Annotated in this window: 60 protein-coding genes (2 of these 60 only partly in view); 35 read left to right on the forward strand and 25 right to left on the reverse strand. The window is 70.8% G+C overall.

Features of this window, described 5'->3' with window-relative positions:
• On the reverse strand, positions 1–965 hold the 5' portion of the coding sequence (locus tag ABZ893_RS23195) for a cytosine permease (protein WP_361406877.1). It extends 400 nt beyond the left edge of the window; 965 of the gene's 1,365 nt are visible here — the first part of the coding sequence; it begins with the start codon at positions 963–965; its stop codon lies off the left edge, out of view.
• A gap of 405 nt (positions 966–1,370) precedes the next feature.
• Between ABZ893_RS23195 and ABZ893_RS23200 the strand changes: the two genes are divergently transcribed.
• Positions 1,371–1,748, forward strand: a complete 378-nt coding sequence (locus tag ABZ893_RS23200; RefSeq protein WP_361406878.1) for a DUF6479 family protein — start codon at positions 1,371–1,373, stop codon at positions 1,746–1,748.
• A 188-nt stretch (positions 1,749–1,936) separates the two neighbouring features.
• A complete protein-coding gene (locus tag ABZ893_RS23205; RefSeq protein WP_361406880.1) occupies positions 1,937–2,242 on the forward strand; it encodes a 4a-hydroxytetrahydrobiopterin dehydratase in 306 nt (101 codons plus the stop codon).
• 172 nt (positions 2,243–2,414) lie between these two features.
• Here ABZ893_RS23205 and purU read toward each other — a convergent pair whose 3' ends face one another.
• Genes purU through ABZ893_RS23235 form a run of 6 tightly spaced genes read right to left on the reverse strand, consistent with a single transcriptional unit; the run spans position 2,415 to position 9,691 of the window.
• A complete protein-coding gene (gene purU, locus ABZ893_RS23210) occupies positions 2,415–3,263 on the reverse strand; it encodes a formyltetrahydrofolate deformylase (protein ID WP_361406882.1) in 849 nt (282 codons plus the stop codon).
• Between the two features lie 10 nt (positions 3,264–3,273).
• Complete coding sequence (locus ABZ893_RS23215) at positions 3,274–4,653, reverse strand: L-serine ammonia-lyase (RefSeq protein ID WP_361406884.1); 1,380 nt, start codon at positions 4,651–4,653, stop codon at positions 3,274–3,276.
• Entirely contained in the window at positions 4,650–5,243 is a 594-nt protein-coding gene (locus ABZ893_RS23220; RefSeq protein ID WP_361406886.1) for a sarcosine oxidase subunit gamma family protein, read from the reverse strand. The genes ABZ893_RS23215 and ABZ893_RS23220 overlap by 4 nt, the downstream gene beginning before the upstream one ends.
• Positions 5,233–8,094 (reverse strand): 2Fe-2S iron-sulfur cluster-binding protein, encoded by a 2,862-nt coding sequence (locus ABZ893_RS23225; RefSeq protein ID WP_361406888.1) that lies wholly within the window; start codon positions 8,092–8,094, stop codon positions 5,233–5,235. Before ABZ893_RS23225 ends, ABZ893_RS23220 begins: the two co-directional genes overlap by 11 nt.
• Positions 8,091–8,417 carry a sarcosine oxidase subunit delta gene (locus tag ABZ893_RS23230; RefSeq protein ID WP_361406890.1) on the reverse strand — a complete coding sequence of 109 codons (327 nt, stop codon included), beginning with the start codon at positions 8,415–8,417 and terminating at the stop codon, positions 8,091–8,093. Before ABZ893_RS23230 ends, ABZ893_RS23225 begins: the two co-directional genes overlap by 4 nt.
• Before the next feature lie 26 nt (positions 8,418–8,443).
• Positions 8,444–9,691, reverse strand: coding sequence for a sarcosine oxidase subunit beta family protein (locus ABZ893_RS23235; RefSeq protein ID WP_361406892.1), 1,248 nt, complete (start codon positions 9,689–9,691; stop codon positions 8,444–8,446).
• Between the two features lie 224 nt (positions 9,692–9,915).
• Between ABZ893_RS23235 and ABZ893_RS23240 the strand changes: the two genes are divergently transcribed.
• The gene (locus tag ABZ893_RS23240; RefSeq protein ID WP_361406894.1) at positions 9,916–10,566 is read left to right on the forward strand and encodes a GntR family transcriptional regulator; all 651 of its coding nucleotides are present in this window, start codon (positions 9,916–9,918) and stop codon (positions 10,564–10,566) included.
• Between the two features lie 40 nt (positions 10,567–10,606).
• Entirely contained in the window at positions 10,607–11,527 is a 921-nt protein-coding gene (locus ABZ893_RS23245; protein ID WP_361406896.1) for a hypothetical protein, read from the forward strand.
• 27 nt (positions 11,528–11,554) lie between these two features.
• On the opposite strand, the gene ABZ893_RS23250 is transcribed toward ABZ893_RS23245, so the two are convergent.
• Entirely contained in the window at positions 11,555–12,073 is a 519-nt protein-coding gene (locus tag ABZ893_RS23250) for a DUF4232 domain-containing protein (RefSeq protein ID WP_361406897.1), read from the reverse strand.
• Positions 12,074–12,238: 165 nt separating this feature from the next.
• Positions 12,239–12,874 (reverse strand): GTP cyclohydrolase I FolE, encoded by a 636-nt coding sequence (folE, locus tag ABZ893_RS23255; protein ID WP_361406899.1) that lies wholly within the window; start codon positions 12,872–12,874, stop codon positions 12,239–12,241.
• A 129-nt stretch (positions 12,875–13,003) separates the two neighbouring features.
• On the opposite strand from folE, the gene ABZ893_RS23260 reads away from it, so the two are divergent.
• Positions 13,004–13,780: a helix-turn-helix domain-containing protein gene (locus tag ABZ893_RS23260; protein WP_361406901.1), complete on the forward strand. Its 777-nt coding sequence runs from the start codon at positions 13,004–13,006 to the stop codon at positions 13,778–13,780.
• A gap of 46 nt (positions 13,781–13,826) precedes the next feature.
• Here ABZ893_RS23260 and ABZ893_RS23265 read toward each other — a convergent pair whose 3' ends face one another.
• Together ABZ893_RS23265 and ABZ893_RS23270 are read right to left on the reverse strand one after the other, a co-directional pair.
• Positions 13,827–15,380 carry an acetolactate synthase large subunit gene (locus tag ABZ893_RS23265; protein WP_361406903.1) on the reverse strand — a complete coding sequence of 518 codons (1,554 nt, stop codon included), beginning with the start codon at positions 15,378–15,380 and terminating at the stop codon, positions 13,827–13,829.
• Between the two features lie 93 nt (positions 15,381–15,473).
• Entirely contained in the window at positions 15,474–16,277 is an 804-nt protein-coding gene (locus ABZ893_RS23270) for an EamA family transporter (protein WP_361407265.1), read from the reverse strand.
• Between the two features lie 140 nt (positions 16,278–16,417).
• Here ABZ893_RS23270 and ABZ893_RS23275 point away from each other — a divergent pair, with 140 nt between their 5' ends.
• Positions 16,418–17,287 carry a LysR family transcriptional regulator gene (locus ABZ893_RS23275; protein WP_361406905.1) on the forward strand — a complete coding sequence of 290 codons (870 nt, stop codon included), beginning with the start codon at positions 16,418–16,420 and terminating at the stop codon, positions 17,285–17,287.
• Positions 17,288–17,335: 48 nt separating this feature from the next.
• Here ABZ893_RS23275 and ABZ893_RS23280 read toward each other — a convergent pair whose 3' ends face one another.
• The 5 genes from ABZ893_RS23280 to ABZ893_RS23300 all read right to left on the reverse strand — a co-directional run bounded on the left by ABZ893_RS23280 (position 17,336) and on the right by ABZ893_RS23300 (position 20,767).
• Complete coding sequence (locus ABZ893_RS23280) at positions 17,336–18,277, reverse strand: RNA polymerase sigma-70 factor (RefSeq protein WP_361406907.1); 942 nt, start codon at positions 18,275–18,277, stop codon at positions 17,336–17,338.
• 62 nt (positions 18,278–18,339) lie between these two features.
• The gene (locus tag ABZ893_RS23285; RefSeq protein ID WP_361406908.1) at positions 18,340–18,813 is read right to left on the reverse strand and encodes a carboxymuconolactone decarboxylase family protein; all 474 of its coding nucleotides are present in this window, start codon (positions 18,811–18,813) and stop codon (positions 18,340–18,342) included.
• 99 nt (positions 18,814–18,912) lie between these two features.
• The gene (locus ABZ893_RS23290; protein ID WP_361406910.1) at positions 18,913–19,494 is read right to left on the reverse strand and encodes a hypothetical protein; all 582 of its coding nucleotides are present in this window, start codon (positions 19,492–19,494) and stop codon (positions 18,913–18,915) included.
• A gap of 6 nt (positions 19,495–19,500) precedes the next feature.
• Positions 19,501–20,301, reverse strand: a complete 801-nt coding sequence (locus ABZ893_RS23295; protein ID WP_361406912.1) for a rod shape-determining protein — start codon at positions 20,299–20,301, stop codon at positions 19,501–19,503.
• Positions 20,302–20,428: 127 nt separating this feature from the next.
• On the reverse strand, positions 20,429–20,767 hold the full coding sequence (locus tag ABZ893_RS23300; protein ID WP_361406913.1) for a TraR/DksA C4-type zinc finger protein: 339 nt from the start codon (positions 20,765–20,767) through the stop codon (positions 20,429–20,431).
• Between the two features lie 358 nt (positions 20,768–21,125).
• Between ABZ893_RS23300 and ABZ893_RS23305 the strand changes: the two genes are divergently transcribed.
• The 6 genes from ABZ893_RS23305 to ABZ893_RS23330 all read left to right on the forward strand — a co-directional run bounded on the left by ABZ893_RS23305 (position 21,126) and on the right by ABZ893_RS23330 (position 25,642).
• Positions 21,126–22,079, forward strand: a complete 954-nt coding sequence (locus ABZ893_RS23305) for a HAMP domain-containing sensor histidine kinase (RefSeq protein ID WP_361406915.1) — start codon at positions 21,126–21,128, stop codon at positions 22,077–22,079.
• On the forward strand, positions 22,076–22,741 hold the full coding sequence (locus tag ABZ893_RS23310) for a response regulator transcription factor (protein ID WP_361406917.1): 666 nt from the start codon (positions 22,076–22,078) through the stop codon (positions 22,739–22,741). The genes ABZ893_RS23305 and ABZ893_RS23310 overlap by 4 nt, the downstream gene beginning before the upstream one ends.
• Positions 22,742–22,836: 95 nt before the next feature.
• Positions 22,837–23,562, forward strand: a complete 726-nt coding sequence (locus ABZ893_RS23315) for a DinB family protein (protein ID WP_361406919.1) — start codon at positions 22,837–22,839, stop codon at positions 23,560–23,562.
• Positions 23,563–23,648: 86 nt separating this feature from the next.
• Complete coding sequence (locus ABZ893_RS23320; RefSeq protein ID WP_361406921.1) at positions 23,649–24,122, forward strand: carboxymuconolactone decarboxylase family protein; 474 nt, start codon at positions 23,649–23,651, stop codon at positions 24,120–24,122.
• 95 nt (positions 24,123–24,217) lie between these two features.
• Positions 24,218–25,105 carry an MBL fold metallo-hydrolase gene (locus ABZ893_RS23325; RefSeq protein ID WP_361406923.1) on the forward strand — a complete coding sequence of 296 codons (888 nt, stop codon included), beginning with the start codon at positions 24,218–24,220 and terminating at the stop codon, positions 25,103–25,105.
• Positions 25,106–25,174: 69 nt separating this feature from the next.
• Positions 25,175–25,642, forward strand: a complete 468-nt coding sequence (locus tag ABZ893_RS23330) for a DUF3592 domain-containing protein (RefSeq protein WP_361406925.1) — start codon at positions 25,175–25,177, stop codon at positions 25,640–25,642.
• Positions 25,643–25,697: 55 nt separating this feature from the next.
• On the opposite strand, the gene ABZ893_RS23335 is transcribed toward ABZ893_RS23330, so the two are convergent.
• Positions 25,698–26,048 carry a zinc ribbon domain-containing protein YjdM gene (locus ABZ893_RS23335; protein WP_361406927.1) on the reverse strand — a complete coding sequence of 117 codons (351 nt, stop codon included), beginning with the start codon at positions 26,046–26,048 and terminating at the stop codon, positions 25,698–25,700.
• 111 nt (positions 26,049–26,159) lie between these two features.
• Between ABZ893_RS23335 and ABZ893_RS23340 the strand changes: the two genes are divergently transcribed.
• From ABZ893_RS23340 to ABZ893_RS23360, 5 genes are all read left to right on the forward strand, one after another.
• Complete coding sequence (locus ABZ893_RS23340) at positions 26,160–26,516, forward strand: metalloregulator ArsR/SmtB family transcription factor (RefSeq protein ID WP_361406929.1); 357 nt, start codon at positions 26,160–26,162, stop codon at positions 26,514–26,516.
• 48 nt (positions 26,517–26,564) lie between these two features.
• A complete protein-coding gene (locus ABZ893_RS23345) occupies positions 26,565–27,083 on the forward strand; it encodes a pyridoxamine 5'-phosphate oxidase family protein (RefSeq protein ID WP_361406930.1) in 519 nt (172 codons plus the stop codon).
• Complete coding sequence (locus ABZ893_RS23350) at positions 27,080–27,505, forward strand: ATP-binding protein (RefSeq protein ID WP_361406932.1); 426 nt, start codon at positions 27,080–27,082, stop codon at positions 27,503–27,505. The genes ABZ893_RS23345 and ABZ893_RS23350 overlap by 4 nt, the downstream gene beginning before the upstream one ends.
• Positions 27,506–27,539: 34 nt before the next feature.
• Entirely contained in the window at positions 27,540–27,941 is a 402-nt protein-coding gene (locus tag ABZ893_RS23355) for an anti-sigma factor antagonist (RefSeq protein WP_361406934.1), read from the forward strand.
• A 212-nt stretch (positions 27,942–28,153) separates the two neighbouring features.
• Positions 28,154–28,504, forward strand: coding sequence for a metalloregulator ArsR/SmtB family transcription factor (locus ABZ893_RS23360; protein WP_361406936.1), 351 nt, complete (start codon positions 28,154–28,156; stop codon positions 28,502–28,504).
• Positions 28,505–28,583: 79 nt separating this feature from the next.
• On the opposite strand, the gene ABZ893_RS23365 is transcribed toward ABZ893_RS23360, so the two are convergent.
• On the reverse strand, positions 28,584–29,069 hold the full coding sequence (locus tag ABZ893_RS23365; protein WP_361406938.1) for a nucleoside deaminase: 486 nt from the start codon (positions 29,067–29,069) through the stop codon (positions 28,584–28,586).
• Positions 29,070–29,301: 232 nt separating this feature from the next.
• On the opposite strand from ABZ893_RS23365, the gene ABZ893_RS23370 reads away from it, so the two are divergent.
• Both ABZ893_RS23370 and ABZ893_RS23375 read left to right on the forward strand, forming a co-directional pair.
• Entirely contained in the window at positions 29,302–29,820 is a 519-nt protein-coding gene (locus tag ABZ893_RS23370; RefSeq protein ID WP_361406940.1) for a hypothetical protein, read from the forward strand.
• A gap of 135 nt (positions 29,821–29,955) precedes the next feature.
• A complete protein-coding gene (locus tag ABZ893_RS23375) occupies positions 29,956–30,399 on the forward strand; it encodes a DUF6299 family protein (RefSeq protein ID WP_361406942.1) in 444 nt (147 codons plus the stop codon).
• Positions 30,400–30,482: 83 nt separating this feature from the next.
• On the opposite strand, the gene ABZ893_RS23380 is transcribed toward ABZ893_RS23375, so the two are convergent.
• The 3 genes from ABZ893_RS23380 to ABZ893_RS23390 form a co-directional block, all read right to left on the reverse strand.
• Positions 30,483–32,150 (reverse strand): multicopper oxidase family protein, encoded by a 1,668-nt coding sequence (locus ABZ893_RS23380; RefSeq protein ID WP_361406944.1) that lies wholly within the window; start codon positions 32,148–32,150, stop codon positions 30,483–30,485.
• Positions 32,143–32,529 carry a hypothetical protein gene (locus tag ABZ893_RS23385; RefSeq protein WP_361406945.1) on the reverse strand — a complete coding sequence of 129 codons (387 nt, stop codon included), beginning with the start codon at positions 32,527–32,529 and terminating at the stop codon, positions 32,143–32,145. Before ABZ893_RS23385 ends, ABZ893_RS23380 begins: the two co-directional genes overlap by 8 nt.
• A 219-nt stretch (positions 32,530–32,748) precedes the next feature.
• Positions 32,749–33,156 (reverse strand): hypothetical protein, encoded by a 408-nt coding sequence (locus tag ABZ893_RS23390; RefSeq protein ID WP_361406947.1) that lies wholly within the window; start codon positions 33,154–33,156, stop codon positions 32,749–32,751.
• Between the two features lie 145 nt (positions 33,157–33,301).
• Here ABZ893_RS23390 and ABZ893_RS23395 point away from each other — a divergent pair, with 145 nt between their 5' ends.
• Together ABZ893_RS23395 and ABZ893_RS23400 are read left to right on the forward strand one after the other, a co-directional pair.
• Positions 33,302–33,910: a TetR family transcriptional regulator gene (locus tag ABZ893_RS23395; RefSeq protein WP_361406949.1), complete on the forward strand. Its 609-nt coding sequence runs from the start codon at positions 33,302–33,304 to the stop codon at positions 33,908–33,910.
• Between the two features lie 27 nt (positions 33,911–33,937).
• The gene (locus ABZ893_RS23400; RefSeq protein WP_361406951.1) at positions 33,938–35,578 is read left to right on the forward strand and encodes an acyl-CoA dehydrogenase family protein; all 1,641 of its coding nucleotides are present in this window, start codon (positions 33,938–33,940) and stop codon (positions 35,576–35,578) included.
• A gap of 10 nt (positions 35,579–35,588) precedes the next feature.
• On the opposite strand, the gene ABZ893_RS23405 is transcribed toward ABZ893_RS23400, so the two are convergent.
• Positions 35,589–36,839, reverse strand: coding sequence for a hypothetical protein (locus ABZ893_RS23405; RefSeq protein ID WP_361407267.1), 1,251 nt, complete (start codon positions 36,837–36,839; stop codon positions 35,589–35,591).
• Positions 36,840–37,251: 412 nt separating this feature from the next.
• Between ABZ893_RS23405 and ABZ893_RS23410 the strand changes: the two genes are divergently transcribed.
• The 4 genes from ABZ893_RS23410 (at position 37,252) to ABZ893_RS23425 (ending at position 42,528) form a co-directional block, all read left to right on the forward strand.
• The gene (locus ABZ893_RS23410; protein WP_361406953.1) at positions 37,252–38,661 is read left to right on the forward strand and encodes a chloride channel protein; all 1,410 of its coding nucleotides are present in this window, start codon (positions 37,252–37,254) and stop codon (positions 38,659–38,661) included.
• 64 nt (positions 38,662–38,725) lie between these two features.
• Positions 38,726–41,395, forward strand: a complete 2,670-nt coding sequence (locus ABZ893_RS23415) for a hypothetical protein (RefSeq protein ID WP_361406955.1) — start codon at positions 38,726–38,728, stop codon at positions 41,393–41,395.
• Between the two features lie 126 nt (positions 41,396–41,521).
• Positions 41,522–41,887 (forward strand): hypothetical protein, encoded by a 366-nt coding sequence (locus ABZ893_RS23420; RefSeq protein WP_361406956.1) that lies wholly within the window; start codon positions 41,522–41,524, stop codon positions 41,885–41,887.
• A gap of 116 nt (positions 41,888–42,003) precedes the next feature.
• Complete coding sequence (locus tag ABZ893_RS23425) at positions 42,004–42,528, forward strand: hypothetical protein (RefSeq protein WP_361406958.1); 525 nt, start codon at positions 42,004–42,006, stop codon at positions 42,526–42,528.
• Here the strand turns inward: ABZ893_RS23425 and ABZ893_RS23430 are convergent.
• The 3 genes from ABZ893_RS23430 to ABZ893_RS23440 all read right to left on the reverse strand — a co-directional run bounded on the left by ABZ893_RS23430 (position 42,521) and on the right by ABZ893_RS23440 (position 46,013).
• The gene (locus ABZ893_RS23430; protein WP_361406960.1) at positions 42,521–44,740 is read right to left on the reverse strand and encodes an N-acetylmuramoyl-L-alanine amidase; all 2,220 of its coding nucleotides are present in this window, start codon (positions 44,738–44,740) and stop codon (positions 42,521–42,523) included. The genes ABZ893_RS23425 and ABZ893_RS23430 overlap by 8 nt on opposite strands.
• Positions 44,741–44,965: 225 nt before the next feature.
• Complete coding sequence (locus tag ABZ893_RS23435) at positions 44,966–45,256, reverse strand: hypothetical protein (RefSeq protein WP_361406962.1); 291 nt, start codon at positions 45,254–45,256, stop codon at positions 44,966–44,968.
• Between the two features lie 196 nt (positions 45,257–45,452).
• Positions 45,453–46,013, reverse strand: coding sequence for a heme-binding protein (locus ABZ893_RS23440; protein ID WP_361406964.1), 561 nt, complete (start codon positions 46,011–46,013; stop codon positions 45,453–45,455).
• A 552-nt stretch (positions 46,014–46,565) separates the two neighbouring features.
• On the opposite strand from ABZ893_RS23440, the gene ABZ893_RS23445 reads away from it, so the two are divergent.
• From ABZ893_RS23445 to ABZ893_RS23490, 10 genes are all read left to right on the forward strand, one after another.
• A complete protein-coding gene (locus ABZ893_RS23445; RefSeq protein ID WP_361406965.1) occupies positions 46,566–47,117 on the forward strand; it encodes a heme-binding protein in 552 nt (183 codons plus the stop codon).
• Positions 47,118–47,506: 389 nt separating this feature from the next.
• Positions 47,507–48,139 (forward strand): ankyrin repeat domain-containing protein, encoded by a 633-nt coding sequence (locus tag ABZ893_RS23450; protein ID WP_361407269.1) that lies wholly within the window; start codon positions 47,507–47,509, stop codon positions 48,137–48,139.
• A gap of 123 nt (positions 48,140–48,262) precedes the next feature.
• Positions 48,263–48,844, forward strand: coding sequence for an amino acid synthesis family protein (locus tag ABZ893_RS23455; protein ID WP_361406967.1), 582 nt, complete (start codon positions 48,263–48,265; stop codon positions 48,842–48,844).
• Complete coding sequence (locus ABZ893_RS23460; protein ID WP_361406969.1) at positions 48,841–50,040, forward strand: amidohydrolase family protein; 1,200 nt, start codon at positions 48,841–48,843, stop codon at positions 50,038–50,040. Before ABZ893_RS23455 ends, ABZ893_RS23460 begins: the two co-directional genes overlap by 4 nt.
• A gap of 86 nt (positions 50,041–50,126) precedes the next feature.
• Positions 50,127–50,333, forward strand: coding sequence for a ferredoxin (locus ABZ893_RS23465; protein ID WP_361406971.1), 207 nt, complete (start codon positions 50,127–50,129; stop codon positions 50,331–50,333).
• Positions 50,330–51,526, forward strand: coding sequence for an FAD-dependent oxidoreductase (locus ABZ893_RS23470; RefSeq protein WP_361406973.1), 1,197 nt, complete (start codon positions 50,330–50,332; stop codon positions 51,524–51,526). Before ABZ893_RS23465 ends, ABZ893_RS23470 begins: the two co-directional genes overlap by 4 nt.
• A gap of 54 nt (positions 51,527–51,580) precedes the next feature.
• The gene (locus tag ABZ893_RS23475) at positions 51,581–52,747 is read left to right on the forward strand and encodes an alpha/beta fold hydrolase (protein WP_361406975.1); all 1,167 of its coding nucleotides are present in this window, start codon (positions 51,581–51,583) and stop codon (positions 52,745–52,747) included.
• 55 nt (positions 52,748–52,802) lie between these two features.
• Positions 52,803–53,057 carry a hypothetical protein gene (locus ABZ893_RS23480; protein ID WP_361406977.1) on the forward strand — a complete coding sequence of 85 codons (255 nt, stop codon included), beginning with the start codon at positions 52,803–52,805 and terminating at the stop codon, positions 53,055–53,057.
• On the forward strand, positions 53,054–53,896 hold the full coding sequence (locus tag ABZ893_RS23485; protein ID WP_361406979.1) for a hypothetical protein: 843 nt from the start codon (positions 53,054–53,056) through the stop codon (positions 53,894–53,896). Before ABZ893_RS23480 ends, ABZ893_RS23485 begins: the two co-directional genes overlap by 4 nt.
• A 38-nt stretch (positions 53,897–53,934) precedes the next feature.
• On the forward strand, positions 53,935–54,325 hold the 5' end (the start) of the coding sequence (locus ABZ893_RS23490) for a dihydrodipicolinate synthase family protein (protein ID WP_361406981.1). Its footprint extends 647 nt past the window's final position; the window shows 391 of its 1,038 coding nt (coding positions 1–391); it begins with the start codon at positions 53,935–53,937; the stop codon falls past the right edge of the window.

Genomic DNA, 54,325 nt, shown 5'->3' on the forward strand with positions numbered 1-54,325 from the left:
GACCAGCCGACGGCGCCGTTGTAGAGACAGTGGGAGGCCACGGAGCCCAGGTTGGCGAAGACGAAGATGATCGCGATGCCGGTGAGTACGGCGCTGTGGCCGGTGAGCAGGTTGAGGAAGCCGCCGCCGTCCTTGGCCGGGTTGGCCGTCGCGCCGACGGCCACGATCAGGCCGCCGGCCCCGTTGGCGAGGAAGTTGGCGAAGGGGAAGGCGGTGAGCGTGGCGAGGACGGCGGACTTGCCGTCCTTGGACCAGCGGGTGAAGTCGGCCGTCATGGTGCCCGAGTCGGCGAACCCGGCGATGATGATGGCGACCGCGCCGCCGAAGCCGAGGGTGGCGCCCGCGCCCTGGTAACCGAGGGTGTCGCCCAGAGTGGTGTGCGCGTTGAGGCCGTACGCCAGGGCCACCACGGTCAGTACGAGGAACAGGGGCGTGGCGATCATCCCGATGAGGGAGAGCGCGCGGATTCCGCACATGGTCAGAAGCGTGTAAAGGACACCGCCGATGGCCGCGCCGCCCAGGGCCGACCAGCCGAGGGAGCCGCTGAGCGTGGTGCCGGTGAGGCCGACCTGGAAGGAGAACCAGCCGATGACGACGGTGGCGAGCAGCCCGGCGGGCAGGTTGCGGCCACGGCTGCCGAAGGTCTCGGTGGCCTGGAGCGCGAAGTTCTTGCCGGTGCTGCCCGCGTGGTGGCTGAGCGCGCCGACGTAGGCGAAGAGGACCAGGTTGCCGACCAGGATGGCGAGCAGGCCCTTGGCGAGGCCCAGGTTGTAGACAATGACGCCGCCGAAGACGGCGCTGCCCAGGTTCATGGGGAAGCCGAACCAGGTGGCGGCGATGGACAAAAGGCTTTTGCGGGCCGATGCGGGGACGGGTTCGTGCTCGTACTCCTCCGCGTGCGAGGAGCTGTGGGGGGTCTTGCCTTCGGGCTTTGCGGGTGCTGCGGGGCGGTGCGCTGTCGTCATGACGCCTCCGTGCTGGCAAAAGGAACCTGAGGACGTGGGGAGCGTGTGAGTGTGCGGGACCGCTCCGTCTGCGCGGGCCGACGGCGTCGCTGAGGGGGCGGGCGGCGCACCTCTCGTGCGGTCCTGGAGGGACTCACAGCCCTCCGTTCGAGCACGGCGAGGTGCAGTGCACCGGCCGGATGCACTGTGCCCTTGACGTCGTCGTTCTGCGCTATGGCATCCCAAATACTGGGGGCCAGTCAGGGTGCCGTCAAGGGTTTGGTATACCGTAATGAATTCTTTGCGAGACGGATTCCCGGCGGCCTCGAAGCCCTGATCCCGGCCCGCACCGCCGTGACCTGCGGGCTCGCCTCTTCCCCTGACGCGGGGCGGAATAGTGTCGTGTGCGCCGGGTACTCGGCGCACATGATCACAGCGCAGACTGGAATGGATGTGCTGGCCGCGGGTCACACGGCCCTGGCGGCCTACGGTGCCTTCTTCGGCGGTCTGGTGATCGCCGGAGCGCTGGTGTGGGCGGTACGGGTGGGCATCAGGGTGCGCAACAGGGAGCCGGGTCCGCCCGACCCCGATGAGCAGCCCAAGCTCCCGGAGACCGGCCCCGTCCGCGAGGAACGGGAGATACGGGAACCGGACGAGGTCCCCCACGCGGCGAACGAGAGCGAGCGCATGTACCCGTACGAGCTCCATCACTCCAACAGCAGACGCAGCGACAACCAGGAGCCACGCCACTGGCGCCCCGGCTCCAGCGGCGGCTTCGGCAGCGGCGGACCGGGCGGGACCTGAGCGGACGACCCGCGCGGGGTGTTGAAGTGGCCATGCGGGGAACCCGGAGACAGCACGGACCGCTGCAAAGTTAAGGAGGCGGGAAGCCGCCCGAGCAGGAAAGCCGGCCTCGGGGACCAAGGCGAGTGGCTCGGCAGACACGGGGAGGGGACCAGTCACGCGGTGACCACACCCGGAGGAGAGGCATCGTGGCAACCCGACTCGACGACACCCAGATAGAACAGCGCATGTCAGGGCCCGACATGGCGGCCTGGCATCGGACGGGCGACGTCCTGCGGCGCACCTTCCAGGTGTACGACTTCTCGACCGCCGCCAACGTCGTCGAAGACATCGTCTACGACGTCAAGACCCTCGACCGCCACCCCGACGTCCACATCCGGGGCAACGAGGTGAGCTTCGTGATCCGCTCCGACGAAGGCCTCACGGACGCGGACGTGGAACTGGCCCACCGCATCGAGAAGGCGGCGGGCTCACACACCCGGGGGTACGCGTAGTCACGCCGGGCGGCGGTCTGTGAGATTCGGGTAAGAACGGTTCGCGCCCCTCGAGTTCCTTCGAGGCGCCTCCGTATATTCCGCAAGTGCGCGTAAGGACCTCGACGGTCGGCGATCGAGGACCTTACGCGCCGCACTGCCCCGCGACGTCAGATCGCGGGAGGTGCCGTGCTCAGCTGAACACCACCGTCCTGTTCCCCTGGAGCAGGATGCGGCCCTGGCAGTGCCAGTTGACCGCGCGGGCAAGCGCCAGGCGTTCCGCGTCGCGGCCCACCGTGACAAGGCGCTCCGGGCCGGCGCGGTGGTCGACGCGGATGATCTCCTGCTCGATGATCGGGCCCTCGTCCAGATCCGCGGTCACATAGTGGGCGGTGGCCCCGACCAGCTTCACACCCCGGCGGTGGGCCTGGTGGTACGGCTTGGCGCCGGCGAAGCTCGGCAGGAACGAGTGGTGGATGTTGATGGCCCGGCCTTCGAGCTGCTTGCACAGGTCGTCCGAGAGCACCTGCATGTAGCGAGCGAGGACGACGAGGTCGATGTCGTGCTCCTCGACCAGTTCGAGAAGGCGGGCCTCCGCCTCCGGCTTGGTCGCGGCCGTCACCGGCACGTGCTGGAACGGCACGCCCTCGGCCGCCGCCAGATGCTCCAGGTCCGGATGGTTGGAGACCACCAGGACAATCTCGGCGTCCAGCGCGTTGCTGCGCCACCGGTACAGCAGGTCCGCGAGGCAGTGGTCGAACTTCGACACCATCACCAGGACACGCGGCTTCACCGCCGCGTCCCTGAGCTGCCACTCCATCCCGAAGTCGGCGGCCACGGGGACGAAGGTGTCCCGCAGCTCGTCCAGGGTGACCCCGTCCGCGGGGCCGCTGAAGCTCGTACGCAGGAAGACGCTCTCGGCGTCGTCGAACTGCTGGTGCTCGGTGATGTCACAGCCGTGCCCGAGGAGGAACGACGTCACGGCATGGAGGATGCCGGGGCGCTCGGGGCAGCTCAGGGTGAGGACGAACTCGCTGGTCATGAGGGGCCCTTCAGCACTCGACGACGTTGAGAGCGAGACCGCCGCGGGCGGTCTCCTTGTACTTGTCCTTCATGTCGGCCCCTGTCTCCCGCATGGTCTTGATCGCCTTGTCGAGGGAGACGTGGTGGGTGCCGTCACCGTGCAGCGCCATGCGCGCCGCCGTGATGGCCTTGAGCGAGGCGACCGCGTTGCGTTCGATGCAGGGGATCTGGACCAGACCGCCGACCGGGTCGCAGGTGAGGCCGAGGTTGTGCTCGATGCCGATCTCGGCGGCGTTCTCCACCTGTTCGGGGGTGCCGCCCAGGATCTCGGCCAGGCCCGCCGCCGCCATCGAGCACGCGGAGCCGACCTCGCCCTGGCAGCCGACCTCGGCACCCGAGATCGACGCGTTCTCCTTGAACAGGACGCCGACGGCGGCCGCGGTCAGCAGGAACCGGACGATGCCGTCCGGCCCGGCGCCCCGCACGAAACGGTCGTAGTAGTGCAGCACCGCCGGGACGATGCCGGCCGCCCCGTTCGTCGGCGCGGTCACCACACGACCGCCGGCCGCGTTCTCCTCGTTGACCGCGAGCGCGTACAGCGTCACCCACTCCATCGCGTGCAGGGAGTCGGTCTCGGCCTCGGCGTCCGCGGCGAGCAGCTTGCGGTGCAGGGCAGCGGCCCGGCGGCGCACCTTCAGGCCGCCAGGTAGCACCCCGTCGATGCCGCACCCATTGCGCACGCACTCCTGCATCACCGACCAGATGTGCAGAAGGCCGGCGCGGACGTCGTCCTCGCTGCGCCAGGTCAGCTCGTTCGCCATCATGATCGAGCTGATCGGCAGCCCGGTGGCCCGGGTGTGGGCCAGCAGTTCGGCGCCGGTGGTGAACGGATAGCGCACCGGTGTGGTGTCGGGGACGATCTGCGGGCCGTTCGCCGCGGTGTCGTCGAGTACGAAGCCGCCGCCCACGGAGTAGTACGTACGCGACGCCAATTGCCGTCCGTCGTCCGCCGTGGCCTCGAACGTCATCGCGTTCGAGTGGAAGTCGAGCCGCTTGTTGCGGTGCATGACCACGTCGTCGTCGACGTGGAAGGCGATCGCGTGCTTGCCGAGCAGCCTCAGGGACTCGGTCGCCTCGACGCGGTCCATCGTCGGCTCCGCGACGGCGGGGTCGACGAGCTCGGGAACCTCGCCCTCAAGGCCCAGGACGACGGCCTTCACGCTGCCGTGCCCGTGCCCGGTGGCGCCAAGGGAGCCGAACAGCTCGACATGCACGCGGCTCGTCTCCGCCAGCAGACCGTCCTGCTCCAGGGCGTAGACGAAGGAATGCGCCGCCCGCATCGGGCCCACCGTGTGGGAGCTGGAGGGCCCGATGCCGACCTTGAACATGTCGAAGACGCTGATGCTCATCCGGTGCTGCCCCGGTACTCGGTGCACGCGTCGACGAGCCACGTCGCCAGGTAGGAAGCGAACGAGGAACGGACCAGCAGCCAGAGGCTCGACGCCGACTCCTCGCGGACCACGAGCGTGACGGGCGCCTGCGCCAGAAGCGTCGTCAGACACGAGCCGACCGGCGTCACCCGCCCGTCGAGATCGATGGCACAGCCTTGCGCCAGTACCTCACGGGCGAGAGGTCCCGACAGGGCGAGTGTGGTGCGCTGCGCCGACACGTCGGTGACGGTCGCGAACTCCTCACCGATCGCCTCCCTCAACTGCTCGACGAGAACGTCCTGTTGGCCCTCCGGAGCGACCAGAAGCCACTCGTCCGGACCCAGCCACAGGGCCTTGACGTCCCCCGCCATCTCGCTGCGCGAGGGGCCCGGCAGGGTGATGCCGAGGGACGCCTCGACGGCGGCGGCCGCAGGGGTGCCGGGCCGCACCCGCAGGGAGAGCTGGGTCAGGAAGGGCAGTTCACGCGCCCGCAGACCGTCGGGCAGCTGCGCGAGCTGATCCCGCCAGGCGGAGAGCGGGCTGAAGCGGGTGGGCGTCTCAACCGTCACGGCGAGCTCCCTCCTTGTCGAAGAGCACGGGTTCGGTCACGGTCACAGCGACGGTCCGGCCGTCCAGTGGCACGTAGAGGGTTTCGCCGATGCGCCGGGATCCCGAGCGCACCAGGGCAAGGGCGAACGTCCGCTGCAGGGCGTCGCTGCGGTAGCTGGAGGTGACATGACCCAGCATCGGCACGGGCGGCGCCGGGATGTCGCTGGTGGCGATGATCTGGGCGCCTTCCGGCAGGAGCGTCCGCTCGTCGGTGGGCAGCAGACCCACCAGCTGCTTGCGGTCGCCGCTCTGGTTCTCCTCACGGGAGAAGGACCGCTTGCCGACGAAGTCCGCCTTCTTCTTCGACACGACCCACGACATGCCCAGGTCCTGCGGCGTCACGGTCCCGTCGGTGTCCTGCCCGATGATCGGGTACGCCTTCTCGGCGCGCAGGACGTGCATGGTCTCGGTGCCGTACGGGGTGATGTCGAAGGCGCTGCCCGCCGCGATCAGGGCCTTCCATACGGTGATGGCGTCCCACGCGGGCACGTTGACCTCGTAGGCGAGCTCACCGGAGAAGCTGATGCGGCACACGCGGGCGGGGATGCCGGCGACCGGGGTGTCCCGCCAGGACATGAAGGGGAAGGCCTCGTTGTCGACGTCCAGTTCGGGCGCCACCAGGGCGAGGACGTCCCGGGAACGCGGACCGACGAGCGGGATGGTCGCCCAGTGCTCGGTGACCGAGGTGAGGTGGACACGCAGCTCCGGCCACTCCGTCTGGAGCCACTCCTCCATCCATTCGAGGATCCTGGCCGCGTTGCCGGTGGTCGTCGTGAGCAGGAACTCCTGCTCGGCCACCCGGATCACGGTGCCGTCGTCGATGGCCATGCCGTCGATGCCGCACATCACGCCGTAGCGGACCCGGCCCACCTTGAGGCTGCTCATCAGGTTCGTGTAGAGCCGGTCGAGGAGTACGCCGGCGTCGGGGCCCTGCACATTGATCTTGCCGAGCGTGGAACCGTCCATCATGCCGACGCCGTTGCGGGTCGCCCGGCACTCGCGAAGTACGGCCTCTTCCATGGTCTCGCCGGCCTGTGGGTAGTACCACGGACGCTTCCACTGGCCGACGTCCTCGAAGAGCGCGCCGTGCTCTACGTGCCAGGGGTGGATCCCGGTCACCCGCGCCGGGTCGAACAGCTCGCCGCGGTTGCGGCCCGCGAAGGCGGCGAAGGCCACGGGGACGGCGGGCGGGCGCAGGCGCATCGTGCCGAGATCGGCGACGTCGACGCCGAGCGCTTCGGCGACGATGCCCGACGTCATCACACCCGACGTGCGGCCCTGGTCGTGCGCGGTGCCGATCGTGGTGTACCGCTTCACGTGCTCCACCGACCGAAGGCCCGCCCCGGTCGCCCGCAGAATGTCGGCGACGTGGGCATCGCGCTGCAGGTCGACGAACTGGCTGGAACCGTCCGCGCCCTCCTTCGGGCTCGGCACCCGCCACAGCACCCGGCCGGGCGCAGCCTCGGGAAGGGGAGCCGTGGCCGGAAGCTCGACGGTCTCGCCGGTCCTGCCGATCGCGGACAGCGCCTGCGCGGCGGCGTCCACGCCGTCGGCCAGACAGCCGGTCAGCGTGAACTTCCCGCGGGCCGACCCTGCCGTGCGGACACCTTGGAGAGGTCGCTCCGGTACGAACGCCCCGATCCCGGCGTCGTACCGCAGGGCGCCACGCGCCTGGCTGAACAGGGCGACGGCCGGGTTCCAGCCGCCCGAGACGAGCAGCAGATCGCAGTCGATGCCCTGCCGCTCGCCCAGGCGCCCCCCGGTGAAGGCAGCTACGTGGGCGCGCGAGACACGCCCGATGCCGCTGGTCCCGGTGACGACATGGCCCGCGCGCACCTCGATGCCCCGCTCGTCGCACGCGGTGCGCAGGTGCGCCGGCACCTCGTCGCGGGCGTCGAGCACGGCGGCGATCCGTACGCCCGCGTCGGCCAGTTCGAGCGCGGCCGGGTAGGCGCTGTCGTTCGTGGTGAACACGACGGCCCGCTGTCCGGGCAGGACGCCGAAGCGGTTCAGGTAGGTGCGCGCCGCACCGGCCAGCATGATGCCGGGCCGGTCGTTGTCGTCGAACGCGACGGGCCGCTCGTAGGCGCCGGTAGCGAAGACGACCTGCTGGGCGCGGATACGCCAGATGCGCTGCCGCGAGACGTGCTCGGGCGCGGCGAAGCCGAGGTGGTCCGTGCGCTTCTCCAGCGCGAGGACGAGCCCGTCGTCGTACTGGCCGAAGGCGGTCGTGCGCTGCATGACCCGCACGTCGGGGGATGCTTCGAGTTCGGCCATGACCTCGTCGACCCACGCGGTCGCGGGCGCGCCGTCGAGGACTTCCTGACTGCCGAGCAACGACCCGCCGGGGGCGGGGAGTTCGTCGACAAGGATCACACGGGAACCGGACCGGGCGGCCGCGAGAGTCGCCGCGAGCCCGGCCGGTCCCGCACCGACGACGAGGACGTCGCAGTGGGCGTGCATCGTGTCGTAGCGGGCGGGGTCCGGCTCGCTGCTGAGGCGGCCCTGGCCCGAGAGACCCCGCGCCACCAGACCCTCGTACAGCTCGACCGTCGTGGCCGTGAGCATGGGCTCGGGGAACGGCGCTTCGATCTGCACGAGCGCGTTGGGCTCCTCGACGCCGGCGGCCAGGATGCCGCGCGGCCTGCGGAACTTGATGCTGTCGGCCACGTGGTGCACACCGTTCGCGAGCAGCGCCGAGGCGAGGGTGTCGCCGGGGTGCCCGGCGTACGTGCTGCCGTCGAACGTGAACGAGAGCGTGGTGCCGCGGTCGACGTGGCCGTGGCCCTCGGCACGGAAGGGGGTGTTCATCGGCTGGCCTCCTGACCCTTCCGCTGCTGCGCGGCGGGTGCGGTGCTCGTGATGGAAGGGGGCGTGGCGCCGGCCTCGTAGACCGCGAGGAACTCGTGGGTGACGGTGTCGCGCACGGCGTTGAACCAGCGGCGGCACCCGGCCGAGTGCACCCAGCGCTCGGCGAAGGGGCCCTTGGGGTTGTCGCGGAAGAACACGTACTGCGCCCACTGCTCGTCGTCGAGCGCGTACGGGTCTTCGGGGTAGGCGACGTGCGCCTGGCCGCCGTAATGGAACTCCGCTTCCTCGCGCTGACCGCACCAGGGGCAGGCTATGAGCTGCATGTCGATCTCCTTGCCGGGGACGGCGGTCAGTGGGCGACGCCGGCGGCGCCGTGCTCGTCGACGAGGGCGCCGGTGGTGAAGCGGTCGAGGGTGAAGGGCGCGTTGTACGGGTGTGCCTCGCCGGTCGCGATCGTGTGCGCGTAGCACCAGCCGACGCCGGGTGTGGCCTTGAAACCGCCGGTGCCCCAGCCGCAGTTGAGGTAGAGGCCCTCGACGGGGGTCGTTCCGACGATGGGTGAGGCATCGGGCGTGACGTCGACGATGCCGGCCCACGTGCGCAGCATGTGGGCGCGGGCGAAGACGGGGAAGAGTTCCAGAGCGGCGGCCATCTGCCGCTCCAGGATGTGGAAGGCGCCGCGCTGCCCGTAGCCGTTGTAGCTGTCGATGCCGGCGCCCATCACGAGCTCGCCCTTGTGCGCCTGGGACACGTACACGTGCACGGCGTTGGACATGACGACGGTCGGGTGCACGGGTTCGAGGAGTTCCGAGACCAGTGCCTGGAGCGGGTGGCTCTGGAGCGGCAGGCGCAGACCGGCCATCTTGGCCAGTACGGACGAGTGCCCCGCCGCGGCGAGTGCGACCTTTCCGGCGGCGATGTTGCCGCGCGTGGTCCGCACCCCGTGCACACGCCCGTCGCGGATGTCGAGGCCGGTGACCTCGCAGTCCTGGATCAGGTCGATGCCGTACTCGTCGGCCCTGCGCGCGAAGCCCCAGGCGACGTAGTCGTGCTTGGCGATACCCGCGCGCGGCTGGTACGTGGCGCCGTGCACCGGATAGCGCACGTCCTGCGACACGTTGACGATCGGACAGACCTTGGCGACCTCTTCCGGCTCCAGCCACTCGGCGTCGATGCCGTTGAGCTGGTTCGCGTAGACGCGGCGCTTGCTGTCGCGGACGTCCTGGAGGCTGTGCGCGAGGTTCAGCACACCGCGCTGGCTGAACAGGATCGGGTAGTCCAGGTCCTCTTCGAGGGTCTCCCACAGCTTGAGGGAGTGCTCGTAGATGCCGGAGCTCTCGTCCCACAGGTAGTTGGACCGGATGATCGTGGTGTTACGGGCCATGTTGCCGCCCGCGAGCCACCCCTTCTCCAGGACCGCGATGTTGGTGATCCCGTGGTTCTTCGCGAGGTAGTAGGCGGTGGCCAGGCCGTGCCCGCCACCGCCGACGATGACGACGTCGTACGACGGTTTGGGATCGGGGTTGCGCCACAGGAAGTCGGGGTGCTCGGGGAGGACGTCCTCGTGCGCGTCGGGGGCGTTGTCGATCGGGCGCATTACTGACCAGCCTCCTGGGCGGCGGGCTGCGGATGGACGGGTGCGGCGTTCGTGGTGCTGCGTGCGGTGGTGCTGTGTGCCGGTACTGCCGGTGTTTCGTGCGGGTCCCGCGTGCGGTGCTTGCGGGTCCCGCGTGCCGTGATTTTGAAAGACGACTGATATATCAATCTGCTGTTGCGATACGCTAGGAGGGCGGAGCTAGCCGCGTCAAGGGAGGGTGTGCAGTGACTTCTTCGACCGCCGGTCAGGGCCAGGGGACACTGGCCGAGCAGGCCTACCGCTCCATCTCGGAGCGACTCGTGACCCTCCGGATCCGCCCCGGAGAACCCCTCAACGACGAGAAGATCGCCGCCGAACTCGGCTTCGGGCGCACCCCCGTCCGGGAAGCGCTGAAGCGCCTGGAGCACGAGCGGCTGATCGTCTCCTACCCCCGGCGTGGCACCTTCGCCACCGAGGTGCAGATCGCCGACCTCGGCCACATCTCCGAGGTCCGCCAGGAGCTGGAGCCCCTTGCCGCTGCCCTCGCCGCCGAGCGCGCCGACGACAGCCAGCGCGAGGAACTCAGCCGGCTGCTCACACAACTGGCGCAGACGCCCGACGCAGGCGAGGACCTGATCCGCCTCGACATGACACTGCACCGTGCCATCTACGCGGCGACCCGCAACCCGTACCTGGAGGACACACTCGTCAGGTACGACAACCTGGCCACCCGCATATGGTGCCTCTTCATCGACCGCCTCCCGGGTCTCGCGGGCCACGTCCATGAACACGGCCCGCTGCTGCGCGCCGTCATCGACCGCGACGCGGACAAGGCGTCGGCGCTGGCGGCGGGCCACGTGGAGGGGTTCGAGGCGGCGATCCGGGCTGTCATCTGACGACGGTCGCGGATCGCTTTCCATGAAGTCTTCAAGGTCCATGAAGTCTTCAAGCACGGTGCAGAGGGTGTGGCGGCTTCCTCGCGGCGAGCGGCGCGAGCACCAGGCCATGTGCTGGAGCGTCGGACCACAAGGCGAACTCGCTGTGCTGCTCGTGCGTCGCAGCCAACTGAACCGCAGCCGCTACGTCAAAGGGTGGCCGGCGTGGAGTCCTGAAGTCCCGTTCTCCGGCGAGCTGGTGGTCGTCCGGGGGCGCGAGGAGCGGCGGACGCCCCTCGAAGACATCCGGATCCGGCCGAGGCATCTGGCCCTGCTGTCGGACTCGCGGTTCCTGCTCGCGGGCGGCCGTGCGATGCGGGACGGAGCCGACGGCGCATGGGGGCCGAACGCCGTCGTGTTCTCCGCGTCGGGCGTGCCGGAAGCCGAATTCTGCGTCGGCGACGACATCCCCGTCCTCGTCACCGATCAGCGCGACCGGATCTGGATCGTGTACGGGGACGAGGGCATCTACGGCGGACACCCTGAGTCGGCGGGTGGTCTGGCGGGCTGGAACACGAAGGGCGATGCCGTCTGGCTCCCGAAGCGCCGGCTGCCCGACTTTCCCTTGCAGGGCTGCACCGGCGCGACGGAGGGGGACCGGGTGTGGCTGGCCTGGTATCCGGCGGGCCGCACGTACCTGACGAGGATCACCCCGTCCGGGGACGACGTGACCAGCTTCCCGAGCCCCGTCCCCTCACCGGACGGCCTTGCGGTACGGGACGACCGTGCCGTGCTGACCGTCCGGCACCACAACCGGCGGTCCGTCGATGTCGTGCGGGCCCGGCTGGCCGGTGACGGCTGGACGGTGACCAGCCGTCACCGGCTGCGGGTTCCCGGGCGAGTCGTGCTGTACTGCGGGCAAGGGCGTGACGGGTTCCTCTGGTTCCGCTGCGGTGACACGTGGCTGCGGATCGAGGCGTGAATCGGTCACCGCAGGTCACCAAGGGCTCTACGCACCCACCGCCGTGATGGTGAAGTCGTTCGAGCAGACGCTCAGCGCCGCCGGGACCAGGACCGAGTGGAACGAACCCGGGGGATAGACCCGGATGTAGGTGCTGGTCGGACGGCACGGGCCGCCGAGGGGGCCGTTCGTCGTGTGGATGACCGCGGTGACGGTGTGGGCCGGGCTGACCGTCACGGAGTGGGTCGGCCCGGTGCGTGTCGCGGCCGCGCCGATCTGCTGGTGCGCCGTGTTCAGGACGCTCACCCCGGGGAAGCCGTGCAGGCTGCAGGCCGTGGTGCTGGTGTTCGTGAACTTGATGGGCCAGTACACCTGGCCCGCGCCGAAGTCCTTGGTCCCCATCGACACATAGAGGTCGCCGAGGGCGCAGGTACGCGGGCTGCTCGCGGCCGGAGCCTGGGTGGCCCCTGCCGCCACCCCGGCGGTGGCACCGCCTGCGGCGAGGGCCACGGCCGCCCCGACGGCCGCGAGTCTGCCGAGGCGGGGGAATGCGGATATGAGGGCCATGGCAACACACCTCCGTTGCCCGATTCCGACTTTTCGTCGGCTATCGGTAGAGACGGCACGCAGGCTTAGACGGTTGCACGGGAAGGGCGGGACGCGCTCGCCGGCCAGGGAATCCCCAGGTCAGCGAGCGGTCAGGGTCGGCGGCTGGTCAGGACGTCGCGCCGGTCAGGACGTCGCGCCGGTCAGGGCCAGGAACTCGCTGCGGGAGCGGGCGTCCGTACGCAGCAGGCCCAGAAGCGTGGACGTCATGGTGCTCGACCCGGTGGCCTGCACACCGCGCAACGTCATACATGTGTGTTCCGCTTCGATCACCACACCGACCCCCTTCGGCTCCAGATGTGTCTGCAGCCAGTCGGCGACCTGCTTGGTCAGACGTTCCTGGACCTGCGGGCGGCACGCGAAGTGCTCGACGACGCGGGCCAGTTTGGACAGGCCGAGGATGCGTCCGCCGGGCAGATAGCCCACGTGGGCGGTGCCCACGAACGGCAGCAGATGGTGCTCGCACACCGACCGCACCGGGATGCGGCGGGCCAGCACGAGTTCGTCGTACCCCTCGTCGTTGGGGAACGTGGTGAGGTCGAAGGCGCGGGGGCTGAACAGTTCGGCGTAGGCGCGGGCCATCCGGCCGGGTGTGCCGCGCAGGCTCTCGGAGGCGGTGGATATGCCGAGGGCGCTGAGGAACTGCCCGGCGGCGACCTCGGCGGCGGCCAGGTCGATGCCGTCGGGTTCGTGGACCACGCGCAGGGCGGGTGCGGGTTCCTGCTGGATTGCGGGAGGAATGAGGGCAGAGAGGTCGGTCATGGCAGCTGGCTCCGGTTCCTGAAGTTTCGCCAATAATTCTTGGTCTTATTCCAGGTGGACGTCAAGATGCGCAGGTCACCGCACTGCGGATACTCCCTGGATCGTGTGCGTAGGAGTTACCGTGGAGTCGTGGCTCACGACTCGACTCCGCCGGCCCGCGCGGCCGACGCCGCCATCGACTCCGTCAGCGCCCTGGGTGAGGACTCGCGGCGGCGCATGTTCGCGTTTATCCGCAGGGCGCGGCGGGCCGTGACCCGCGACGAGGCCGCCGCCAGCATCGGCATCTCCCGCAAGCTCGCCGCCTTCCACCTCGACAAGCTCGTCGAAGCCGGTCTGCTCCGCGCCCGTTACGAAGCGCCCGGCGGGGTCCGCAGAGTCGGCAGGCAGCCCAAGGTGTACGAACCCACCGACGCCCAGATCACCGTGAGCATCCCCGACCGCCGCCACGAACTCCTCGCGGGCCTGCTGCTGGACGCCGTACTGACGGAGGGCGACGACGAGAACGCCGCGCAGGCCGCGATGAGGGCCGCCGGTGAACGCGGCCGGCAGCTGGGCGAGGCCGAGCGGGACCGGATCCGTCCGGGCCGCCTCGGCCCTGAACGCGGGCTGACCGCCTGCGAGCACATGCTCGACGAGCACGGCTACGAACCGGTACGCGAAAGCCCCACCCAAGTCCGCCTGCGCAACTGCCCGTTCCACCCCTTGGCCGCCAAGGCGCCCGACCTGGTGTGCGGCATGAACCACGCTTTCCTGACCGGTTATCTCGACGGTCTGGACATCGGTGGGGTGCGGGCTGTACTTGCTCCGGAACCGGGGGAGTGTTGTGTGCGGCTCGGGGCGGGCGGGGCGAAGTCCGGGGCGGATGGTGAGGCGGACGCCGACGGTCAGCCGGGCGAGGAAGGCTGACGCATAGCGGTGACACTCAGTGCTGAGTCACAGGGTGTCCCGCCCCCTACAGGTGCGGCGGCACAATCGCATCGATCAGGTGCGGCCCCGGTTCCGCGAGCGCGCGGCGGAACTGCTCGGCCAGTTCTTCGCACGTGGTCGCCCGCGACGCCGGGACACCCATGCCCTCCGCCATCTTGGCGAAGTCGAGCCCGGGGGAGGAGAGGTCGAGCAGTGTCTTCGCCGCCGGCCCCGACAGGTCGGCGCCCACCCGCAGCATCTCGACGCGCAGTACGGCGTAGGCACTGTTGTTGAGGATGACGGTCGTGACGTCGAGATTCTCGCGGGCCTGCGTCCACAGGGCCGAGATCGTGTACATCGCGCTGCCGTCGGCCTCCAGGTTGACGACCGGCCGGTCCGGCGCCGCGATCGCCGCCCCGGTGGCGACCGGGATGCCCTGGCCGATCGCGCCCCCGGTGAGCGTCAGTACGTCGTGCCGGGGCGCGCCGGCCGTGGCCGCCGGAAGGGCCACGCCCGACGTGTTCGCCTCGTCCGAGACGATCGCCCCGGCGGGGAGCAGGGCGCCGATGACCTCGGCCCAGTTGTTCGCGGTGAGGGGGCCGGCCGGCAGATCCGGGCGGGCCGGTTCGGCGAGCGTCGGGAGGGCGTCCGGGGCCACCTCGTCGGCCAGCGCCTCCAGTGCGGCGACCACGTCCTGGGACGGGTCCGCGAGGGTGTGCACCCGGGCGCCGTCCGGCACGAGGTCGCTCGGCTTGCCGGGGTAGGCGAAGAACGAGACGGGGGAGCGGGTGCCCGCGACGATCAGGTGCTTCACGCCGTCGAGTTGACGGGCGGCCTGCTCGGCGAGGTAGCGCAGCCGCTCGATCGCCGGCAGACCCGCGCCGCGCTCGAGCCGGGCCGGGAACGTCTCCACGAACGCCCGCGCCCCAGTGGCGTTCGCGATCCGACTGGCCGCGACGAGCCCCGCCTCGCGGCAGGCGGCCCCGCCGATCAGCAGCGCGACCGGCTCACCGCCGCGCAGCACGTCGGCGACGGACGCCACCGTCTCCGCGTCCGGCGCCGCAGGGGTGCGCGCGGGCAGTGGTTCGGCCACCCGGCCGCCCTCGTCCCAGGACGCGTCGGCGGCCAGGATCAGCGTCGCGACCTGCCCCGGCGCGTCCATGGAGGCGGCCACCGCGGCGGCGGCGTCGGAGCCGACGTCCGCGGCCTGCTCGCTGCGTCGCACCCAGCCGCTCACCGAACCGGCCAGCGAGTCGATGTCAGACTCCAGCGGAGCGTCGTACTTCTTGTGGTGGGTGGCGTGGTCGCCCACGACGTTCACGACCGGAGTGTGGGCGCGGCGCGCGTTGTGGAGGTTGGCCAGCCCGTTGCCGAGGCCGGGGCCCAGATGCAGCAGGGTCGCGGCCGGCTTCCCGGCGATCCGCGCGTAGCCGTCTGCCGCTCCGGTGACCGCACCCTCGAACAGCCCCAGCACGCCCCGCATTTCGGGCACGGAGTCGAGCGCGGCGACGAAGTGCATCTCCGAGGTGCCGGGATTGGCGAAGCACACGTCGATGCCGGAGCGGACGAGAGTACGGATCAGCGACTGCGCGCCGTTCATGGGTTGCCTCTCTGGCGTGCCTCTGGTGCGTGCGGGGTCGTGCCAGCCGGATACTAAGCGGTCGGTATGGGGGTGTCGAGGGTATGGCGCGGGTCAGGAAGGGCGTGTAAGCAGTGCCACCGCGTTGGCGGCGACGATCACCCCGATGGCCAGCCAGGACGCCACATCGAGACGCTGATCGAGTACGACCGTGCCGACCACGGCCGCGAACACCGGATTGACGCTCATGAACACCCCGAAGAACTGGGCCGTGACCCGGCGCAGCGCCAGCAGATCGCAGAGGAACGGCACGGCCGAGGACAGCACTCCCGCTGCCAGCGCGCAGAGCAGGACGGCGGTGCTCGGGCGATGGTGCAGCAGGGCGTAGGTCCCTACGGGGAGGTACAGGGTCCCGGAGACGAGTGCGGCGGCGGCCGATCCCTGGAGGCCGGGGAGGCGTTCGCCCACGGTGCGGTTGAGCAGGATGTAGCAGCCCCAGCACACGGCGGCCAGCACGCTCAGGGCGATGCCCGTGTAGTCGGTGCTCGGCTGCGGGCGGGTCAGTACGACGACGGCCGCGGCGGCGGCCAGCGCGCACCCGAGGTCGAGGCGGCGGCGCGACGCGGCCAGAGCGACCGTGAGCGGACCCAGGAACTCCAGCGTGACGGCGAGGCCGAGACCGACACGGTCGATCGCCGAGTACAGCGACAGATTCATCGTCGCGAACACCGCGGCCAGGCCCAGAACCGGCCACCACTGAGCGGCGGTGAAGGACCGCAGCCTCGGCCTGCCCGCCCCCAGCAGTACGGCGGCGGCCACCCACTGCCGTACCGCGACCACGCCCGCTGGGCCGAGCGCCGGGAACGCCAACGCGGCCACGGACGCGCCCACTTGGTTGGACAGGCCGGACCCCAGCATCAGCGCGAGGGCGCCCCAGCGGGACGTCGTCGCCTCGGCGCGGGCTCCGCGCACGGGAGCTTCGGTAGACATGCTCCGACTGTCGGCCACACCGTCGTATGCGCAAAATGCATCCGACGCACCACCTATACGCTGAGCGCATGGATGGAAACGCGGAACTGGAGCTGCGGCACCTGCGCTGTCTGGTCGCCATCGTGGACGCGGGCAGTTTCACCGACGCGGCTGCCGAGCTGGGCGTCTCGCAGGCGGCGGTCTCACGGACCCTGCTCGCCCTGGAGCGCATCCTCGGCGTACAGCTGCTGCACCGCACGAGCCGCACCGTGACCCCCACGACGGCGGGCGTCCAGGTCCTCGCCCGAGCACGCCATCTGCTCGCCGAGACAGAGGAGTTGGTGCGCCAGGCCACCACCGGGCACACCCGGCTGCGCATCGGCCACGCCTGGTCGGCCATGGGCCGGCACACCGCCGAGTTCCAGCGCCGCTGGCACGACCGCTACCCCGACATCGAACTCCAGCTCATCCGTCACAACACCCGCACCGGCGGCCTCGCCGAGGGCCTGTGCGACCTCGCCGTGGTCCGCGTCCCGATCGACGCCCGCCGCTACGACCACGCGCTGGTCGGCCAGGAAAGCCGCTACGTCGCCCTCGCCGCCGACGACCCGTGGGCGCGGCGGCGCTCCGTACGCATGGCGGAGATCCCGCGGCGTACGGTCGTCGTGGACCGGGGCACCGGCACCACGACGACCGGCCTGTGGCCCGAAGAGGACCGCCCGGCGGTGGAGTTCACCCAGGACGTCGACGACTGGCTGGCGGCCATCGCCACCGGCCGCTGCGTCGGCGTCACCGCGCAGTCCACGGCCACCCAGTACCGCCGCGACGGCATCGTCTACCGCCCCGTGCGCGACGCGCCCCCCGTTCCCGTCCACCTCATCTGGCGCCGCCACGACCCGCACCCGGCCACACACGCGGCGGTGGCCCTGCTCGCGGACCTGTACCGGGAGCGGGGCTGACGGCGCTGGGGCTTGTACCGGGAGCAGGGCTGACGGCGTCCGATTCCGTCACCGCGCCTGCCGACGCGCCCGCCGCACCTCCCGGTCGACCGCCCACGCGTCGGCGACCGGCCCGAGGTGGCCGAGCTTGTCAGGGTTGATCACCCCACGGATGGTCTGGATCCGCCCGTCGACCACATCGAGGGCGAGGATGTGGAGCACCTTGCCGTCCCGGTCGCGGCAGATGGCGCCGGGCTGGCCGTTGACCTCGCGCGGCTCGAAGGACACGTCGACCCGGAACAGCCAGGGGTAGGCCGAGCCCAGCAGCCGGGCCACGTTCTCCGCGCCCACGATCGCTTTGGCGAACTGCGGAGCCTTCCCGCCGCCGTCCCCCACCATCTGCACATCGGCCGCCAGCAGATCCTGCAGCCGGCCCACGTCGCCCTCCTCCAGCGCGTCGAAGAACCGCGTCGCCAGCTCCTGCCGCTCCTTCCGGTCCGCCGAGAACCGCGGCCGCCCGGCCCGCATGTGCGCACGGGCCCGTACGAGCAGTTGCCGGCACGCCGCCTCGGACCGTTCCACCGTCTCCGCGACCTCGTCGAACCCGAAGCCGAACACCTCCCGCAGCACGAACACCGCACGCTCCAGCGGGCTGAGCCGTTCAAGGAGCAGGAGCGCCGCCATCGAGACCGAGTCGGCCAGCTCCACGGCCCGCGCCGGATCCTCGTACGGGCTGCTGAGCAGCGGTTCGGGGAACCACGGGCCCACGTACTCCTCCCGCCGCATCCGCGCGGAACGCAGCACGTCGATCGCGATCCGGGTCACCGTGGTCGACAGAAAGGCTTTGGTGGACGCGGGCCGGGTGGCCGAGGCGGCGAAGCGCAGCCACGTCTCCTGCACCGCGTCCTCGGCCTCGCCCACGCTGCCGAGAATCCGGTAGGCGATCGAGAAGAGCAGCGGACGCAACTCCTCGAATTCTTCGGCCGATTCGACCGTTTCGGCCTCATGCACTCCGCATCACTCCCTCGAAGCCCTCCCGCGCAGGCGTCGCCGGCGGCGATCCGCTGTGGCGTTCAGTGGAACTGGCCGACCTCGTACTCGCCCGCGGGCTGCCGGGCGATGACGTTCAGCCGGTTCACCAGGTTCATGAACGAGACCATGAGAGCGAGGGCCGTGAGCTGTTCCTCGTCGTAATGCTTGGCGGCGTGCTCCCACACCTCGTCGCTCACCCCGCCGGCCGCGTCCGCAACCCTCGTCCCGGCCTCCGCAAATGCCAGCGCGGCGCGTTCCGCCTCGGTGAACACCGTGGCCTCGCGCCAGGCGGCGACGAGGTTGAGCCGTACCGGGGACTCGCCGGCCGCGGAGGACTCCTTGGTGTGCATGTCGACGCAGACGGCACAGCCGTTGATCTGGCTGATGCGCAGCGCCACCAGTTCCCGCGTCGTGGGCGGCAACGGCGAGTCCTGGACGATCTTGCCCGCCGCCATCACGTGCTTGAGGGCCTTGCTCGCGGTCGGGTCGGCGAAGTAGTTCAGACGCGCTTCCATGGCGTGCTCCTCCGTGGTCGTCGATGACTTCACCTCTGAGACGAGGCAGCCCGAACGCCTGTGACACGGAGGAATGTGACCTGCGTCTCTCTGCTTAGGTCACTTCGGCGCGCTCTCGGCCCAGGCGCGGTCCCACGCGGCCATGCGGCGCCGGTCCAGCGCCCGGCGCACGCCCAGGTGCACGATCACGCCCACAAGAACCACGGCCATCCCCGAAAGCCCCGCCAGCCCCACCGCCCGCCCGTGAACCCCATCGGCGTCGAGCGGCGCGTCGGTGGGCTTCCCGTCCGCGCCGGCCCACACCCGCACGCTGGTTCCCGCCCTCAGCGAGGCCCGTACGTCGGCGAGCGCGATCTCCTCCGTACCGTCGGGAGCCACGTACCGGACCCGCACCGGATAGCGGGCCTTCCCCGCCGCGGACGAGCGCGGGTAAGGGTGCTTCGGGGAGTCCTGCAGCAGCGTCACGGTGATGTGGTGGCCCGTGCGGGTCTGTTCGGCGGCCGTCGCGCGGAGGGAGTCCCGCACATCGTCGTACGTGACCGCGCTGGTCACCGGCGCCCCGATGAGGACGACCGCCGCCACGAGCAGAGAGGTGCAGGCCTGTACGACGTCGGAGCGCCGGCGCAGCGGATTGCCCACCGGACTCCACCGCCACCGCCACCGCGGCATGGAGCGTGTCACCGTCGCCTACCTTCGGACCGACGGATGGCGCCTCGCGGACGTGAGCATCAAGGCGGCGCCGCGCAGCGCAGCCTTGTGGGGCGACCGCAGAGGACGTACCGACGTGTGCAGGCTCCGGGCGATGTGGTGGGTGAGTTCCGGGTGCAGGGCGCCGCCCCCGGCCAGGAGCAGACCACGCTTCAACGCGAGGTGTGCCTGCGGAGTGCGGTCCAGGCGCAGGATGTCCGACACCATCGAGATCACCGCCTCGGTGAGTTCCTGCACCGTCGTGCCGGCGTCGAGATCGGTGGTGCCGAGCGCGGTGCAGTACGCGTCGGTCACCGCCCCGTCGGTCAGCAGCGCCACCTCCGTGAGATGCGCGCCGATGTCCACGACGAGCAACGGCCGGGTCAGGTCGGCACCCGCACCGACGGCGACGGCACGCGCGGTCGGGACGGTCACGACGCTGTGCGGCCGCAGCACCTCAAGAGCGGTGAGCGCGGCCGCCCGGTGACCGGCACTGGACGGCACCGGCGTGGTCAGGACGATCAGCGGACGCCCCCGCCGGGGAACCCGGCGCGCGAGCAGCCGGTCGAGCATCCGCGCCGTCCCCTCGGGATCGACGATGCTGCCGCGCCGGATCGGATACGTGGGCGTGCCGCTGCCGGAGAACGTCACCGACGGAACATCCAGGATCACGCCGCGGCTCGGCACCCATGCCCGGGTGCGGGCGCTGCCGAGGTCGAGGGCGAGCCCGCCCGCCAACCGCCCGACAGGCCAGGGCAGTTGGCGGAGCGCCGCCGCTCGCCGGTGCATGGAGGGTGTCATCGTCCGGCTTCCCGCCGTGTCGGCAGTCCAGGGTGCGGCGCCGGAAGGCTCGCGCCGTCGGCACCCGTGGTCCAGCTGTTCATGTCATGCAACCGTGCGTCCATGTGAAGACTCCGCTGCGTGGGCGTCAGGCCGCGTGCCGCTGGCACCCGACACAGCACCGCGCGTACGGCAGGATCTCCAGGCGCTCCGGCGGAATGGCGCGGCTGCAGCCCTGGCACACGCCGTACTCGCCCTGGTCGAGACGTGCCAGAGCCTTGTCGATGTCCTCCAGTACCTGGCCGATGGACGCCTTCCGCTCGGCGACCAGCGCGTCCCCGGGAGCGTGCCCGGCGTCGTCGAACGCCTTCAGCTGCGCGAGGCGCGTAGCGCGCTCGTGGCCGAGCCGCTCGCGGGCCTCACGCTCGGCGAAGGGCTCGGCGAAGGGCTCGGGCTGGGGGTCGGGGCGCGTGGCGTCGAGGGGCATGGGTGGGTTCCTTCGCTCGGAATGCGGGTGGCGGCCGGCGGCTCTCGGAGAGAAGCCTGGTCGGCGGCGCGCGTCGCGACCATCGGTCCCGGCACCCATTTCCGGGGGAGCGAGGGGTGTAGGCGACAGGGGAAATGAGGTCCGGGCCCCGGCCGATATGGCTGCCGGAACCCATCGCGCGCGAGCGGGCCCTGCGGCCATGCTGACCAGCGACGCAGACAACCGGAGTGAAGCGACGCAGACAACCGGAGCGAGCGGACAGGGCCGGGCCCGGTGCCGCCCGCCCCGAAGCCGTGGCCGATAGTGAGGGACAGAAAGCATCAATCAAGAGCGCGCAAGACTGAGGGGTTCGGGCACCGTGTCGTTGTTCTGGCGGATCTTCGGGCTGAACGCCGTGGTGCTCGGCGGGGCGACAGCGCTCCTGCTGTGGGCCCCGGTGACCGTGTCCGTACCCGTACTCCTCACCGAGGCCGTCATCCTGATCGGCGGCCTGGCCGTCATGCTCGTCGCCAACGCGATGCTGCTGCGCATCGGCCTCGCACCGCTCGAACGCCTCACCCGGCTGATGACGACGGTCGACCTGCTGCGCCCCGGGCAGCGCCTGACGGTGCCGGACCACAGCGGCGTCCGCGAGCTGATCAGCACCTTCAACGAGATGCTCGACCGCCTGGAGACCGAACGGGCCACCAGCAACGCCCGCGCCCTTTCCGCCCAGGAGGCCGAACGGCGCCGGATCGCGCAGGAGCTGCACGACGAGGTCGGCCAGAGCATGACCGCGGTGCTGCTCGGCCTGAAGCGGGCGGCGGACCGCGTTCCGGAACCGATGCGCGGAGAGTTGCAGCAGGTCCAGGAGATCACGCGCGAGAGCCTCGACGAAGTACGCCGCCTCGCCCGCCGACTGCGGCCCGGCGTCCTGGAGGACCTCGGACTCGTCAGCGCCCTCACCTCGCTGACCAGCGACTTCGCCACCCACACCGGACTGGACGTACGACGCAGGTTCACCCCGGACCTCGCGCACCTCGACCACGACGGGGAACTCGTCCTCTACCGCGTCGCCCAGGAGAGCCTCACCAACGTCGCCCGCCACGCGGAGGCCACGCGCGTCGAGGTGGAACTCCACCACACCCCGACCGCCGTGGTCCTGCGCATCAGCGACGACGGCCGGGGCATCGGCGCGTCGAGCGAGGGCGCCGGCATACGCGGTATGCGCGAACGCGCCCTGCTCATCAGCGCCGCACTCGACATCGACCAAGGGCCCCGGGGCGGCACCCGCGTGTCCCTGTCCGTACCCAGGCCCGCGAAGGACGCATGACCATGCCCGACACCACCCCCATCCGCATCCTCCTCGCCGACGACCACGCGCTCGTCCGGCGCGGCGTACGGCTCATCCTCGACGGCGAACCCGACCTCCAGGTCGTCGCCGAGGCCGGGGACGGCGCGGAGGCCATCGAGCTGGCCCGCACCCACACCGTCGACCTCGCCGTCCTCGACGTCTCCATGCCGCGCATGACGGGACTCCAGGCAGCGCGCGAGATCTCGGCACGCCACCCGGGCGTCCGCATCCTCATGCTGTCGATGTACGACAACGAGCAGTACTTCTTCCAGGCCCTCAAGGCCGGCGCGTGCGGGTACGTACTGAAGTCCGTCGCCGACCGCGACCTGGTGGCCGCCTGCCGCGCGGCGATGCGGGGCGAACCCTTCCTCTACCCTGGCGCGGTCACCGCCCTCATCCGCAACTACCTCGACCGCGTCCGCGAGGGCGACGAGGCCCCGGACAGCATCCTCACCGCCCGCGAGGAAGAAGTCCTCAAGCTCATCGCGGAGGGCCACTCCTCCAAGGACATCGCCGAGACACTGTTCATCAGCATCAAGACCGTGCAGCGCCACCGCGCGAACCTGCTCCACAAACTGGGCCTGCGCGACCGCCTCGACCTGACGCGCTACGCGATCCGGGCGGGCCTCGTCGAACCGTGACCGCCCCTCGTGGAATTCGGTCGCGCTCGTGGGGCTGATCCGTTAACTTCCGCCTGAGCGAGGCGAGTTACAGGACGCGACCCTGGGAGTGAAGTATGGGCACGAGCGCGCGGACGGGCCGGTTGGGGCTGCTGCTCGATCAGTTCGACCAGGCCAGGGAGATGGCACAGGTGCGCCTGGAAGGCCTTGGGGACGAGGAGTTCCTGTGGGAGCCGGTGGCCGACTGCTGGTCGCTGCGGCGGCGGGGCGAGGCGGTGACGCCACGGGCGTTCGGGCCGGGGGAGTGGGTGCTCGACAAGGGTGCCCCCGACATCCCGGCGAGCGAGTACGCCGAGGTGGCCCGGCAAGCCGCCGCGGGCATGACCGTCGAGAAGATCGCCGAGGACTGGAGCGTGAGCGTCGAGCGCGTCCAGGAGGTCCTGGCGCACACCGGGCAGCCCGAGCCGGACAAGGTTCCGGTCACGACCATCGCGTGGCGCCTCGCGCACCTGCACTTCGACTTCGCCGGCCGCTGGGAGTGGACCTTCGGAGAACGGCGCCAGGACCCCAAGACCCTGGTCGACTTCACCCCCAGCGCGGGCCTGGCCCTCGAACGGTTCTGGGAGGTGATCGACCGCTGGCGCACCAGCGTGGGAGCCGTCACCGAGGAACAGCTCGACACGGTGGGCTTCTCGCAGTACCCCTACGGCTCCGACCCCGACGACCCGTACATCTCGGTACTGGCGGGCGCCAACCTCGAATTCATCCACCACATGGCCGAGATCGCCGTACTCCGAGACCTGTGGCGAGCCCGCTTCACCGGCCGCCCCGACGCTGAGTGACCCACGTCACACGTATCCCTGTCACATCTCGTAGAGCCGCCGCGTCAATGGTGTGTAACCGCCAGCCAACGGCATGGGAGCGCACCATGGAAGCTCGACTCAACCCCTTCACCAACCCGGTCCTGGGCAAGGTCTTCAAGCACATCAACGCCGCGGGCAAGGTGCTGGACGACTCGACGCTGCCCCACGCGACGCAGGAGCTGGTGAAGCTCCGGGCCAGCCAGATCAACGGCTGCAGCTTCTGCACCGACATGCACTTCAAGGACGCTGTGCACGCCGGGGAGTCCGCGGAGCGCCTCAACCTGGTCGCGGCCTGGCGTGAGGCCACGGTGTTCACCGAGGCTGAGCGCGCCGCCCTGGAGCTGACCGAGGAGGCGACCCGCATCGCCGACGCGGCCGGCGGTGTCCCGGACGAGGTGTGGGAGAAGGCCGCCAAGCACTACGACCAGGACCAGCTCGGCGCCCTCGTCGGCGTCATCGCCATCATCAACGCGTACAACCGGGCCAACGTCATGCTCCAGATCCCGGCGGGCGACTACCAGCCCGGCCAGTTCGGCTGACCGGACCCACCGGTGTGAACAGCGGGGCTCGGTACGATGACACCCCGCCGCCGGGGTCGTGGGCGGCACAGCCCCACTGACCGGCGAGGTGTGACGTGGCGTTCGCGTACGAGGAAGAGGAGTACGGCGGGGTCGTCGTGCTCGTCGGCGAGAAGCGGGGTGCCTACCCCTTCAGCAACTCGCTGCTCGTACGCGGCACCGACGCCACGATGGTCGTCGACCCGTCGTTGTCACTGGTCGACGCGGCGCCGCACGCGGACGTGGTCCTCGTCAGCCATGCGCACGAGGACCACGTCGCCGGGCTAGGGAGCTACGACGTTCCCGTCCACATCCACGAAGCGGACCTCGCCGGCCTCCGGTCGCGTGAGGTGATGGTCGGCGCGATCGACCTCGCGCCCGCCGACATCGGCGAGGCCGACCGCATGTTCAGGGACGAGTTCCACGTGCGGGACCGCCCGGACGCGACGGCGTTCACCGACGGCGCCGTCTTCGACCTCGGCGGACGTACCGTCACCGTCGTGCACCTGCCCGGCCACACCGCGGGCCACAGCGGCTTCCTGATCGAGCCGGACGGTTTCCTCTTCGTCGCGGACATCGACCTCACCGGCTTCGGCCCCTACTACGGCGATGTGGGCAGCAGCCTCGAGGACTTCGAGGAGTCCATGCGCCGCTGCCGCGACATCGACGCCCGCTGGTACGGCACGTCCCACCAGAAAGGTGTGATCGACGGAGGTGCGGAGTTCCGCGAGCGGCTCGACGGCTTCGCGGGTGTGGTGGAGCGGCGGGACGCGGCGCTTCTCGCGCTGCTCGACGAACCGCTGACCCTCGCGCAGATCGCCGAGCGCCGGCTGGTCTACCGGCCCCACGTCGAAGGCGCGCACGTGGACCCGGTCGAACGGCGGACGGCTCGACAGCATGTGGACCGGTTGATGCGTGCGGGGCTGGTCGCGGAGGTCGAGGCCGGCCGGTTCCGCGCGACGTAGCTGATGCGCGGCCGCCGAGCCGTCTGAGGTAGCGTCCCTCTGGTTTTTGGGTGAGTGAAGAGGGGCGTTGTGCGGGTTCAGGGGAACAGGCGGGCGGGCCGGCTGGCCACCATCGTGCTGATCGGAGTCGGGGCGGTGTTCCTCATCGTCGGGCTGTCCATGGCCGGAGTGTCGATCTCGTACCTGTCCGACGCCGAGCGGGCCCCCGGCAAGGTCGTGTCCCTGGAGTGGCGCCGCGACTACAGCAGCTCGCGCAGGCACGGGAGCGACGGGCCCATGGCGTATCCGGTGGTCCAATTCACCTCGGCGGACGGCAAGTTGCGCACGTTCCACAGCTCGATGGGTTCCAACCCGCCCGCGTACGACGTGGGTGAGCGCGTCGAGATGCTGTACCGCGCCGACTCCCCTCAGGACGCGAAGATCAGCGGGTTCTTCTCGCTGTGGCTGTTCCCGGTGATCTTCGGCGGGATCGGACTGCTGGTCACCGGGATCGGGACGGCGGTCGCGATCGTGACGCGGCGCCGCTCCCGGTCGTAGGGGCGGCGCGTTCGCGCGGCAGATCAAGCCTTCTGAGCCTCAAGTCTTCTGGGCCTCAGGCCTTCTTGACCACGCTCGACTTGAGCTGCATCGCGCCGAAGCCGTCCACCTTGCAGTCGATGTCGTGGCCGTCGACGGCGTCCTCGATGAGGCGGATGTTGCGCACCTTCGTACCCGCCTTGATGCCCGACGGGCTGCCCTTGACCTTGAGGGTCTTGACGACGGTCACGGTGTCGCCGTCCGTGAGCACGTTGCCCACCGAGTCCTTGACGACCCGCTTCACCGGTGCGCCGTCGGTGGCAGCGGCGGACCACTCGTGCCCGCACTCGGGGCAGACCAGCAGCGCGCCCATCTCGTAGGTGTAGGCGCTGGAGCACTGGGGGCACGGGGGAAGCGATTCAGTCACGCGGGGCAGTGTAGGTAACGACTAGCTGAATTGCGAAACTTTGCAATTCATTAGATGGTGTGCGGGTCGTGTCCGCGCCCGGCTGTGGCGTGCGGTCGGGGAGAGGTTCGCGTGTCGGTTCCGCTGTATCAGGCCAAGGCCGAGTTCTTCCGGATGCTCGGTCACCCCGTACGGATCCGGGTCCTTGAGCTGCTCCAGGAGGGTCCGACCCCGGTACGGGACCTGCTCGCCGCCATCGAGGTGGAGCCCGCCGCGCTGTCGCAACAGCTCGCGGTGCTGCGCCGCTCCGGCATCGTCAGCTCCCGACGCGAGGGCTCGACCGTGGTGTACGCGCTGGCCGGCGGGGACGTCGCCGACCTGATGAGGGCGGCCCGCCGGATCCTGACGGAGATGCTCGCCGGGCAGAACGAGCTGCTGTCGGAGCTTCAGGGGGCCGCGCCGCACGAGTCCGAGGTCGCCGCCCGATGAGCGGCAGCAAGGAACCAGTCCCATGAGCAGGAGCGAGGAACCAGCCCGATGAGCAACGCCTCCGACAACGCGCCGCGCATGGTCGAGGTCTCCGGCGCCGAAGCCCTGTGGCTCCTGGAAGGCAGCAGCGTCGGCCGCCTCGTGTACGTACAGAGGGAGCGTCCCGTGATCCGCCCAGCGCGTCACCTGTGGGGCACCGGCCGACTGATCGTCCGCGCGCCCGCCTCGGCCGGCGCGCTCCCGGCCGCCGTGTCGTACCAGGTCGACGAGGTGGACGCGACGACCGGGGAGGGCTGGACGGTCACCGCCACCGGCCCCGCCGACGCCGTCACCGACCCCCACGAGGCCGCCCACTACCGCCGCACGCTCCCCGGCTGGGCGCACGGCCCGCACGACACGGTGCTACGGCTGCGCCCCCAGACGGTCAGCGGATACCGCCTGACGAACGCGGCGAGCGTGATGAACGCGACGAACACGATGAACTCGACGAACGCGATGAACACGATGAACTCGACGAGCGTGACGGTCGCCGGGCGTGGGGCGACGAACGCGGGGGAGCGCCGATGATCACCTCCATCGAGGGACTGCCCCTGCGCCACGTGCTCACCGTTCCCGCCGTGGGCTCCGCGGTGCGCCTGGCGCGCGAGACCGCCGAGATGGTGCTCACGGAATGGGGTGTGAACCCGGGGCACCCCACCGTGGACCCGGCGCTGCTCGTCCTCAGTGAACTCGTCACCAACAGCGTCCGGCACGCCGTCGAGGAGTCCCCGACCGTCACAGTGGTCTTCGCGGGCGGCAGGGACTGTCTCGCGTTCGGCGTCCACGACCGCCACCCCTTCCGGCCGGCGCTGTCGGCGTCGATGATCGGACCGGACGCCGGCGGTCTCGGGACCGTCATGGAACTCACGCTCGGCCTGGGCGGCACCGCGGTCGTGCGTGGGGACGCCGACGGCCAGGGTAAGAGCATCTGGATCACGCTGCCCCTCTGAACAGGCGGGCCTCGTACGGAAGGTGACGATCACCATGACCATCGAATGGCGCTATCGCATCGAACCGGACTACGGCGTTCTCTCCGTCGCCGGACACCTCGGGCCGGAGGCAGCCCACCGTTTCAGCGGCGCGGTCGGCTGGGTGCTCGCCCGGGGCACCGGACCGGTCATCGTGGACCTGGGTGAACTGCGCGGCTGGTCGACGGAGGGACAGCTCGCCATCATCGCGGCGGCCCGTCGCCTGGCGGAGGGCGGACGCGCACTCGAACTGGCGGCCATCCCGCCCGACGGCTCACTCGTACCCGACAGCACCTGTCCGGCCATCCCTGTCCACTGCGACCTGGCCACCGCGCTCGCCGTGCACGCCGAGCGTGCGACCGACAGTACGGAGGGTGACGAGCCGCACGAGTGGCGCACCGGGGGCTGGCCCGACTGATCGCCGGTCCGGCGACCGACGACCGGGCCCATGTATGAGGCATTGCGAAAGTTGGCAATTACGAAGGTCATGAGTTCGGTGCCGACAGGCGAAGATGGCCTCATGGTGACGATTTCTTGGCGGCCGGGACGGGTACGGCAGCCGCGGTTCCGGGCGGGGTGGCAGGCGTACGTCGACGCGGGCTGCGGGAGCGGGCGCGGGAGGCGGGTCCGATGAGTACGCCGCTGTACCAACTCAAGGCCGAGTTCTTCAAGACGCTCGGGCACCCGGCGCGCATCCGGGTCCTGGAGCTGCTGAGCGAGCGTGAGCACGCGGTCGCCGAGATGCTGCCCGAGGTGGGCATCGAACCGGCCCACCTCTCGCAGCAGCTCGCGGTGCTGCGCCGGGCCAACCTCGTCGTGACCCGCAAGGAAGGCTCGAACGTCTACTACTCGCTGACCAGCCCGCACGTCGCCGAGCTGTTGCGCGTGGCGCGCACCATCCTGACCGGGGTCCTCAGCAGCCAGGCGGAACTCCTCGCCGACCTGCGGGTGACGGGGAGCGAGCCGAAGCGGCCGTCGTAGGCGCTCATCTCCAGATCGCCAAAGGGCTCCGCCGGGACGTGCCGCCCCCGCGGAGCCCTTGTCGTGTGAGGGGCCTGGCTCAGGCCCCCGCCGCCTTGTCCGCGAACCGGCGGTGCAGCGCCTTGATGGACGGCACCAGCTCGTCGACCGGTCCTTCGACCCGCACCGCCGGGGCGACCTCCTGGACGGGCAGGACGCTCACCGGTCCCTGCGGCAGGCCCCACTCGGACAGCCACTGGCTGAACTGCGCCGAGGACGCGACGTAGACGATGCGGCCGAGGCCGACCCAGGCGTGCGCGGCCGAGCACATCGGGCAGTGCTCGCCGGACGTGTACACGGTGGCGCCTTCGCGCTCTTCCGGGGTGAGGTTCTCGGCGGCCCAGCGGGCCAGGTCGAACTCGGGGTGGCGGGTCGAGTCGCCGCCCGAGACGCGGTTGCGGTCCTCCGCGCGGACCTTGCCTTCGGCGTCGACCAGCACCGACCCGAAGGGGTGGTCACCGGCGTCCAGGGCTTCCTCGGCCAGCTCCACGCACCGGCGCAGATACGCCAGTTCACGTTCTTCCATCACAGTCTCCTCCACGACGTGACCGGGCAGGGCGCTGGCCATGATGGCACAGGCACCCGGTCGTGACCTGCCCGAATCGCCTCCCGGTACGCGTCGCGTCACTGGTCGCACACAGGCCCCGACGTTCCCCCTGTGACATCCGTCGGCTGTTTCCGGCCGGATCGGGCGCGAGGGGTTCTTGCGTCGTCCGGGTTTACCTGACGGGCGTGGCGAAGTGGCATACGGTCAACGCATGGACGGGGAACAGTGGTTGGCGTCATGCCATCCGGATCCAGCGGCGGTGTACGGACAGTGGGACCGGCCACCGCATGTGGCCCGCCTGCCCACGGGGAACCACTTCGTCGCCCTGCGCCTCTTCCAGCCGCTCGGCCTGACCGTGCTGTGGGAACTCGGCGACCAGGCGGAGAAGGTGCCGGTACTGGAGGAGCACGCGCGCCCGCGCCCGTTCTTCTACCTCCTCATGCACCCCACCGTCGCCGACGGCTGGCCGTCCGAACCCGACGCCACCCTCCTCGCCGACGGTGACGAGTTCACCGCGCCCACGCCGCAGGCCGACGGCATCACCGGCGTACAACAGCACTCGTTCCTGTGGCGGGTGGCGCCCGACGGCAGCGGCCGCCTCGCCGACCCGGACGCCCTGCGCGAGGCGCTCCGCCTGGCCCGGGACTGCGACCGTCAGGCCGCCCGCATCCGGGCCGCCCGCTCGGTCTTCTACGGCGCCAAGCACACGAAGCACAACCGGCACACCTGAGGCGCGTCCCTGGCAGGGTTCTGGAGAGTCTGGCTGCGTGGAAGTGCGCGGACTCGCCGACGATGGGGTGACGGTCGGCGGCCGGACGAGGGTTGCCGGATATCAATGGAGGCCCCCCAACAAGGAGGTTCCCCCATGTCAGCTCGCCTTCGTCCGGCCCTCGGCGTCGCCGCCGGCGCCATCCTGCTCCTGCTCGCCGCCCCGGTCGCGGGCGCGGCGGGATCCGACCAGTCCGTCACGGTCGATCCGGTCGGTCACATCGCGGCGGACGGAACGGTGACGCTCTCCGGTACGTACAGCTGCACCGACAGTACGGGCCCGGTATTCGTCTCCTCCTCGGTCGGAGAGCAGGGGCAGGGCGGTGTGTCCGTGCGGCACGGCATCGGTGGCACCCACGCGGTGTGCGACGGCGCCGAGCACCGTTGGCAGAACACGGGCCAGGCCCCCACCGATTCGGTCAAGCCGGGCGCCGTTGAGGTCGAGGCCACGGTGATGGAGGTCCGCTCCCAGGGCGGTCTGCCGCTGCCGTACTTCCACGCGACGCAGCGCCAGGACGTGACGCTGGCCGCCCAGGGCTGAGTTCGCCTTTTATTGCGAAGGTGTTGAATTGCGGAGCCCCGCTCGGCGGCAGGGCTCCGCATTCCGTGTCGACCGGGGCGCGCTCAGGTGATTTCGAGGTTGGCCATCATGCCCATGTCCTCGTGTTCCGCGTTGTGGCAGTGGAAGAGGTAGCGGCCGCGGTACCCGTCGAAGCGGGTGATGATCTCCGCCGATTCGCCCGGTCGCAGCGAGAGGGTGTCCTTCAGCCCGGCATCGTGCGGCAGCGGGTCGCGCCCACCGCGTGACAGCACGCGGAACCCGACCAGATGGAGATGGATCGGGTGGTGGACGTCGGCCACGAACCGCCACACCTCCACCGCCCCCAGCCGCGTCCGGACGTCCGTGCGCGACGGGTCGAATGCCCGTCCGCCGATCACCCAGCCGCGACCGTGCTCCATCTCCCCGGCACGGAACGCGAAGTCCCGGACCGCGGTCGCCTCGGAGCGCCGCCAGACGGGCACGTCGGAAGCGAGCTTCGTGGGGATGTGGCTGTGGTCCCGAGCCCGGCGCGCGATACGGAAGGCCATGACTTCACGCGTGCGTCCGCTGCCGAGCCGGTTGATCAGACGCACCCGGCTGCCGGTCGGCAGACCCGCGAAGTCGACGACGACGTCATAGCGTTCGGCGGGCGCGACGGGGAGCGTGGTGTGGGTGACGGGTTCGCTCAACAGGCCCTGGTCGGAACCGATTTGGCGCAGATCGAGGATCCGCCCTTCGTCGGTGACGGCCTGGAACTCGTAGTGGCGGGCGTTGGAGGCGTTGAGCAACCGCAGGCGGTATCGGACGGCGTCGACCTCATGGACCGGCCACGGTGCGCCGTTCACCAGGATCACGTCACCGAGCACACCGGCGGCGTAGGAACCTTCCACCCCGGGCCGGTCGCGCAGGGTGGGGTCGAGGGACGGGTAGGTCAGGGAGCCGTCGGCGGCGAACGCGCGGTCGGCGATCATCAGCGGTACTTCGTGGTCGCCGCGCGGGAGGTCGAGGGCGTCCTCGGTCTCGTCGCGGATGATGTGCATCCCGGCCAGACCGCGCCAGATCGCCGGAGCGGTGAAGTCCATGCGGTGGTCGTGGTACCAGAGCATGGTGGCCCGCTGATCGAGCGGGAAGGTGTACGCGCGGGTCACCCGGCTGGTGACGGCACGGGGATCGGCCATGGTGTGCGCACCGGCGGTGCGCATGGCCATACGCATGTGTGCCTGGGCCTGCGCGTGTTGGTGATGGGCCGAGGGTGTGGGCCAGCCGTCGGGGAGGACGAGGTCGGTGGGGTAGCCGTCGGAGGCGGCGGGCGTGCGGCCGCCGTGCAGGTGCACCACCGTCGGCACCGGCAGTTCGTTGCGGTGAGTCACAGTGGCCGGCCGTCCGCGGCGGGACTCGATCGTCGGGCCGGGGAAGGTGCCGTTGTAGGCCCACAGTTTTGTGCGGGTCCCCGGCAGGATCTCCGCGGTCGTCTCGCGCTGGGTGATCTCGTAATGGTCCGTGCCGCCTGAGTTGTCCACGGGCTTGAGCACGGGTGGGATCGGCAGGGGCACGGTGTACGGCTCGGGCAGCGGAGCGGCGCTGTGCAACTGGTTGCCGGTGTGCGCCGGGTGGTTGGCCATGGCACCGGCCAGCGCGAGCCCGCCCGCCGTGGCGAGCCCCAGCGCACCGCCCAGCCCGAGCACATGCCGACGGCTCCACTCCATGCGGGCCCAGTCGTCACGACGGAACACGCGAGGCCGCTCAGCCATGGGACGCGTCCTGCCGGGGCTCGCCGGCGTCCTGAGCGTGCGGGGCTAGCTTTTCCGGGGATCGGTTCGGCAGCGGCCGTATCCAGACCGCGACGGCAAGCACGGTGAGGGAGGCGATGAGCATGACGCCGAGGGGGAGGTGCATCCACAGCAGACCGGCCGACCCCGCGACGTACTGTCCCGTCTCGGCCAGCAGGATCACCACCGAGACGACGGTCGGCCACTGGCGGCGCATCCGCCTCGACGCGGCGATGCCGACGGCGGCCTGCAACAACCCGAGGGTGTACACGAGGTTGGCGCCCTGCGCGTGCCAGTTGAGGCCGTCTATCTCCCCGCTGAGATACACGCCCGCGAAGACCGGCTGTCCGAAGGCCGCCACGGTGTGAACGGTCACCGTGCCCCGGAAGAGCCGACCGGTAACACCCGTGCGTCGCAGGGGAGTTGAAGGTCTTTCGTCGATAGTGGTCACGGGCTATACCGTCATGCCCCGCGCGGTGTCACGTCAAGGATTTATAGGGGTGCGCAACGCGTGGCGGTCGCGTGCCCGCAGCCGGTCCCACACGCTTCGGCGTCGACGCGTGTGTGGCGCTCGGTCAGGTCAGGTCCACCCATAAATCTTGCCGTGCACCTTCCCGCTCTCCTCCGCGTCGAACTCGAAGACACCCACCGTGCCGGTGAGTTCCGCGAAGGCGTCGGCCGTGGTCTCGTAGAAGATCGCTCCGCGCCAGTTCACGCCGCCGGACTCGTTGAAGTGGCCGACGCCCAGGCCGTGCCACGTCACGGACTCTCCCTCGTGCGTCATGCTGATGCCCTGGCCCTCGCCGAAGAGTGTTCCGTCGGGCCTGAGTATCGACTCGTAGGTGCCCACGTCGCTGACGGCCTTGTTCAGGAGCGTGCCCGCCGCCTGGAAGGACACCTCCATCGCGGGGTGCAGTGTGCCGTCGGTCGGCACGACCCGCATCCCGGTGGTCTGGCCCTGTTCCTCGCCGAGCAGATCGCCGAGCATGATCCGACTCCTCTCAGACCCCCCTCGAACGACTGATGTGCCCCTCGACCACCCCCTCTTTCCGGACTACGCCTCGCCATGAGGGACGTCAAACGGAGCACATCGGCCCATGGCGCGAAGCTCTGAATAGTGGTTCACTCCTTCCATGGCCTACCGCAAGTCCCCAGCCGAGATCAGCCGTCTCGACGCCGCGCGCGAGCGGCTCGTCGCCTGCGCCACCGAGGTCGTCGCGGAAGTGGGCTGGTCACAGGCGTCCGTCACCGCCGTCGCCGCCGCGGCGGGCATTGCGGCCGGCTCGGTCTACCAGCACTTCCCGTCCAAGGCCGCGCTCGCCGTCGAGGTGTTCCGGCGCGCGGCGGAACGCGAGGTTCAGGTGCTCGGGGAAGTGCTGCACGCGCCGGGCGACCCCGTCGAGCGCCTCGCCCGCGCCGTGGACGTCTTCGCCCGCCGCGCCCTGGAGAACCGCGGCCTCGCCTACGCCCTGCTCGCGGCCCCCGCCGAACCCGCGGTCGGCGCCGAACGACTCGACTTCCGCCGCCGCTACCGCGCCCTGTACGCCGAAGTGGTGCGCGAGGGCATGGCACTCGGCCGGCTGCCCGCACAGAACGCCGAGATCACCGCCGCCGTACTCACCGGAGCGATCGGCGAAGCCCTCGTCGACCCGCTCGGCGCCCCCGATGCCGACGCCACCGAGGAACTTCTCGCCGACCTCACCGCCGCCGCGTTGCGGTGCGCCGGCGCCCCGACCACCTGACCCGTACCCGCCCTCGAAGGAGGCACCATGTCCAGCAACCCCACGGCCGTGACCCACGAAGTGACCAACCAGGCACCGCCGTTGACCGGTCACGACGCGGCCGACGACCCGGTGCTGCTGGAGGGCGTACGCCGCGAGGGCGCCGCCTGGTGCCTCGACGACCTGCACCGCATAGGCCGCCGCGCCGCCGGCGAGGAGGTGCAGCGCTGGGCCGACGAGGCCAACCGGTACGAGCCCGTGCTCCGCACCCACGACCGCTACGGCAACCGCGTCGACGAGGTCGACTTCCACCCCTCCTACCACGCCCTCATGGACGTGGCGATCAGCGAAGGGCTCGGCGGCAGCGCCTGGGCCGACGAACGGCCGGGCGCACACGTCGCGCGCGCCGCCGGGTTCATGGTGTGGAGCGGCACCGAGGCCGGCCACGGCTGCCCCGTCTCCATGACGTACGCCGTCGTCCCCGCCCTGCGCCACGCCCCCGACCTCGCGAAGACGTACGAACCACTGCTGACCAGCAGGGTCTACGAACCCGGCCTGCGCACCCCCGCGGACAAGCCCGGACTGCTCGCCGGGATGGGCATGACGGAGAAGCAGGGCGGCACCGACGTCCGCGCCAACACCACCTCCGCCACCCCGCACACCGACGGCACCTGGCGGCTGCGCGGCCACAAGTGGTTCACCAGCGCGCCCATGAACGACCTGTTCCTGGTCCTTGCCCAGGCGCCCGGCGGCCTCTCCTGCTTCCTCGTGCCGCGCGTCCTGCCCGACGGCAGCCGCAACACCTTCCGCATCCAGCGCCTCAAGGACAAGCTCGGCAACCGCTCCAACGCGTCCAGCGAGCCCGAGTTCGACGACACCGTGGCCTGGCTCGTCGGCGCGGAGGGCAAGGGGGTCCGCACCATCATCGACATGGTCACGATGACGCGCCTCGACTGCGTCCTCGGCTCCGCCGCCGGTATCCGCGCCGCGCTCGCACAGGCCGCCCACCACGCCCGGTACCGCTCGGTGTTCGGCGCCAAGCTGATCGACCAGCCGCTCATGCGCAACGTACTGGGGGACCTGAGCGTCGAGTCCGAGGCGGCCACCACGCTCGCTCTGCGTCTGGCCGGCGCCGCCGACCGGGCCCAGCGCGGCGACACCGGCGAGCGCGCCTTCCTGCGCCTCGCCACCGCCGTCGGCAAGTACTGGGTGTGCAAGCGCCAGCCCGTCGCCGTCGCCGAAGCCCTGGAATGCCTCGGCGGCAACGGATACGACGAGGCATCAGGAATGCCGCGGCTCTACCGCGAAGCCCCCCTCAACGGCATCTGGGAGGGCTCCGGCAACGTCAACGCCCTCGACATGCTCCGCGCACTCGCGCGCGAACCCGAGTCCCTGGAGGCGTTCCGTACGGAGATCGAGGCCGCGGCGGGCGGCGACCGGCGGCTCGACGAGGCCTGGCAGGAACTCCAGGGCGAACTCGTGCTGACGGAGGACGCACCGCTGCGCGCCCGGCGCCTCATCGAGCGCGCCGCGCTCGTCCTCCAGGGATCGCTCCTGGTCCGGCACGCGCCCGCCGCCGTCGCGGACGCGTTCTGCGCCTCCCGTCTCGCCGGGGACCGGGGGCTCGCCTTCGGGACGCTCCCGCCGAGCACGGACTTCGCGGCGCTGCTGGCGCGCCTGCCCGTCTGACCGGGGGCGTTCAGGTCGCCGGCCGGGGCGTGTCCGTGCCCTTGGCCTCGCCGTCGCCGGCGGCCAGGAACTCCACGACGGCCATCACGAACAGCAGACACAGCGCGATTCCCAGGACCACCCAGGCGGTCGGGAAGGACCACAGCAGGAGCGCGACCAGCGCGCCGATCACGAGGATCCACACGATCCACGTGCGGTAGCGGCGGATGAAGGGACCCACCGGGCCGGTACGCATACCCGCCCGGTCGGCCGTCGCCCGGGTGGCCCCGATACCCGAGGTCCACAGCCCGCGCACCACCGCCGCGTGGCGCCCACGGCCGGTGAGCCAGGCGCCCAGCGCGATCACGATGCCCAGCGCGATGACCATGCGGACCGTGGAGAACAGGAAGCGCGTGAGCGTGTCGTACACGGCGGAGGCCGCGTCCTGCGAGACGTTCGCGGGCAGCCGGTCGAGGTAGATCGCCCGGAAGATCCGCAGCCCGATGGCGAGCAGCCCGACGGCCACGGCGACGGCCAGCGCGCTGGTGACCACCGTTCTGCGCCTGCGCACGGCGACCAGGACACCGGCGACGACGAGGAGGATGGCGATGACGGGCAGCCAGTTCCCGAGGACCTGGAGCACCCGCACATACGTCTTGACCTGGCTGACCTTGTCCGAGGTGAAGAGCGTGAAGTCGGTGTGGACCGAGGGGATCTTGCTCGCGACGCTCATCCCGCTGTCCACGAGCCGCGTCTTCACCTGGTCCACGACCGGCCCCAGATCGAGGACGACGGTGTTGCCCTTGAGCTGGATGGCGCCACCACCCGACCCGGTCAGCGCCTTGTCGAGAGAGCTGTGGACCTTCCGGTTGGCATCGATCCAGATCGTCTTGAAGGCACTCGACTGGGTCACGGCGAGCGCCTTGTCGTGGACGAAGCTGCGGACGGCGCCCTCCAGCGAGTTGCCGAGCTTGCCGAGCGCCTTCTCCAGGCGGGGTTTGTCCGCGGGGGCGACGTCGACGAGCAGCGTCGACAGGTTGATATGGGACATGACCGCGTCGGTGGCACGGTTCGCGACGGCGTTCTGGACGGCCGAGTTCGAGGCGAGCGGGGCGACCGTGGAGACGTACCGGTCGGTGTTCCCGACCAGGTCGTTCGCCCATACCGCGACCACGGACAGCGGCGCGAGAATGCAGCCGATGACGATGAGCACGGCGGCCAGGAAGGAGCGGCCGCGGTGCCGCTGGGGCCGCGCGGCGTGCTTGGCCTCCAGCGTCGCCATCCGATCGCGCAGCTCCCGGATCTCGGCCTGATTCTCCGGGCGCCCGGGCTGCTCTTGAGGGCGCCCTGGATGGTCTTCCGGGCGTTCGGGCTGGTCCTGCGGCCGCTCGGCCCCGTTGCCGTCCGTCACCGTCGCCTCCTTATCGCGCCATCGCGCTGCCCTCAGGGGATCGTCCCCGTGGCACACCGGCAAGGCGAGGTCGTCCGTTCAAGTGACGTGCTACCAGGGGGCATTAAGGCGAACGGCCCATCGGGCCGAGCCGTATGCGCGTCAGCGGGAAATGCTTGAGCCCCGACCGCGGAGTGATCCAGCACATCACTGTCCGCACACGACCACGAATTCGCACGGCGACCCGACGCATTGGACAACTCGCCCGCCTGGATTCCCTTTCCGAAAAGGACGGCACGGCTGTGTGCACAGCAGCGAAGACCCCGTCGGGGACCCGTCCGGCCGCCCGGACCGGCCGCGTATGACGGCCGCCGAAGGACCGGCGCCCGCGAGCCCGGACGAGGAGGCGCAGGACGGCGCGCGCCAGGCCCTGCTCAGCCCGCGCTATCTCAAGCTCCTCCTCCTGTCCGTCCTGCTCGGCGTGCCGATCTCGCTGGCCTGCTTCTTCTTCATGGGGCTGCTGCACTGGCTGCAGAACGAGGTGTGGACCTCGCTCCCGAAGGCCGTCGGCTACAAGCAACCGCCGTGGTGGTGGCCACTGCCCGCGCTCGCCCTCGCGGGAGTGATCCTCGCGCCGATCGTCAGCAGAGTGCCGGGCCGTGGCGGGCACGTGCCGGTGAACGGACTCGGCGGCGCGCCCGTCGGCCCCCGCGAACTGCCGGGAGCTGTCGTAGCGGCGCTCGCGACCCTGCCGCTGGGCGTCGTCCTCGGACCGGAGGCCCCCCTCATGGCCCTCGGCAGCGGGCTCGCGCTGTTCGCCATGCGCGGGATGACGCACGGGAAGAGCCCGGCCGACCCCCAGGCGGTCGCGCTCGTCGCGACCGCCGGTTCCACGGCCGCCATCTCCACCATCCTCGGCGGGCCGATCGTCGCGGCCATCCTCGTCGCCGAGGCGGCCGGCCTCGCCGGCGCGCGCCTCGTCGTGCTCCTCATGCCCTGCTTCGTCGCGAGCGCCACCGGGGCGGTGGTCTTCACCGGGTTCGGCGAATGGACGGGGCTCTCCATCGGCGGACTCTCCCTGCCCACGGTTCCGCCCGACGTCGACCCCGACGCCGGCGACTTCCTGTGGGGCATCCCGCTCGCCGTGCTCATCGCCGCCGGCGTCGCCCTGACCCGAGGCCTCGGACGGGTGACGCACCGCTGGACGACCGCTCGTCTCACCGCGCCCCGCACGATCGCCTGCGCCCTGGCCGTGGGCGTCCTCATCACCGCGTACGCCCTGATCACCGGGCGCTCGCCCGAGGAGGCCGCGCTCTCCGGGCAGGTGACGCTCGCCCAGCTCGCCGCGCAGCCCGGCGCGTGGTCCGTGGGGGCGCTGCTCGCCCTGGTCGTCTGCAAGGGCCTGGCCTGGGGCATCTGCCTCGGCAGCCTGCGGGGCGGCCCCATCTTCCCGTCCCTGATGCTCGGCGCCGCCGCGGCCCTCGCCTGCGCCGGGCTGCCCGGCTTCGGCGCGACGCCGGCCCTCGCCCTCGGCATGTGCGCCGCGGTGACGGCAGTGCTCGGGCTGCCGCTGTCCGCGTCGGTGCTGACGGTGCTGCTGATGGGACCGGACGCGCACGACCAGATGCCGCTCATCATGATCGCCGCGGTGGTCGCGCATCTGACGGTGCTGCTGGTGAACCGGTGGCGCGGGGCGAGTCCGCGTAAGGAATGACGCTCACACCAGGTTGAGTACGGGTACTCATGCCGGTGGCCGGAAGCCTGCCCATACTCACGCCATGCAGATGGAATCGCCGGGGTGCCCGGACTGCGGTACGCCTCTGGGGTCGCCCCCGCCCGCTTCGTGCGGCCGGTGCGGACTGCCGCTGACGGGGCCCGACGCGTACGCGTTGTGGCAGGTCACGCGGGAGCTGAACGCGCTGGACGCGCGCCGGAGTTGGCTCATGTGGCGGCGCGGGGAGCTGCTGGGCTCGTTGCGGGCGCGGCGGGATGCGCCTGCGGGGGCGCCGGGTGCCGGGGGTGCGGGACCTGTCCCGGCGGGGGCTCCGGTATTCGCTCCGGCGGGCTGGGCCGGTCCGGCCGGTCGCGAGGTCTCCGCACCCTCTGCCCGGACCGTTCTGCTGATCGTCGGTGGCGTCCTGGTGGTCGTCGCCGCCCTGGTGTTCACCGTGGTGAGCTGGGGCGGTCTCGGCATCGGCGGGCGAGCCGCCGTCCTGCTCGCACTGACCGCGTGCGCCCTCGCCCTGCCCCGACTGCTGATCGGACGGCGGCTCACGGCCACCGCCGAGGCATCGGCCGTGGTGGGACTGGCCCTGGTACTCCTCGACGGCTACGCGGCCCGGGAGGCCGGGCTCGGCGGCCTGGACCGGTTCGGGACCGCGGGCTACTGGGCGGTGCTCACCGCGCTGACGGCGGTGGGCGCGGCGGCTTACGGCTGGTGGCAGCGCCTCCGGCTGCCGCTCGCCGTCGGACTGCTGATGGCACTGCTCCCCGGCCTGCTCCTCACCTCAGCTGAGGGCGGAGGGACCCAGGACTACGCGACCGCGATGATCGCCACGGCCGCCGTGGACTTCGCGCTCCTCTACGCCCTCACGCGCGCACGCGCCACGGCGGTGAGCGACCGGCTGGGCGGCGCACGCGCAGCCACCATCCTCGTCACCGGAGTTCGTGCCGTCGGCGGTGGATGGGCGCTGCTGGGCGGGGCGCTTGCCATCACGTACGCGTTCGATGCCCCGTCGCAGGCCGAGGTGATGCGCAACTGGGTGCCGCTGGGGCTCTTCGCCCTCCTGGGCGTGGCGCTGTGCCGAGGCTTCCGCGCACTGCCTTTCGCCGTGCGCTGCGGCGCCGAGGGCGCGGCCGTCGTCGCCTTGATCGTGGCCGTCGGCTCCGGCCTGCGCTACGCCGTGCCCACTGAGTGGGTTGTTGCCGGATACGCGGCACCGGCGGCGGTCATCGCTGCGTGGGCGGCGATGTCCTGCGCGCGGGGCGGCCGTTGGGAGCAGCCTGCTTACGCCCCTCCGGCCCAGGCCGCGGCTGCGGTGGGCGAGCTGATGGCAGCCTCAACTGCCTTGATACTGGCTGCTGTTGCTGCGCTCCCGAACATAGCCGACGCCCTCACCCGGCCCGCCGTCCAGGGCGTGACTGTGTGGCTCGACGATGACTCCCCTCGCTGGAACTGGGAGGTCGCGAGCGCACCGCTGGTCGTGCTCTGGTTGCTCGTTGCTGTCCTGGTCGCCATGACCGTACTGCGTACCCGTACGGCGGCCGAACCGCGTACCGACCGTATGGCGAATGCACTGCGCCTCGCCCGCACACTGACCGCCGTTCCCGCGCTGCTTCTGCTGCCGGTGGCGGTGGGGCTGCCGTACGAGTGGGTGCTGACCGTCGCCACGGTTGGATCCGTGGCCGTCGTGGCGGATGTCGTGCGGCGACCGCGGGCCGCACTCGCCTCGCGGCTCGTGGCTCTGTCCGCCGCCGGGGCACTCACCTTGCTGTGGGCGGTCGCCGACCGGAGTGCCGTACTCGTGGTGTGGGGGATCGCCGCTGCGTCGGCGGCCGTACTCGCCCACGTAGTTTCGGCACCGGAGGCACCAACGGACCGGCTCACCTCTCGCTCCAACGCCCCCGTCGCCTCCGTCGCCGGAGCCTTCGCCGTCCTCGCGCTCGGCGTCGAGGCGATCGCCTCCGGCGTCACCGCCGGCCTCGCCTGGCACGGCACCGCGTTCGCCGTACTCGCGGCAGCCGGTGTCTCCGCCTGCGCCGCCGCGGCCTGGCTCCGGAGTCCCGGGCGCGAGCAGGTCTCCGTAGCCGTCGAGTGCACGGGATACGCGCTCGCGGCGATTGCCCTCGCCCTGACCGCCCCGAACCCCGCCGCGCTGAGCCTCGCCCTGGCCGTGTGCGGCGTCGCGGGCCTCGGCGTCGCGCTGCGCCCGGACCGTCGCCGCGCCGCACTCGCCGGAACCGGCCTGCTCATCGCCTCCTCCTGGGTGCGTCTAGCCATGGCCGACGTCGCGTCCCCCGAGGCGTACACGCTCCCCGTCACGGCGGCCGCCCTGCTCATCGGCCACCGCCGCCGTACGACCGATCCCGGCACAAGCTCCTGGACCGCCTACGGTTCCGGGCTCAGCGCAACGATGCTGCCCAGCCTCGCCGCCACCTGGACCGACGGCAGCTGGGTGCGGCCGCTGATCCTGGGCGCGGCGGCCCTGTCCGTCACCGTCATCGGGGTCCGGACGCGGCTGCAAGCGCCGTTGCTCGTCGGCGGAGGCGTGCTCGTGCTGGCGGGCCTGCACGAACTCGCACCGACCGTTGTCCAGGTGTTCGGCCTGCTCCCTCGCTGGGTGCCGCTGGCCGGGGCGGGACTGCTGCTCCTGCTGCTCGGGGCCACGTACGAGAAGCGGATCGAGGAGGCCCGGCGCCTGCGCGACACGGTGAGCGGCATGAGGTGAGCCCTCGGGCCCCATCGTGCCTATCCTGAATCGGGGCTACTTCAGCGACATGCTCAACAGCCCGGCCGGCGGGGCGGCTTCGCCCCCGTACACCCGGTGCGGGCGACGCAGGGGGAGGGGCGGGAGATGAACTGGATCTGGGTACTGCTGATCATTTTCTGGACGGGCGGCTTCGCCTGGGCGGTGGAGAACGGCCGTACCGCGCTGCGCAACCGGCACGACCGCAAGATGGAACGCCTGGAGGCCGAGAAGGAGCAGCGCCTCGCGATCGAGGCGGCGAACAAGCCGCCCGAGCCCGTCTGCGGCTGCACGCACCACCTGGCCAAACACGACAAGCAGGGCCGTTGCCACGAGCGGGTCGAGGTCCCCACGGCCTGGGACGAGAACAAGAAGCCCGTGCGCTATGAGGCGGGCCAGTGCAACTGCCAGCAGTACGTCGGACCGCAGCCCCTGTCCCAGGTGTACGCGGAGGAGCTGACGGACCGGCTCTGATGCGCCGCCGGTGAGCCCGCGGAGTCGCCGCACGCCCGGTCGGTGAAGAGGTCGTCGGCCGGACCGTGCGGCACGCCAGGCAGGGCTTCGGCAGCGGCCCCGACGACCCACGGACCATGCAACTCCGCGAAGCCCAACTCCTGGTCGGCTACCGGAGCGGCCCGCTCGCGCCGAGCACGAACGGACCGGCCGACGCACCCGAGCCCGATGCACCTCAGCTCGGCGTACCCGAGTCCGGCGCGCCTCAGCCCGGCGACCGGGCCCCGGACTGCACCGGGCTGACCGGGCCCGTCCCCGCCTACCCCATGCGCCTGCTCGACATCCTGCGCGGCCGCACGGCGCACGTGTTTCTCGCGTACGCGTCCGACGTGGCCACCGTCGCGATGCCGCCGACCGGCGAACAGGCTTACTCCGGGCCCGACTTGGAGACAGTCGCCGTCCTCCCCAGGGATGTCGAGCCGACCGCACTCGGCACCCTGGCGACGGCCGCATACCGGGACACCGCAGGGGAGTTCGCCCGGCTCTACCGTCCGGACGGCGCGACCGGCTTCGTCGTCCGCCCGGACGGATACCTCGGCACCAGCTTCCCCCTCGCCGACACGGAGTCGGCGCTGGCGGAGTACCTCGCGGGTCTCACTTGATGTAGACGAGCCCGTCCGTCGTGACCGTCGGGCGACCGGTCGTGCCGACGACCACGATCTTCACCGTGTGCTTGGCGCTGGTGGACCACGACTTGGTCCAGATCGCCTGGCGGTACTGCGTGGTGGCCGACTTCAGGTCGACGGTGCTGACCTTGACGCCGTCCACGTAGACGTACGCCTGCCCGGACGTCGTCGCCCGCGAGACCACCCACGATGCCGAGCGGCCCGTGAACGTCCACGTCAGGCTCGCGCCCTTCGAACCGCTGGAGTAGGACTTGCCGCCGAGGTAGCTGGAGGACGAACGGGCCGTCCACGTACCGGACTTGGTGGCCGAGGTCTCCTGCAGGATCATCGGGGTGAAGGACGCGGAGGACGTGCCGGTGTTGCCCGCGTAGTCGTAGGCCTTCATCGACCAGGCGCTCGCGGTGCCGGATGTGGCGGTGCGGCTCGAGCTGGTCGTCGTCGGGCCGAACGTGGCCGTCGTCGGGGTCAGCAGGCTCACGGACTTCAGCGCGGCGTTGTCGGTGGCCTTCCAGCCGAGCGTGACCGGGACGGCGGTGGTGTTGACCGTACCGGTGCGCAGGGACAGCTTCGGCGCGGTGGTGAAGGTGGGTGCCGTCGTCTCCGCGACGACGTTCAGCGCGGCGGACGTCGTGGTCTTACCGGACTGGTGCGTCGCCCGCACGGCGACGGTGTGTGTGCCCACGGGGAGGGTGGCGCCCACGGACGTGGCCGTACCGGAGGCACTGGCCATGGCCTTGCCGTCCACCAGCAGCTCGACCTTCGAGATCAGCGAACTCGGCGTCGACGCCGACCACTTCGCCGTGATCGCGCCCTTGGTGTAGTACGTCGTGCCGGACAGAGCCGCGCCGGACAGCGAGGTCACCTTCAGGTCCTGCACCGGGCCGGACGCCCACGTGCGGATCTTCGGCAGCTGGGCGTAGAGCGAGCTGCCGGGGCACTGGGTGTTGAAGCCGTCGCGGTGCGCGGAGATGCGGTTGAACGTGTACTGGCTGCCCGCGGTGTAACCGGTGCCGAAGTAGTTGGTCTGCGTCGCGCCGGCCGTGAGCTTCACGGTCGAGGCCGGGTCGGCGTTGTACTGGCCGAGCTTCCAGGACGCGATACGGGCGACGGAGGTCAGAGCGGCGTCGGTGGCGCCGGTCGTGCTGAACTCGCCGAGGAGCGCGATGCCCGCGGACTCACGGTTCCAGCCGTAGGTGTGCGCACCGAGCACCGGCAGGTCGACGCCGCCCTTGCGGCCCTCGAAGATGGTGCCGCACTTGTCGACCAGGAAGTTGTAGCCGATGTCGTTCCAACCGTTGGTCTGCGTGTGGTACGCGTAGATGCCGCGCACGATCGACGCGGAGTCGGCGCACGAGTAGTTGTTCGTCCCGTCCGTGTGGTGGACGAACACGGCCTTCACGTCGGCGTTGTACTCGGACGGGTCGGGGCTCAGCGACTCGTCGGCGCCCCATCCGGCGCGCGAGGTGATCGGCGGCTCGGGCACGGTGGACGGGGGAGGGGTGGGGACGGTGGGCGCGGGGCTCGCGGACGCGCCGGGGCTGGCGGAGGTGCTGGGGCTCGAAGTGTCGCTGGGCGAGGCCGAGTCGGTCGGGGCGACCAGGGGTGTGCCCGTGTCGGTGGGTGTGCTCGTGTCCGTGGGCGACGCGCTTTCCGTCGAGGAGGCCTGGACGACGTACGCGGCCGGCTTGGCCTTCGTCTCGGCGTCGGTCGCGACACCCGGGTCGACCAGGTTGACCTCAAGTCCCTTCGGCAGGCCAGAGCTGGCGGAACCGTTCTTGTGGACGACCTGGACCTCGACACCGTCGGACGGGCCCACCCACAACGGCTCGGACGCACCGCGTACGCCGGCCTCGGGGTTCTCCAGCGGGTCGGCGTCCGCCTCGAGGTCCTTCCAGGCGGTCCACGCTCCGGTGTCGATGCTGCGGGTGCGCACCTGCGCCGTGCCGTGCAGGTGCTTGGTCGCGCCGGTCCAGGAGACACCGAGCATCGAGAACTGCTTGGTCTGCGTGCGCGGCAGCTCACGCTTGCCGCTGGTGGAGCCCTTGAGCGCGAGGTCGTAGACCTTCACCGGCCGCTTGGCCCGCCCGGTGGCCCCGGGATCCTGGGACGGGCTGGCCACGGCGTACGTCACCACACCCCCGCCTCCCAGGACGACCGCGCCGAGCGTGAGCCACGCACGGCGTTTCATGCTCAGCGGTCTGTATGCACGCGAGGTACGACGACTCAAGACGATCCACCCCAAACAGATGGCCGGTCAACGGCCACAAGCGACGGTCACATGAGGCACATCCGTCACATGGATGGCCCACTCAGACAAGCGCGCCCCAGCGGGAGATCGTCACGCCGTAGAGGGGTGTAGTGACGTAGATCACGTCAAGTGAGTGCATAGATGTGGGGAGTCGGCGTACAGCGTTCAGCTTCTGCGCCTCATCTGGCCGACTCCGATGAGGATGAGTCCGGAGAACAGGAAGGCGTTCAGCCCGAAGAACCGGACCTCCCAGGACGGGCTCGCCACGAGGTGGAAGTAGAAGAAGCCCTGGACGAAGACGGGCAGACCCACCAGGAGCAATCCGAGCCCGTAGAGCGAGGGTCGGGTGACGTGTCGTCGCATCCAGCGCGGGGCCCAGCCGGTGCGCAGCGCGGCAATGCCCGCGATGATGCAGAGCAAGCCGAAGAGCATCCCGATTCCGACGATCCATTCCATGAGGCCCCTCCCCGCTCCGACGTGAGCGCCCGATGCCATGGAACGCATGTCATCCGAACGGTCACCGCACCCCCGATCATCCTGCGTGCCGGAGCCGAGTGCCAGCCCTTTCGAAGTGCCTTCTGTGGCGGGCGAATTCGCGGGCCGACGAGGGGCCTGGGCGTGCTGACGGAGCGCACGCCCAGGCGAGTTGAGGTCAGTGACGCAGCGCGTCGGCCCCGGCGCGGGCGAACTTCTCGTCGAGGTCGCCCGAGGGGGCTCCGGCGACGCCGATGCCGGCGATCGGGGCGCCCTTCGCGGTGACCGGGACGCCGCCGGCGAGGAACAGCGTGCCCGGGATGTCGGCGAGGGTCGGCGTCGTCTGCAGGCGCTTGACCAGCTCCGACGTCGGCGCGTTCCACGACACCGCCGTGTACGCCTTGCGGATGGCCGACTCGTACGACTGCGGACCGGCGCCGTCGCCGCGCAGGGTCACGATGGTGTTGCCGTTGCGGTCGACGACGGCGACCGAGACGCGCTGGCCCTCGCGCACCGCCGCGTCCATCGCCGCCTCCGCCGCCTTCGCCGCCGCACGGATCGTCAGGTGGGTGGACTTGGTCGTGTAGTAGTTCGCGACGTCGCCCCGGCCGGCGAACCGAGCGTGGGTGGTCGCGGCGGTGGCGGTGGTGGCCCCGACGCCGCCGAGTGTGACGGCGGCGGCGAGGAGCGTGCCGGTGACGATGCGCGTGCGAGCGAGGGGCTTGGCGTTGGGCTTCACGGTCTGCTGACTCCTGCGTCTGAGACGGAACAGAGGCGAGCCGCCGGAACCGCACACGCGGAACCGGCCGGACTGGCCACCCGAAGGCTTGCCCATAATGAACCGAAATGTCGTATTGAGTGTGATTTGACGCTTGCTATTTCACCCATTGGGGAGGGGGTGGAGTGTGGCCGCGTCCCGGGGGTGGGCCGGTGAATCCGAGCCGCATTTGAGAAGCGACAGCCCCTGAACTCTCAGTAGAAGCAAGTTCATAGACCATGTGTCAGCAGGTGTGTTACTTAAGTCGTTCACCGAGATACGTAGGTTCGCGCCGCACCACAGTGCGACACATGTGAGCCCTCGTGACTCAGCACGACCCTGTTTCGTTCCGTCCGTTTCGGACCGCTCCGCACCGCGCTGCCCAGGACCGAGGGAGCCGGTGAAACTCCCATTCTCACGTGCGTCGATCCATGAAGGTTCAACCGATCGGTTGATGCCGCGGCTCTGGCGCAGGTCGAGGATGAAGGTGCTGAAGGAGCGAACGTCCCCACGTTTCCAGGAGTCTTGATCCCGATGAAGAAGCTTTCTCGTCGCGCTCGCATCGCCACCGGCGGTGCCGCCGTCGCCGTAGTCGCCGCCGGTACGTTCGGTGCCGTCTCCGCGAACGCCTCGGCGCCGACCGCCGCGAAGGCTGCTCCGGCCGCCAACGTCAAGGGCAACACCACCACGACGTCCACGCACCTGACCATCGCCGCCGCGACCAAGGCCGCCCAGGCCGCGCTGCGCGCCGCCGAGTCCGAGGGCCAGCGCGTCTCCGTGGCCGTCGTCGACCGCAACGGCAACACGATCGTCACCCTCCGCGGCGACGGTGCGGGCCCGCAGTCGTACGAGTCCGCCGTGCGCAAGGCGTACACGGCGGTGTCGTGGAACGCCCCGACGTCCGAGCTGGCGAAGCGTCTGGAAACCACCCCGAACCTGAAGGACATCCCGGGCACGCTGTTCCTGGGCGGTGGCGCTCCGGTCGACGCGAAGAACGCTCCGATCGCCGGTGTCGGTGTCGCCGGTGCCCCGTCGGGCGACCTGGACGAGAAGTTCGCCCGCGCCGGCGTGTCCGCGCTCAACTAACACCGGCCCCCGGCCCCCGGCCGAGGCGGCAGCCCACTGACCGGCGGGTGGCGGCCACCACGCGCGCCGCTGCCCGCCTACCATCGCCCTCCGGCGGCACCAGGCATTCCTGCCGGGTGCCGCCGGAGTCGTGACGGCGACCATGGCCCACTTGGCCAAGGCCCACTTCGTAAGGCCTGCAGGCAAGTCAGTTCCCGCCCCCGCAGCACCATCGCCCCGAGCACCATCACCACACCCCCGGAAGGACCGCCACCATGCCGCTGACGACCGACGCGAAGGTCGCGGCCACCCGGATGCACGCGATGCGGATCCACCTCGGCATGGTCGCCTCGGCCGGCTTCCACCGGACCCGGTCGGCACTCGCCGGACTGTCCCTGGCCGCACGGTCCCTGACCGGTTCGCCGGCCGCCGCCAAGAAGGCCGCCACGGCCCAGCACAACCGTGCCCTGCTCGACGCCGCCGCCCACGGAGACGCCGCCGCGGTACGCGCCGCCCTCGCCGCCGGCGCACACATCGAGGGCCGGGACACCCACCACCGCACACCCCTGCTCCTCGCGGCGAGCCACGACCACGTAGCCGCCGCACAAACCCTCGTCGCAGCCGGCGCAGACCCGAACGCCCGGGACGACCGAGGCGACACCCCGTGGCTCGTCACCGGCGTCACCGGCAGCGTCCGCATGATGCGCACGCTCCTCCCGGCGAAGCCCGACCTCAGGCTCACCAACCGCTACGGCGGCACGTCCCTCATCCCGGCCTCCGAACGCGGCCACGCCGACTACGTCCGAGCCGTGCTGCGCGAGACGGACACCGACGTGGACCACGCCAACCACCTCGGCTGGACCGCCCTCCTGGAGGCGGTCATCCTCGGCGACGGCGGCCGCGCCCACCAGGAGATCGTCGAACTCCTCCTCACGGCGGGAGCCACCCGAGACCTCCCCGACGCCCACGGCGCCACGGCCCTCCAGCACGCCGAACGCCGGAGCTTCACGGAGATCGCCGCCCTGCTGAAGATCCAGAGGTAACCCGCTCACCGCCTGACCCCGAATACACCCGTTCGGGGACGGTGGACACCACCTCGCTCTTCATAACGTTCTTTTCGTCGCCCCGGCGAGACAGTCGCCGGGGCCCGGGACGAAGGAGCGAACGTGAGCGGCCTGGTGGTACGGAAGGTTTTTGCCCAGATCGAAGAGGTCCGCTCCGTCGCCGGTGAGAGCGACGGCGGTGGCCCACTGCGCAAGGTCGCTGTCTGCGCGGTCGTGCGGAACCCCTTCGCCGGACAGGGCTACGTCGCCGATCTCTCCGCGATCGTGGACGCCTCGGACGAGATCGGCACGTATCTCGGCGAGGAAGCGGTCCGGCTGCTCGGCAGTGAGCCGGAGAGCTACGGCAAGGGCGGACTCGTCGGCACCGCCGGCGAGCAGGAGCACATCAACGCCGCCGTCACCTCGACCTTCGGCAACGCCCTGCGCAAGGCGATCGGCGGCGGCGAAGCCTGGATCACCTCCGTCACCAAGGCCTCCGGAACGGACGCCACCATCGACGTGCCGCTCGCCTTCAAGGACGAGATCTGGGTGCGCAGCCACTACGACGCGATCACCGTGCACATCCCGGACGGCCCGCACCCCGACGAGCTGGTGATCATCGCGGCCGTCGCCAACCGTGGCCGTATCAACGCCCGGGTGGGCGGCCTGTCGAAGGCCGAGGCGCAGTCGCAGGCGACGTCATGAGCCGCCTGGCCATCGTCGGCGCCGCGACCGTCCTGTCCGGTGACTACGAGAACCCCGTGATCGCCGACGCGGACACCGTCGTGAGCGAGGACGGCCTCATCGTCGCCGTCGGCAGGCGGAGCGAGCTGGCCGAACTCGTCGACGCCTCCGAAGTCGTGATCGACGCGAACGGCTCGACCGTCGCCCCCGGCCTCATCGACTCGCACTGCCACGTCGTCCTCGGCGACTACACACCCCGGCAGAAAACCGTCGACTTCCTCGCGAGCTACGTGCACGGCGGCATCACCAGCGTGGTGTCCCCGGGCGAGATCCACGCCCAGGGCCGCCCGCACGACGCGGCCGGAGTGAAGGCCCTGGCCATCGCGGCGATGGCGTGCTTCAAGAACTTCCACCCCGGCGGCATGACCGTTCACGCGGGTTCCGTGGTCCTCGAACCCTGCCTGACCGACGACGACTTCGCCGACCTTCAGGCCGCGGGCGTCCGGCTCGCCAAGTTCGGGTTCGGCCTCTACGAGGACCCGGCCGACGGCTACGAACAGTTCCGCTCCGCGCAGGCCCACGGCATCACCGTTATGTGCCACTCCGGCGGCGCCAGCATCCCCGGCAGCAAACCCATCACCCCGGACCACCTGCTGTATCTGGCCCCGGACGTGTGCGGCCATGTCAACGGAGGCCCGACCTCCCTGTCCGTGGAAGGCGTCGACAAGATCATCGACGCCACGGACATGGCGCTCCAGCTCGTCCAGGCCGGCAACCTCCGTTCGGCGGTCCGCATCCTCAAGAAGTGCCACGAGGAAGGCCACTTCGGGCGGATCGTCATCGGCTCGGACACACCTACCGGCACCGGCGTGATGCCGCTCGGCGTCATCAAGACCGTCACCGAACTGTCCTCCCTCTCCGGCATCGACCCGGCGCGGATCTGGGCGGCAGCCACCGGCAACAACGCCCGCACCTGGGACCTCCCCGCAGGGTTCGTCACCCCGGGGGCCGCGGCCGACCTCGTCGTCATGGACGCCCCCTGGGGCTCCACCGCCTCCGACGCCCTGGGCGCTCTCGCGATCGGCGACATCCCGGGCATCACCGCGGTCGTCACTGATGGCGTCCTGCGCAACCTGACCAGCCGCAACACCCCGCGTGCCGCACGCCTCGTCGACGTCGCCCCGCCGATGCCGCACCTGTCCGCAGCCGGTCACTAGGGCCGGTCGTCAAATTCCCGCCTGCCGGGCACCGCCAGGCCCTAGCCCGCGTACCACTCGCCACACTCGCCACCAGGGAGCGCGTGATGTCCCTCCACATCATCTTCGAGCCGGCCAGCTGCCAGGGCTACGCCAACTGTCTGATCGAGGCCCCCGAGGTCTGGGACTTCGACGAGGACGAGAACAAGGCCGTCCTGCGCCTGGAGAACCCCGACGACGCCGTGCGCGCGCACGTCGAATCCTCCGCGCGCTGCTGCCCGGCCCAGGCCATACGCGTCGAGGAGCGGCAATGAACCGCATCGTCGTGGTCGGCGCCTCCCTGGCCGGCGTCAGCGCCTGCGAGTCCCTGCGCCAGCGGGGCTTCGAGGGGCACATCGTCCTGGTCGGTGCCGAGGACCGGCTGCCGTACACCCGGCCCCCGCTGTCCAAGGAGGCTCTCGCCGACGGGCTGAGTGAGCCGGTCCTGAGCCTCAAGGACGCCGACTGGTTCGCGGACCAGAGCGTCACCCTCCAGCTCGGCGAGGCGGCCACGGCCCTCGACACCCGCGACCGCTGGCTGCGCCTCGGCTCCGACACGTCGATCGCCTACGACGGCCTTGTCATCGCCACCGGATCGATCTCGCGTCGGATGCCCATGACCCTGTCCATGCCGACCGTGCACACACTGCGGACCTACGACGACGCCGAACGGCTGCGCCAGGCCCTGCAGAGGGGCGGCCACCTCGTGGTCGTCGGCGCCGGGTTCATCGGCCTGGAGACCGCCGCCACCGCCCGCCGCCTGGGCCTCGACGTCACCGTCGTCGACGTCATGCCGACGCCGATGTACCGGCTCGGTGAGCAGGTGGGAGCCTGGTACACCGATCTGCACCGGCGTCACGGCGTCCGGTTCCTGGGGTCCACCGGTGTCGCCTCACTGAGCCCGGACGGGGACCGCACCCGCGTACTGCTCGACACCGGCGAGATACTCAGCGCCGACACCGTCCTCGTGGGCGTGGGCGGCATCCCCTCGACGGCCTGGCTCACCGGCTCGGACGTCGCCGTCGGCGACGGCGTGCAGTGCGAACCGGACCTGTCCACCACCGTGCCCGGCATCGTCGCCGCCGGCGACGTAGCCCGCTGGCACAACCAGCTCTTCGACGAGAGCATGCGCGTCGAGCACTGGACCAACGCCGTCGAACAGGGCGCACACGCGGCCGGGACACTGCTCGGCGAACGCGAACCCTTCACCTCCGTGCCGTACTTCTGGACCGACCAGTTCGAGGCCAAGCTGCGCTGCGTGGGCCGCGTCTCCGCGAAGGACGACGTCGCCTTCCTGCGCCATGACGAGTCGTCCCTCGTCGCCGTCTACGGACGGCACGGGACCGTCCGAGGCGCGGTGTGCGTCAACGCACCCCGGCAGCTCGCCTCTCTGCGTAGTGCCATCGCCGAACGCGCCGACTTCCGCGACATCACCGCCGGCAGCCCGGCCGCGATTCCCACGCCCTGAACTACCCATTCGTACACGGCAGTTACACCTCCTCCGACGTAAAGGAACCCCCCGATGCCCGCTGCGACTGTCGCCGCAAACCGCGACGCCCTGTCCGTCATCGAACTCTTCCCCCAGGACGAAGACTGGTCGCTCCAGACGATGCGTCTGCTCGCCCAGGTCGCCGTCGGGGGAGCCGACCTCTTCGAGTGCGCCCGCACCGCCGCCCGTATCGGCCGCACCACCACCGACGGCGAGGTGTGGCAGCAGGAGTGGAGCCGCACGGCCCAGGAGGTCGGAGCCGCGGCCGAAGCCGCCCTCGAACGGGGCGACATCACCACCGCCCGCCGCGCCTTCATGCGCTCGTGCAGCTACTGGCGCCACTCCGAGTTCTTCCTCACCTCGGCCGACCCGCGCCGAGAGGCCGCGTACACCGCCGGCACGCGGAACTTCCAGCGCGGTGTCGAGCTCTCCGACGGGCTCATCGAACGCATCAAGGTGCCCTTCGAGGGAACCACCATGGACGGCTACATCGTGCGCCCCGACAACTCAGGCAAGCGCAGGCCCACCGTCCTGTTCCTGGGCGGCGCCGACTCCTGGGCCGAGGAGCTGTACTTCATGGGCGGCACCGAGTTCCCCGCCCGCGACATGAACGTGGTCATGGTCGACACCCCCGGCCGCGGCAGCTCCCTGCGCTTCAAGCAGCTCTACAGCCGCCCCGACTACGAAGTCCCCGTCGCAGCGGTCCTCGACTTCCTGGAGCGGCGCGACGACGTCGACACCGACCGCCTCGGCCTCGCCGGTGTCAGCTTCGGCGGCTACTACGCGCCGCGGGCCGCCGCCTTCGAGCCTCGCGTCAAGGCCGTCGCCGCCTGGTGCGGCACGTGGAGCATCCTCACTGACTTCTACGAGTTCTACCCGCCGCTCCAGCAGCAGTTGCAGTGGCTGACGGGCTCCAAGGACGACGCCGAGGCCCGCAAAAAGCTCGCCGAGTTCACCCTCGACGGCGTCGCCGACAAGCTGTCGATCCCCGTCTACGTCATGCACGGCACCGACGACATCATCATGGACATCGCCGGCGCCCGCCGCTTCGTCGACGCCCTCACCACGAAGGACGTCACCGTAGACATCTACGACGGAGCCGGTTCGCTGCACTGCAGCTACGACTACTTCTCCGTCGCCACCGCCCGCCTCTCGGACTGGTTCCGCCACCGCCTCGACGCCGTGGCCCCGACGTCCTGAGCCGGCCTGCCGCAGGCCATGCCCCACCGTCCCCCGCCCTCCGGGAGGTGACCCCATGTACGCCATCCACCAGCTCCTGTGGGACATCCGGCGCAAGCCGGACGTCAAGGCCGCCTACCAGGCGGACCCGGACGCCACCCTCGACTCCTACGGCATCGCGGGCGAGCACCGGCAGTGGATGAAGGACCTCGACTTCAAGGCGATGTACGAGAGCGGGATCAACCCCTACCTGCTCTACTTCTGCGCCATTCAGCTCCAGGTCGACCGAGCCGACTACTACGCCCGGATCCGCGGGGAGGCCAGGCCATGAGCCGCAACGGACAGATCGTGGGCGTCTTCGCCGCGTCCCACTCGCCGGGCATCACCGGCTGGCCCGAGCGGGCACCGGCCGACGCACGTGCCGCCGTAGAAACCGCGTTCGCCGAGGTGCGCAAGCGCATCGAGGAGCTGCGGCCCGACGCCGTGATCGCCGTGTCCGTGGAGCACTTCACCAACTTCCACCTCGGCAACCTGCCCGCCTTCGCCATCGCCACGGGCGACGACTATCTCGGGCCCACCACGGCGGAGATGGCCGACTTCCTCAAGGTCCGCAGGCGCCGGTACCCCGGACACGCGAAGCTCGGCCGCCATCTGTACACCTACGCCCTGGAGTCGGAGTTCGACCCGGCCCTGGTCGAGGGCGGCCTGGAGTTCGACGAGAACTTCTGCGTACCGCTGGAACACCTGGATCCCGAGTCGACGTACCCGCTTGTCCCCGTCGTCGTCAACGGCGTCAATCCGCCCTGGCCGACCCCGAAGCGATGCTACGACCTGGGGCGGACGATCCGCGACGCGGTGGAGGCCCAGTCCTTCGCGCAGCGCGTCGTCGTCCTCGCCACCGGCGGCCTCTCCCACTGGGTGGGGCTGCCCGAATCCGGCTCCGTCAACGAGGAGTTCGACCGCGACTTCGTCGCCCGCCTCGAATCCGGAGACCCCATCCGACTCACCGACTACACCCAGGCCGAGATCGACGCCGCCGGCAACGGCGCCCACGAGATCCGCACCTGGCTGGTCGCCGCCGGTGCGGCCCGCACCGGCTTCGACGTCCTCGCCTACGAGCCCGTACCCGAATGGCTCACCGGCACCGCGGTCGCCGCCGCCCGGCTGTGACCTGCACTTTCCCCATCGTTTCCCGAGGAGACACCACCATGAGCAAGCTTCCCAAGGTCACCGGCCGCGACATGCGGGGTGTGATGGCCTACCCGCCCACCCCCGCCCTGCCGGGCGCCGAGCGGGTCGACGCGGTCGACACCGTCGACCTGCAGGAGACCGAGCGGATGATCCGCGCCCTCATCAACGACGGCGTCGACGCCATCGCCCTCAACGGCACCCTCGGCGAGTGCGCCACGCTGACCCTGGACGAGTGGAAGGCGTTCGCCGCCTGCGTCGCCGAGACCGCCAAGTCGATCGACCCCGACTTCCCGGTCTTCATCGGAGCCACCACCCTCAACACCCGCGACACGGTGTCCCGGATGAAGTTCCTCGCCGACCTCGGCGTCACCGGCACCCTCCTCGGCCGCCCGATGTGGGGCGAGATGG

It is taken from the genome of Streptomyces sp. NPDC046821, from assembly GCF_040645335.1.
In the GTDB taxonomy this organism is placed as follows: domain Bacteria; phylum Actinomycetota; class Actinomycetes; order Streptomycetales; family Streptomycetaceae; genus Streptomyces.

What these genes read in the sequence shown, in the direction of transcription:
- ABZ893_RS23200 (WP_361406878.1), top strand. Translation starts at nt 1,371, where the DNA reads ATGATCACAGCGCAGACTGGAATGGATGTGCTGGCCGCGGGTCACACG.
- purU (WP_361406882.1), bottom strand. Translation starts at nt 3,263, where the DNA reads ATGACCAGCGAGTTCGTCCTCACCCTGAGCTGCCCCGAGCGCCCCGGC.
- ABZ893_RS23215 (WP_361406884.1), bottom strand. Translation starts at nt 4,653, where the DNA reads ATGAGCATCAGCGTCTTCGACATGTTCAAGGTCGGCATCGGGCCCTCC.
- ABZ893_RS23225 (WP_361406888.1), bottom strand. Translation starts at nt 8,094, where the DNA reads ATGAACACCCCCTTCCGTGCCGAGGGCCACGGCCACGTCGACCGCGGC.
- ABZ893_RS23230 (WP_361406890.1), bottom strand. Translation starts at nt 8,417, where the DNA reads ATGCAGCTCATAGCCTGCCCCTGGTGCGGTCAGCGCGAGGAAGCGGAG.
- ABZ893_RS23235 (WP_361406892.1), bottom strand. Translation starts at nt 9,691, where the DNA reads ATGCGCCCGATCGACAACGCCCCCGACGCGCACGAGGACGTCCTCCCC.
- ABZ893_RS23245 (WP_361406896.1), top strand. Translation starts at nt 10,607, where the DNA reads ATGAAGTCTTCAAGCACGGTGCAGAGGGTGTGGCGGCTTCCTCGCGGC.
- ABZ893_RS23250 (WP_361406897.1), bottom strand. Translation starts at nt 12,073, where the DNA reads ATGGCCCTCATATCCGCATTCCCCCGCCTCGGCAGACTCGCGGCCGTC.
- folE (WP_361406899.1), bottom strand. Translation starts at nt 12,874, where the DNA reads ATGACCGACCTCTCTGCCCTCATTCCTCCCGCAATCCAGCAGGAACCC.
- ABZ893_RS23265 (WP_361406903.1), bottom strand. Translation starts at nt 15,380, where the DNA reads ATGAACGGCGCGCAGTCGCTGATCCGTACTCTCGTCCGCTCCGGCATC.
- ABZ893_RS23270 (WP_361407265.1), bottom strand. Translation starts at nt 16,277, where the DNA reads ATGCTGGGGTCCGGCCTGTCCAACCAAGTGGGCGCGTCCGTGGCCGCG.
- ABZ893_RS23275 (WP_361406905.1), top strand. Translation starts at nt 16,418, where the DNA reads ATGGATGGAAACGCGGAACTGGAGCTGCGGCACCTGCGCTGTCTGGTC.
- ABZ893_RS23285 (WP_361406908.1), bottom strand. Translation starts at nt 18,813, where the DNA reads ATGGAAGCGCGTCTGAACTACTTCGCCGACCCGACCGCGAGCAAGGCC.
- ABZ893_RS23295 (WP_361406912.1), bottom strand. Translation starts at nt 20,301, where the DNA reads ATGACACCCTCCATGCACCGGCGAGCGGCGGCGCTCCGCCAACTGCCC.
- ABZ893_RS23300 (WP_361406913.1), bottom strand. Translation starts at nt 20,767, where the DNA reads ATGCCCCTCGACGCCACGCGCCCCGACCCCCAGCCCGAGCCCTTCGCC.
- ABZ893_RS23310 (WP_361406917.1), top strand. Translation starts at nt 22,076, where the DNA reads ATGACCATGCCCGACACCACCCCCATCCGCATCCTCCTCGCCGACGAC.
- ABZ893_RS23315 (WP_361406919.1), top strand. Translation starts at nt 22,837, where the DNA reads ATGGGCACGAGCGCGCGGACGGGCCGGTTGGGGCTGCTGCTCGATCAG.
- ABZ893_RS23320 (WP_361406921.1), top strand. Translation starts at nt 23,649, where the DNA reads ATGGAAGCTCGACTCAACCCCTTCACCAACCCGGTCCTGGGCAAGGTC.
- ABZ893_RS23345 (WP_361406930.1), top strand. Translation starts at nt 26,565, where the DNA reads ATGAGCAACGCCTCCGACAACGCGCCGCGCATGGTCGAGGTCTCCGGC.
- ABZ893_RS23350 (WP_361406932.1), top strand. Translation starts at nt 27,080, where the DNA reads ATGATCACCTCCATCGAGGGACTGCCCCTGCGCCACGTGCTCACCGTT.
- ABZ893_RS23355 (WP_361406934.1), top strand. Translation starts at nt 27,540, where the DNA reads ATGACCATCGAATGGCGCTATCGCATCGAACCGGACTACGGCGTTCTC.
- ABZ893_RS23360 (WP_361406936.1), top strand. Translation starts at nt 28,154, where the DNA reads ATGAGTACGCCGCTGTACCAACTCAAGGCCGAGTTCTTCAAGACGCTC.
- ABZ893_RS23365 (WP_361406938.1), bottom strand. Translation starts at nt 29,069, where the DNA reads ATGGAAGAACGTGAACTGGCGTATCTGCGCCGGTGCGTGGAGCTGGCC.
- ABZ893_RS23370 (WP_361406940.1), top strand. Translation starts at nt 29,302, where the DNA reads ATGGACGGGGAACAGTGGTTGGCGTCATGCCATCCGGATCCAGCGGCG.
- ABZ893_RS23375 (WP_361406942.1), top strand. Translation starts at nt 29,956, where the DNA reads ATGTCAGCTCGCCTTCGTCCGGCCCTCGGCGTCGCCGCCGGCGCCATC.
- ABZ893_RS23380 (WP_361406944.1), bottom strand. Translation starts at nt 32,150, where the DNA reads ATGGCTGAGCGGCCTCGCGTGTTCCGTCGTGACGACTGGGCCCGCATG.
- ABZ893_RS23390 (WP_361406947.1), bottom strand. Translation starts at nt 33,156, where the DNA reads ATGCTCGGCGATCTGCTCGGCGAGGAACAGGGCCAGACCACCGGGATG.
- ABZ893_RS23395 (WP_361406949.1), top strand. Translation starts at nt 33,302, where the DNA reads ATGGCCTACCGCAAGTCCCCAGCCGAGATCAGCCGTCTCGACGCCGCG.
- ABZ893_RS23400 (WP_361406951.1), top strand. Translation starts at nt 33,938, where the DNA reads ATGTCCAGCAACCCCACGGCCGTGACCCACGAAGTGACCAACCAGGCA.
- ABZ893_RS23405 (WP_361407267.1), bottom strand. Translation starts at nt 36,839, where the DNA reads ATGGCGACGCTGGAGGCCAAGCACGCCGCGCGGCCCCAGCGGCACCGC.
- ABZ893_RS23415 (WP_361406955.1), top strand. Translation starts at nt 38,726, where the DNA reads ATGCAGATGGAATCGCCGGGGTGCCCGGACTGCGGTACGCCTCTGGGG.
- ABZ893_RS23420 (WP_361406956.1), top strand. Translation starts at nt 41,522, where the DNA reads ATGAACTGGATCTGGGTACTGCTGATCATTTTCTGGACGGGCGGCTTC.
- ABZ893_RS23425 (WP_361406958.1), top strand. Translation starts at nt 42,004, where the DNA reads ATGCAACTCCGCGAAGCCCAACTCCTGGTCGGCTACCGGAGCGGCCCG.
- ABZ893_RS23430 (WP_361406960.1), bottom strand. Translation starts at nt 44,740, where the DNA reads ATGAAACGCCGTGCGTGGCTCACGCTCGGCGCGGTCGTCCTGGGAGGC.
- ABZ893_RS23435 (WP_361406962.1), bottom strand. Translation starts at nt 45,256, where the DNA reads ATGGAATGGATCGTCGGAATCGGGATGCTCTTCGGCTTGCTCTGCATC.
- ABZ893_RS23445 (WP_361406965.1), top strand. Translation starts at nt 46,566, where the DNA reads ATGAAGAAGCTTTCTCGTCGCGCTCGCATCGCCACCGGCGGTGCCGCC.
- ABZ893_RS23460 (WP_361406969.1), top strand. Translation starts at nt 48,841, where the DNA reads ATGAGCCGCCTGGCCATCGTCGGCGCCGCGACCGTCCTGTCCGGTGAC.
- ABZ893_RS23465 (WP_361406971.1), top strand. Translation starts at nt 50,127, where the DNA reads ATGTCCCTCCACATCATCTTCGAGCCGGCCAGCTGCCAGGGCTACGCC.
- ABZ893_RS23470 (WP_361406973.1), top strand. Translation starts at nt 50,330, where the DNA reads ATGAACCGCATCGTCGTGGTCGGCGCCTCCCTGGCCGGCGTCAGCGCC.
- ABZ893_RS23475 (WP_361406975.1), top strand. Translation starts at nt 51,581, where the DNA reads ATGCCCGCTGCGACTGTCGCCGCAAACCGCGACGCCCTGTCCGTCATC.
- ABZ893_RS23480 (WP_361406977.1), top strand. Translation starts at nt 52,803, where the DNA reads ATGTACGCCATCCACCAGCTCCTGTGGGACATCCGGCGCAAGCCGGAC.
- ABZ893_RS23485 (WP_361406979.1), top strand. Translation starts at nt 53,054, where the DNA reads ATGAGCCGCAACGGACAGATCGTGGGCGTCTTCGCCGCGTCCCACTCG.